45 protein-coding genes and 3 tRNA genes (2 of these 48 running past the window's edge) are annotated in these 57,671 nt (G+C 61.3%); 19 read left to right on the plus strand and 29 right to left on the minus strand.

The genetic code is table 11. The features are described from left to right. Positions 1–282, plus strand: partial view of a DNA-processing protein DprA gene (gene dprA, locus AC0JZ4_RS16760; RefSeq protein WP_471887458.1) — the end only. It extends 861 nt beyond the left edge of the window; 282 of the gene's 1,143 nt are visible here — the last part of the coding sequence; its start codon lies off the left edge, out of view; the stop codon is at positions 280–282. Here the strand turns inward: dprA and AC0JZ4_RS16765 are convergent. Continuing rightward, complete coding sequence (locus AC0JZ4_RS16765; protein WP_471887459.1) at positions 235–462, minus strand: hypothetical protein; 228 nt, start codon at positions 460–462, stop codon at positions 235–237. The two genes, dprA and AC0JZ4_RS16765, sit on opposite strands and share 48 nt — an antisense overlap. Before the next feature lie 251 nt (positions 463–713). Here AC0JZ4_RS16765 and topA point away from each other — a divergent pair, with 251 nt between their 5' ends. From topA to rpmG, 6 genes are all read left to right on the plus strand, one after another. Continuing rightward, positions 714–3,404 (plus strand): type I DNA topoisomerase, encoded by a 2,691-nt coding sequence (gene topA / locus AC0JZ4_RS16770; RefSeq protein ID WP_471887460.1) that lies wholly within the window; start codon positions 714–716, stop codon positions 3,402–3,404. Between the two features lie 68 nt (positions 3,405–3,472). Beyond that, positions 3,473–5,773: a ribonuclease R gene (gene rnr / locus AC0JZ4_RS16775; protein WP_471887920.1), complete on the plus strand. Its 2,301-nt coding sequence runs from the start codon at positions 3,473–3,475 to the stop codon at positions 5,771–5,773. 2 nt (positions 5,774–5,775) lie between these two features. Next, positions 5,776–6,222, plus strand: a complete 447-nt coding sequence (locus AC0JZ4_RS16780) for a DUF983 domain-containing protein (RefSeq protein WP_471887461.1) — start codon at positions 5,776–5,778, stop codon at positions 6,220–6,222. Positions 6,223–6,263: 41 nt separating this feature from the next. Next, positions 6,264–6,923, plus strand: a complete 660-nt coding sequence (locus tag AC0JZ4_RS16785; RefSeq protein ID WP_471887921.1) for an NUDIX hydrolase — start codon at positions 6,264–6,266, stop codon at positions 6,921–6,923. Between the two features lie 10 nt (positions 6,924–6,933). Next, a complete protein-coding gene (locus AC0JZ4_RS16790; protein WP_471887462.1) occupies positions 6,934–8,118 on the plus strand; it encodes an MFS transporter in 1,185 nt (394 codons plus the stop codon). A 90-nt stretch (positions 8,119–8,208) separates the two neighbouring features. Next, the gene (rpmG, locus tag AC0JZ4_RS16795) at positions 8,209–8,376 is read left to right on the plus strand and encodes a 50S ribosomal protein L33 (protein ID WP_112457312.1); all 168 of its coding nucleotides are present in this window, start codon (positions 8,209–8,211) and stop codon (positions 8,374–8,376) included. Positions 8,377–9,165: 789 nt separating this feature from the next. Here rpmG and AC0JZ4_RS16800 read toward each other — a convergent pair. Both AC0JZ4_RS16800 and AC0JZ4_RS16805 read right to left on the minus strand, forming a co-directional pair. Next, positions 9,166–10,536, minus strand: a complete 1,371-nt coding sequence (locus tag AC0JZ4_RS16800) for a PleD family two-component system response regulator (RefSeq protein ID WP_471887463.1) — start codon at positions 10,534–10,536, stop codon at positions 9,166–9,168. Positions 10,537–10,552: 16 nt separating this feature from the next. Next, positions 10,553–10,924 (minus strand): response regulator, encoded by a 372-nt coding sequence (locus AC0JZ4_RS16805; protein ID WP_007765577.1) that lies wholly within the window; start codon positions 10,922–10,924, stop codon positions 10,553–10,555. Positions 10,925–11,054: 130 nt separating this feature from the next. Here AC0JZ4_RS16805 and AC0JZ4_RS16810 point away from each other — a divergent pair, with 130 nt between their 5' ends. The 5 genes from AC0JZ4_RS16810 to AC0JZ4_RS16830 all read left to right on the plus strand — a co-directional run bounded on the left by AC0JZ4_RS16810 (position 11,055) and on the right by AC0JZ4_RS16830 (position 16,523). Beyond that, positions 11,055–11,363 (plus strand): DUF3572 domain-containing protein, encoded by a 309-nt coding sequence (locus AC0JZ4_RS16810; protein WP_471887464.1) that lies wholly within the window; start codon positions 11,055–11,057, stop codon positions 11,361–11,363. Continuing rightward, positions 11,360–12,007 (plus strand): hypothetical protein, encoded by a 648-nt coding sequence (locus tag AC0JZ4_RS16815; RefSeq protein WP_471887922.1) that lies wholly within the window; start codon positions 11,360–11,362, stop codon positions 12,005–12,007. Before AC0JZ4_RS16810 ends, AC0JZ4_RS16815 begins: the two co-directional genes overlap by 4 nt. 73 nt (positions 12,008–12,080) lie before the next feature. Continuing rightward, entirely contained in the window at positions 12,081–13,370 is a 1,290-nt protein-coding gene (locus AC0JZ4_RS16820) for a DNA polymerase IV (protein WP_471887465.1), read from the plus strand. Between the two features lie 184 nt (positions 13,371–13,554). After that, entirely contained in the window at positions 13,555–14,886 is a 1,332-nt protein-coding gene (locus AC0JZ4_RS16825; protein ID WP_471887466.1) for a L,D-transpeptidase family protein, read from the plus strand. A 452-nt stretch (positions 14,887–15,338) separates the two neighbouring features. Continuing rightward, a complete protein-coding gene (locus AC0JZ4_RS16830) occupies positions 15,339–16,523 on the plus strand; it encodes a GGDEF domain-containing protein (protein ID WP_471887467.1) in 1,185 nt (394 codons plus the stop codon). A gap of 118 nt (positions 16,524–16,641) precedes the next feature. Here AC0JZ4_RS16830 and dnaE read toward each other — a convergent pair whose 3' ends face one another. From dnaE to AC0JZ4_RS16945, 23 genes are all read right to left on the minus strand, one after another. Continuing rightward, entirely contained in the window at positions 16,642–20,136 is a 3,495-nt protein-coding gene (dnaE, locus tag AC0JZ4_RS16835; protein ID WP_471887468.1) for a DNA polymerase III subunit alpha, read from the minus strand. Between the two features lie 385 nt (positions 20,137–20,521). After that, positions 20,522–24,769: a beta strand repeat-containing protein gene (locus AC0JZ4_RS16840; protein WP_471887469.1), complete on the minus strand. Its 4,248-nt coding sequence runs from the start codon at positions 24,767–24,769 to the stop codon at positions 20,522–20,524. 428 nt (positions 24,770–25,197) lie between these two features. Beyond that, complete coding sequence (locus AC0JZ4_RS16845; protein ID WP_471887470.1) at positions 25,198–25,884, minus strand: ABC transporter ATP-binding protein; 687 nt, start codon at positions 25,882–25,884, stop codon at positions 25,198–25,200. Positions 25,885–25,899: 15 nt separating this feature from the next. Beyond that, positions 25,900–27,216 carry a lipoprotein-releasing ABC transporter permease subunit gene (locus AC0JZ4_RS16850; protein ID WP_471887471.1) on the minus strand — a complete coding sequence of 439 codons (1,317 nt, stop codon included), beginning with the start codon at positions 27,214–27,216 and terminating at the stop codon, positions 25,900–25,902. 86 nt (positions 27,217–27,302) lie between these two features. Next, positions 27,303–28,625 (minus strand): proline--tRNA ligase, encoded by a 1,323-nt coding sequence (gene proS / locus AC0JZ4_RS16855; protein ID WP_471887472.1) that lies wholly within the window; start codon positions 28,623–28,625, stop codon positions 27,303–27,305. 607 nt (positions 28,626–29,232) lie between these two features. After that, on the minus strand, positions 29,233–29,511 hold the full coding sequence (locus AC0JZ4_RS16860; RefSeq protein WP_471887473.1) for a DUF1467 family protein: 279 nt from the start codon (positions 29,509–29,511) through the stop codon (positions 29,233–29,235). 124 nt (positions 29,512–29,635) lie between these two features. Further along, complete coding sequence (gene mce, locus AC0JZ4_RS16865; RefSeq protein WP_471887474.1) at positions 29,636–30,040, minus strand: methylmalonyl-CoA epimerase; 405 nt, start codon at positions 30,038–30,040, stop codon at positions 29,636–29,638. A gap of 251 nt (positions 30,041–30,291) precedes the next feature. Continuing rightward, positions 30,292–31,962, minus strand: coding sequence for a ribonuclease J (locus AC0JZ4_RS16870; protein ID WP_471887475.1), 1,671 nt, complete (start codon positions 31,960–31,962; stop codon positions 30,292–30,294). Between the two features lie 8 nt (positions 31,963–31,970). Continuing rightward, positions 31,971–32,741: a biotin--[acetyl-CoA-carboxylase] ligase gene (locus tag AC0JZ4_RS16875; RefSeq protein ID WP_471887476.1), complete on the minus strand. Its 771-nt coding sequence runs from the start codon at positions 32,739–32,741 to the stop codon at positions 31,971–31,973. A gap of 2 nt (positions 32,742–32,743) precedes the next feature. Beyond that, positions 32,744–34,186 (minus strand): NADH-quinone oxidoreductase subunit NuoN, encoded by a 1,443-nt coding sequence (nuoN, locus tag AC0JZ4_RS16880; protein WP_471887477.1) that lies wholly within the window; start codon positions 34,184–34,186, stop codon positions 32,744–32,746. Positions 34,187–34,204: 18 nt separating this feature from the next. Then, on the minus strand, positions 34,205–35,716 hold the full coding sequence (locus tag AC0JZ4_RS16885; protein ID WP_471887478.1) for an NADH-quinone oxidoreductase subunit M: 1,512 nt from the start codon (positions 35,714–35,716) through the stop codon (positions 34,205–34,207). Then, positions 35,716–37,716, minus strand: a complete 2,001-nt coding sequence (gene nuoL, locus AC0JZ4_RS16890; RefSeq protein WP_471887479.1) for an NADH-quinone oxidoreductase subunit L — start codon at positions 37,714–37,716, stop codon at positions 35,716–35,718. Before nuoL ends, AC0JZ4_RS16885 begins: the two co-directional genes overlap by 1 nt. Before the next feature lie 7 nt (positions 37,717–37,723). Further along, a complete protein-coding gene (nuoK, locus tag AC0JZ4_RS16895; protein ID WP_093003032.1) occupies positions 37,724–38,032 on the minus strand; it encodes an NADH-quinone oxidoreductase subunit NuoK in 309 nt (102 codons plus the stop codon). Positions 38,033–38,058: 26 nt separating this feature from the next. Beyond that, positions 38,059–38,673, minus strand: coding sequence for an NADH-quinone oxidoreductase subunit J (locus AC0JZ4_RS16900; RefSeq protein ID WP_471887480.1), 615 nt, complete (start codon positions 38,671–38,673; stop codon positions 38,059–38,061). A gap of 123 nt (positions 38,674–38,796) precedes the next feature. Continuing rightward, complete coding sequence (nuoI, locus tag AC0JZ4_RS16905) at positions 38,797–39,285, minus strand: NADH-quinone oxidoreductase subunit NuoI (protein WP_471887481.1); 489 nt, start codon at positions 39,283–39,285, stop codon at positions 38,797–38,799. Positions 39,286–39,324: 39 nt separating this feature from the next. After that, entirely contained in the window at positions 39,325–40,368 is a 1,044-nt protein-coding gene (gene nuoH, locus AC0JZ4_RS16910; RefSeq protein ID WP_471887923.1) for an NADH-quinone oxidoreductase subunit NuoH, read from the minus strand. Between the two features lie 7 nt (positions 40,369–40,375). Then, positions 40,376–42,460, minus strand: coding sequence for an NADH-quinone oxidoreductase subunit NuoG (gene nuoG / locus AC0JZ4_RS16915; RefSeq protein ID WP_471887482.1), 2,085 nt, complete (start codon positions 42,458–42,460; stop codon positions 40,376–40,378). Positions 42,461–42,546: 86 nt separating this feature from the next. After that, positions 42,547–43,851 (minus strand): NADH-quinone oxidoreductase subunit NuoF, encoded by a 1,305-nt coding sequence (gene nuoF, locus AC0JZ4_RS16920; protein ID WP_471887483.1) that lies wholly within the window; start codon positions 43,849–43,851, stop codon positions 42,547–42,549. Positions 43,852–43,861: 10 nt separating this feature from the next. Beyond that, positions 43,862–45,049, minus strand: a complete 1,188-nt coding sequence (locus tag AC0JZ4_RS16925) for an NADH-quinone oxidoreductase subunit E (RefSeq protein WP_471887484.1) — start codon at positions 45,047–45,049, stop codon at positions 43,862–43,864. 99 nt (positions 45,050–45,148) lie between these two features. Continuing rightward, positions 45,149–46,339 (minus strand): NADH-quinone oxidoreductase subunit D, encoded by a 1,191-nt coding sequence (locus AC0JZ4_RS16930; RefSeq protein WP_471887485.1) that lies wholly within the window; start codon positions 46,337–46,339, stop codon positions 45,149–45,151. A 79-nt stretch (positions 46,340–46,418) separates the two neighbouring features. Then, positions 46,419–47,021, minus strand: a complete 603-nt coding sequence (locus AC0JZ4_RS16935; RefSeq protein ID WP_471887486.1) for an NADH-quinone oxidoreductase subunit C — start codon at positions 47,019–47,021, stop codon at positions 46,419–46,421. An 18-nt stretch (positions 47,022–47,039) separates the two neighbouring features. Next, positions 47,040–47,621 carry a NuoB/complex I 20 kDa subunit family protein gene (locus tag AC0JZ4_RS16940; RefSeq protein WP_471887487.1) on the minus strand — a complete coding sequence of 194 codons (582 nt, stop codon included), beginning with the start codon at positions 47,619–47,621 and terminating at the stop codon, positions 47,040–47,042. After that, positions 47,612–47,977 carry an NADH-quinone oxidoreductase subunit A gene (locus AC0JZ4_RS16945; protein ID WP_471887488.1) on the minus strand — a complete coding sequence of 122 codons (366 nt, stop codon included), beginning with the start codon at positions 47,975–47,977 and terminating at the stop codon, positions 47,612–47,614. The genes AC0JZ4_RS16940 and AC0JZ4_RS16945 overlap by 10 nt, the downstream gene beginning before the upstream one ends. Before the next feature lie 165 nt (positions 47,978–48,142). On the opposite strand from AC0JZ4_RS16945, the gene AC0JZ4_RS16950 reads away from it, so the two are divergent. Further along, positions 48,143–48,535, plus strand: coding sequence for a hypothetical protein (locus AC0JZ4_RS16950; protein ID WP_471887489.1), 393 nt, complete (start codon positions 48,143–48,145; stop codon positions 48,533–48,535). A gap of 137 nt (positions 48,536–48,672) precedes the next feature. Here the strand turns inward: AC0JZ4_RS16950 and AC0JZ4_RS16955 are convergent. Beyond that, positions 48,673–48,749, minus strand: a tRNA-Asp gene (locus AC0JZ4_RS16955). Positions 48,750–48,809: 60 nt separating this feature from the next. Continuing rightward, positions 48,810–48,886: transfer RNA gene (locus AC0JZ4_RS16960), tRNA-Asp, on the minus strand. Between the two features lie 288 nt (positions 48,887–49,174). Between AC0JZ4_RS16960 and AC0JZ4_RS16965 the strand changes: the two genes are divergently transcribed. The 6 genes from AC0JZ4_RS16965 to AC0JZ4_RS16990 all read left to right on the plus strand — a co-directional run bounded on the left by AC0JZ4_RS16965 (position 49,175) and on the right by AC0JZ4_RS16990 (position 56,838). Continuing rightward, positions 49,175–49,250 (plus strand) — tRNA-Val (locus AC0JZ4_RS16965). Between the two features lie 182 nt (positions 49,251–49,432). After that, entirely contained in the window at positions 49,433–51,145 is a 1,713-nt protein-coding gene (locus AC0JZ4_RS16970; protein ID WP_471887490.1) for a type I secretion system permease/ATPase, read from the plus strand. Beyond that, positions 51,142–52,449: an HlyD family type I secretion periplasmic adaptor subunit gene (locus AC0JZ4_RS16975; protein WP_471887491.1), complete on the plus strand. Its 1,308-nt coding sequence runs from the start codon at positions 51,142–51,144 to the stop codon at positions 52,447–52,449. The genes AC0JZ4_RS16970 and AC0JZ4_RS16975 overlap by 4 nt, the downstream gene beginning before the upstream one ends. 83 nt (positions 52,450–52,532) lie before the next feature. Beyond that, positions 52,533–53,972, plus strand: a complete 1,440-nt coding sequence (locus AC0JZ4_RS16980; RefSeq protein WP_471887492.1) for a phosphomannomutase — start codon at positions 52,533–52,535, stop codon at positions 53,970–53,972. Between the two features lie 14 nt (positions 53,973–53,986). Continuing rightward, a complete protein-coding gene (locus AC0JZ4_RS16985) occupies positions 53,987–55,414 on the plus strand; it encodes a mannose-1-phosphate guanylyltransferase/mannose-6-phosphate isomerase (protein ID WP_471887493.1) in 1,428 nt (475 codons plus the stop codon). Between the two features lie 116 nt (positions 55,415–55,530). Continuing rightward, a complete protein-coding gene (locus AC0JZ4_RS16990; protein ID WP_471887494.1) occupies positions 55,531–56,838 on the plus strand; it encodes a UDP-glucose dehydrogenase family protein in 1,308 nt (435 codons plus the stop codon). 103 nt (positions 56,839–56,941) lie between these two features. Here the strand turns inward: AC0JZ4_RS16990 and katG are convergent, their stop codons facing one another. Then, positions 56,942–57,671, minus strand: partial view of a catalase/peroxidase HPI gene (gene katG / locus AC0JZ4_RS16995; RefSeq protein ID WP_471887495.1) — the 3' portion only. It continues 1,460 nt past the right edge of the window; 730 of the gene's 2,190 nt are visible here — the last part of the coding sequence; the start codon falls outside the window, past its right edge; its stop codon occupies positions 56,942–56,944.

Consider the following 57,671-nt stretch of genomic DNA (forward strand, 5'->3'; position numbering starts at 1 on the left):
CAGGACGTGCTCGAGGCGCTGGCGCCACTTTCGCAGCTGGACCTTTTCACGCCGCCGATGATCGAGGAGCCGGTCAAGGCGGACACGCTTCTGCCACCGGACGACGACGACCGGCACCGGATCGTCTCGGCGCTCGGTCCAAGCCCCGCGGAGATAGACGACATCATTCGCCACACCGGCATGCCGGCTGCGTCCGTCTATCTCGTGCTGCTGGAGCTTGATCTTGCCGGCCGTCTATACCGGCATCCCGGCGGGGCCATATCGATCACGCTCGACGAGTGAGCGCGGTCGGCGGCCGGACTGGATGTCGCCCGCCTCGACATAGGCCATCTCGATCAGATAGCAGAGCATGTCCGCCCCCTCGCCCGAAGCGACCTGGCGAAGCTCGCCCAGCATCTGGCGGACATAGGAAACATTCTCGATGGATTGCTCCTCGCGGAGCGCATTCAGCTGAATTGACATGCCCCACCCCAACAGTTCGGCAACCTTCCGACTACAAGCCGAAATTCATCACCAACCCCAATATTATGGACTTTAGCGCATTTATTTATGATTGCAAATCACATTAATTCGCCTTCTGCTTGCGAACGGGGAAACCGGCTAATTTCAATAAAGCCCTTGACCGCAGAACAATCGCCCTCCATGTCGGGAAGTCAAAGTTCCGCCCGGATCGATCAGACTGCCGGGCCTTGCTCTATTACAGAGAACCCAAAATGAATGTTGTCGTTGTAGAATCTCCAGCCAAAGCCAAGACGATCAATAAGTATCTCGGCTCGGGCTACAAGGTTCTCGCATCCTTTGGCCACGTCCGCGATCTGCCCGCGAAAGACGGTTCCGTGCTTCCCGACCAGGACTTCGAAATGTCCTGGGAGGTCGACAGCGCGTCGCAGAAGCGGATGAAGGACATCGCCGACGCCGTCAAGAACTCCGACGGCCTGTTCCTCGCAACCGACCCGGATCGCGAAGGCGAGGCCATTTCCTGGCACGTGCTCGATCTTTTGAAGAAAAAGAAGGTGATCGGCGACAAGCCGGTAAAGCGCGTCGTCTTCAACGCCATCACCAAGAAGGCCGTGCTCGATGCGATGGCAGCGCCGCGCGACATCGACGTGCCGCTGGTCGACGCCTATCTGGCGCGCCGTGCACTCGACTATCTCGTCGGCTTCAACCTGTCTCCGGTTCTGTGGCGCAAGCTGCCCGGCGCACGGTCCGCCGGCCGTGTGCAGTCGGTGGCGCTGCGTCTCGTCTGCGACCGCGAAAACGAGATCGAGCGTTTCGTCTCGGAAGAATACTGGAACCTGTCCGCCCTCTTGAAGACGCCGCGCGGCGACGAATTCGAGGCAAAGCTGGTACAGGCCGACGGCAAGCGTCTGGCACCGCGCGCGATCAAGACGGGTGACGATGCCGGACGGCTGAAGTCGCTGCTGGAAGGCGCGAGCTACGTGGTGGAAAGCGTCGAGGCAAAGCCCGTCAAGCGCAATCCAGGCCCCCCCTTCACCACATCGAGCCTGCAGCAGGCGGCCTCGTCCAATATCGGCTTCAACGCATCCCGCACCATGCAGGTGGCGCAGAGGCTCTATGAAGGCATCGACATCGGCGGCGAGACCGTCGGTCTGATCACCTATATGCGTACCGACGGCGTACAGATGGCGCCCGAGGCGATCGATGCGGCGCGCGATGCCATTGTCGACCAGTTCGGTGCCCGCTATCTGCCGGAAAAGCCGCGCTTGTATTCGACCAAGGCGAAGAATGCCCAGGAAGCGCACGAAGCCATCCGCCCGACCGACTTCAACCGCACACCGGATCAGGTGCGCAAGTTCCTCGACGCGGATCAGGCGCGTCTCTACGAACTGATCTGGAAGCGCGGTATCGCCAGCCAGATGGCATCGGCTGAGATGGAGCGCACCACGGTCGAAATCCTTGCCGCCAACGGTTCCGAGCGCGCCGGCCTGCGCGCCGTCGGTTCGGTCGTCCGCTTCGACGGCTTCCTAGGCGCCTACATGGATCGCCGCGACGAGGACGACAAATCCGAGGATGACGACGAGGATGGCCGCCTCCCCGAGATCAATGCGCGCGAAAAGCTCGACAAGAACAAGGTGAATTCCAGCCAGCATTTCACCGAGCCGCCGCCGCGCTATTCGGAAGCATCGCTGATCAAGAAGATGGAAGAACTCGGCATCGGCCGCCCTTCCACCTATGCCGCAACGCTGAAGACACTGTCCGACCGCGAATATGTCGTCACTGAAAAGCGCAAGCTGATCCCGCATTCCAAGGGTCGGCTCGTCACGGCCTTCCTCGAAAACTTCTTCACCAAGTATGTGGAATACGATTTCACTGCGGATCTGGAGGAGAAGCTCGACCGGATTTCCGCCGGCGAACTCGACTGGAAGCAGGTCCTGCGCGATTTCTGGAGCGATTTCTTCGCCCAGATCGAAGACACGAAGGAACTGCGCGTCACCAACGTGCTCGATGCGCTGAACGAGGCGCTTGCGCCGCTCGTCTTCCCCAAGCGCGAAGACGGCTCCGATCCTCGCATCTGCCAGGTCTGCGGCACCGGAAACCTGTCGCTCAAGCTCGGCAAGTACGGCGCTTTCGTCGGCTGCTCGAACTATCCGGAATGCAATTTCACCCGCCAGCTTTCGTCTGACGGAGCCGAGGCGGATGCTTCCGGCCTCAACGAGCCGAAGGATCTCGGCGTCGATCAGGCAACCGGCGAGCAGCTGACCCTGCGGTCTGGCCGTTTCGGACCCTATATCCAGCGCGGCGACGGCAAGGAGGCCAAACGTTCTTCGTTGCCGAAGGGCTGGAAGCCGGAAGACATCGACCACGAGAAGGCGCTGTCGCTGATCAACCTGCCGCGTGACGTGGGCCAGAATCCGGAAACCGGAAAGATGATTTCCGCAGGCCTTGGCCGTTACGGACCGTTCCTGCTGCATGACGGCACGTATGCCAATCTGGAAAGCATCGAGGACGTATTCTCGATCGGCCTCAACCGTGCTGTTACCGTGCTGGCCGAAAAGGCAGCAAAGGGTCCGGGCGGACGCGGACGCGGCACGCCGGCGGCGCTCAAGGAACTCGGCGATCATCCCGATGGCGGTGCGATCACCGTGCGCGACGGCAAATACGGCCCCTATGTCAACTGGGGCAAGGTCAATGCGACCCTGCCGAAGGGCATGGAGCCGCAGTCGGTGACGGTCGAACAGGCCATGGCGCTGATCATCGAGAAGGGCGGCAAGGCTTCGACCGGCAAGGCCAAGGCAAAGCCGAAGAAGGCTGCCGCCAAGGCCGACGGCGATACCGCCACGACGAAGAAGACTGCGGCCAAGAAGCCGGCCGCCAAGAAGGCACCGGCAAAGAAGGCATCGGCAACAAAGACTGCCGCCAAGACGAAGAAGACGGATACGTGAGCCAAGAGCAGGACGACGACACCATATCGCACCGCCAGCGGAAGCGCGCCGAGCGAGCCGAACGCGGCATGGCCGCCGGTGCGAAGGGCAAGCCCGCCATCGTTCAGGGCGTCATCCCGCCCCGTGAGGTCCTGCTCGAGTTCATCTCCGACAATCCGGACAAGGCATCGAAGCGCGAGATTTCCAAGGCTTTCGGGCTGAAGGGCGAGACGCGCGTCGAGCTGAAGGATATTCTGCGCCAACTGGAAGACGAAGGCCTTCTGACGAAGAGCCGCAAGTCTCTCGCGCGCCCCGGCGCGCTGCCTCCGGTCACCGTGCTCGACATCACCACCCGCGACAAGGATGGCGAACTGATCGGCCGGCCGGCGGAATGGCCTGAAGATCAGGGCGCGGCACCGGCGGTGCTGATCCGCCAGTCATCGGACCATCGCGGCAAAGGCAAGGCGCCTGCCGCCGGCCTCAACGACCGGATTCTGGCAAAGATCTTCCCGAACAAGGATCGTACCGGCCCGGCCTATACGGCGCGCGTGATCAAGGTGATCGACAAGCGCCGCGGTGCATCGCTCGGCGTCATCCAGAAACTTGCCGATGGCGAAATCCGGCTTCTGCCCACCGACCGGCGCGGCGAGGAAATGGTCATCGAAGCCGACGGCATGGGCGACGCCAAGGACGGCGATCTGGTCGAAGCGGAAACCGTCCGTTCGGGCCGGTTCGGCCTGCCGCGCGCCCGCGTGCTCTCGGTCGTCGGCTCGGTCGCTTCCGAAAAGGCGATCTCGATGATCGCCATCTATTCGCACGGCATTCCGCATATCTTTCCCAAGCAGGTGATGGATGAAGCGGAAGCCGCAAAGCCCGCCTCGATGTCGAAGCGCGAAGACTGGCGCGACGTGCCGCTGGTGACAATCGACCCCGCGGACGCGAAAGACCATGACGATGCCGTCTACGCAGAACCGGACACGTCTCCCGACAATCCCGGCGGCGTGATCGTCACGGTCGCGATCGCCGACGTCTCCTGGTATGTGCGCACCAAATCTCCGCTCGACAGCGAGGCCTTGAAGCGCGGCAATTCGGTCTATTTCCCCGACCGCGTCGTGCCGATGCTGCCGGAGCGGATTTCCAACGACCTCTGCTCGCTGCGCGAAGGCGAGGACCGGCCGGCGATCGCCGTGCGCATGACCTTCTCCAAGGAAGGACGCAAGGCAGGCCATACGTTCCATCGCATCATGATGAAGAGTGCGGCCAAGCTCTCCTATCAACAGGCGCAGGCCGCCATTGACGGCAAGCCGGACGACAAGTCCGGTCCGCTGCTGGAGACGATCCTCAAGCCGCTGTGGGACGCCTACCGGATCATGAAGGTCGGCCGCGACCGTCGCCAGCCGCTCGAACTCGACATGCCGGAGCGCAAGATCCTGCTGAAGCCCGACGGCACCGTCGACCGGGTCTTCGTGCCGGATCGTCTCGATGCCCACAAGCTCATCGAAGAGATGATGATCCAGGCCAATGTCTGCGCCGCCGAGACGCTGGAGAAGAAGCGTCAGGCGCTGATCTATCGCACCCATGACGGCCCGTCGCTGGCGAAGCAGGAGACGCTGCGCGAGTTTCTCGCGACACTCGGCATCTCCATGGTCAAGGGCGGCAATATGCGCTCCAACTCGTTCAACGGCATCCTGTCGCAGGCGCAGGACACGCCGCACCAGATCATGGTCAACGAGATGGTGCTGCGCTCGCAGAGCCAGGCGGTCTACAGCCCGGAAAACATCGGCCATTTCGGCCTGAACCTGATGAAATACGCGCATTTCACCTCGCCGATCCGCCGCTATGCCGACCTCATCGTGCATCGCGCGCTGGTCGGCTCGCTGGGTCTCGGCGAAGGCGGTATCACGCCCGAGGAAGAAGCGCAGCTGGACGATATCGCGGCGGAAATCTCGACCTTCGAGCGCCGCGCGATGGCAGCCGAGCGCGACACGGTGAACCGTCTCATCGCCCATCATCTGGCAACGCGCATCGGGGAAGAATTCGAAGGGCGGATTTCCGGCGTCACCAAGGCCGGCCTGTTCGTCTCGCTGCCGACCTATGGCGCCGACGGTTTCGTGCCGGTCTCGACCATCGGGCAGGACTATTACGTCTATGACGAGGCGCATCAGGCGCTGACAGGCGATCGTACCGGTCTCGGCTATCAGCTGGGCGATACGGTCGAGGTCAGGTTGAAGGCCGCAGTGCCGCTTGCCGGTGCGCTGCAGTTCGAAATGCTCAGCGAAGGCAAGAAGCTGCCGACAGCCATGCGCTCCTTCCACAAGTCCGGCAAGCGCCACCGTCCGGGCGGAGCGAAGAAGCCCGGCACACGCCCGCCGCGCGGCCGCAAGAGGTAGTCATGGACGAGCGCTCACCCTCCCCCGTGAAATATGGCGGTGAGCGCCCGGCCGACCGACCGCTTGGCCGATCGATAAAGCGCGGACTTTTCTGCCGCTGTCCGCATTGCGGAGAAGGTCGATTGTTTCGTGCCTTCCTGAAGCCTGTCGATCATTGCGCCGGCTGCGGCGAGGATTTCACCCCGCAACGGGCCGACGACCTGCCGGCTTACATCGTCATCGTCGTGGTGGGCCATGTACTGATGACCGGCTACATGCTGACCGACATGATGTTTCGCGTATCGCCCTGGGTGCATCTGGCCGTATGGGCACCGCTGGCGGTGATTGCCGCGATACTCACGATCCAACCGATCAAGGGCGGTGTCATCGGCCTGCAATGGGCCAACCGCATGCATGGCTTCGATGCTTCCACCGACAAGGATCCCGCGCGCGGCGATCCGCTGCCATGAGCCTGCCGGATGACGATGCTCTGCCATCCTTGCGTCCCGGCATGGAGGAACTGACGGGGACCGAGCGACATCCGACCGTGCGGCCGCGTGATGCGGCGGCTGTGCTTCTTATCGATCGGTCCGGCCCTATGCCACGCGTGCTGATGGGAAGACGCGCGAGCGCGCATGTCTTCATGCCAGACGTCTACGTCTTTCCCGGCGGACGACGAGACAGGGCGGACAGTGCCGCTCCCTTTTCAACCGACCTCGACCCCATCATCCTCGACAAGCTGACAAGCGGCCCGATGCGGCACTGCAATGCACGTCGCGCACGCGCGCTGGCGCTTGCGGCGCTCAGGGAATTGCAGGAGGAAACCGGGATTGCGCCGGCCTCGCCGCACGGTGCCGATCTGGCGCCGTTACGCTATGTATCCCGCGCCATCACCCCACCCGGCAACGTGCGGCGATACGACACCCACTTCTTCCTCGCCTTTTGCGACGAAACTGTCTTGGACATGACGCATTTCGGCGATACGGACGAGTTGGAGGACTTGCAATGGGTTGACATCGCAACGAAATCCAGTCTGAAACTTGCCCGGATCACGCAGACGGTGCTGGAGGATGTCAGAGAGATCATGGCCGCCAGTGCAGATGTCCCTTACGGGCACCCCGTCAGCTTTTATGCCATGCGTCGCGGGCGTTTCGTCCACAGCCGCTTCTGAGGAACAGTGAATGCCGCAGCCGACGACCGATGCAAACGGCCATGTCGACAAGATCCATTGGCCGTCGCTTATCGCTGCGACTTCCGCAATCAGTGCGGTCGGCATTGCTATCGGGCTGGGCCTGCCGCTTCTGTCCATCATTCTGGAAAAGCGCGGCATTCCCTCGACGCTGATCGGCCTCAATGCCGCCATGGCGGGCGTAGCATCGATGCTGGCTGCGCCGCTGACGACCAAGCTCGCGCATGACTTCGGCGTCGCCCGCACGATGATCCTGGCGATCATCGTCGCTGCCGCCAGCGGTATCGGCTTCTACTACGCCGACGCGTTCTGGATGTGGTTCCCGCTGCGCTTCACCTTCCATGGCGCGACGACCATGCTGTTCATCCTGTCGGAATTCTGGATCAACGAGGCTGCACCGCCACGCCGCCGGGGGCTCGTACTCGGCATCTACGCGACCGTGCTCGCGGTGGGCTTCGCCGTCGGGCCATTGCTATTCTCCGCGCTCGGCAGCGACGGCATACTGCCCTTCCTCATCGGCGCGATCATCATTCTGATGGCCGTCATCCCGATCTTCATTGCCAGGCATGAGAGCCCGCAGCTGGACACCAAGCCGGAGCGACACTTCTTCTCCTACATCTTCCTGGTTCCGACCGCGACCGCCGCCGTGTTTGCCTTCGGCGCCGTGTCGGCAGGCGGGCTGTCGCTTTTCCCCATCTATGCACTGCGCGAATCGATGCCCGAATCGCAGGCGGCAATCCTGTTGACCGTCATGGGACTGGGCAACATGGCCTTCCAGATCCCGCTCGGACTGATTTCCGACAAAATGGGAGACCGCCGCCCTCTCCTTCTGGCCATGGCCTTTCTCGGCGTGATCGGCGCGCTGATGCTGCCGCATCTGATCCACAACTGGGTGATGATGGGCGTGGTGCTGTTTTTCTGGGGCGGCTGTGTCTCCGGCCTCTATACGGTCGGCCTTGCTCATCTTGGCGCACGACTCAGCGGGGCGGATCTTGTCGCCGCCAATGCAGCCTTCATCTTCTGCTATGCGGTCGGGACGGTCGCCGGTCCGCAGGGTATCGGAGCGGCGATGGATATCATCGGCAATGACGGTTTTGCCTGGGCATTGGCCGCTTTCTTCGGCTTTTACGTGCTCGTGGGTACCGGCCGCGCACTTTTCCATTCAAAACGGAGTTGACTTTTGGCCCGCGATTTGTAATTTCGCGCCAGATTTTGCCGTAGGCCTCCTGCGTCCGCGGCATTCATTTTTCTCAGAGGCAGAACGACCATGGCGAAAGCTACGACCATCAAGATCAAGCTGCTGTCGACGGCTGACACCGGTTTCTTCTACGTTACGACGAAGAACAGCCGTACGTTCACAGACAAGATGACCAAGACCAAGTATGACCCGGTTGCTAAGAAGCACGTCGAGTTCAAGGAAACCAAGATCAAGTAATCCTTGATCGATCGGTTTTAAAAGGCGCCGGCCCATCAGGTCAGGCGCCTTTTCTTTTGCGGCTTTTCCGTCTTCCTTACGCCCCACCGGCGGCCGACCCCGCCTAGCGCACCCAAGGCGCGAGCAGCCCGAAACGAAAAAACGCCGCTTCCCGGCAAGGAAGCGGCGTTTTCAAAATGGGGTCGACCAGCCTGCAATAACGGCACGAGGAACCGTATTGGCATGCCTGCCGGTCGACCGGCCCCACGACCCAGGAGATGCGGCGGACCTGAGCACCATGGGGTAACGCTGTGCCTCATAAGGACACATGTTTTTCGTTAGCGTCAAAATTGCGCAAAGAAAAAAGAAAATCAATAGATTCTTAACATGGGCGCCGGTTTGGTTGGTTGGTTGGTTAAAAATTGTACTCTAGCCACGTTTGTCGGCCGGAAAAATTCAGTAATTTTAAAGTAAGTTTAATCAACTCGAAAAAGAACGGCCTTGAGAGGCTGACGCCTGCCATGTCCTCGCGCATATTTCCGAACGGCGTTATATGAAAGCGCCGTAAAACCAGATGTACCCACTGCAAGAATACTGAAATCCGGGCAGATCGCAGCCGCGGATTTTCTCTTCCTTGAGTGTCCGATCTGGAAAATCACTTCTCCTACGAACACGGTAACTGCGGGATCCTACCTTACTTCCCATCCACAATTTCTTGTGGTCGGCACGACCGGTGCGCGGCCGCACACCTCCCCTTTGCGCCCGCCGACGGACGACATGACGAACGCTCACAATAATGTGGAAAAGCCATCAGGCTGCGTTGGCCACGACCCGGTTGCGGCCTTCAGCCTTCGCCTTGTAAAGCGCCTGGTCGGCCTGCTTGAGCAGTTGCTCCGGCGTCTCGGCACCGCCGGCTATCGAAGACAGGCCGAATGACGCGGTCAGGCTCAGCAGCTGTCCGCCGTTCTTCAGCTTGAACGGGGTCTTTTCGACAATCGCCCTCAGGCGCTCGGCAACGGCTGCCGCAGCCATCTGATCCGTGTCGGGCATGACGACGACGAATTCCTCGCCTCCGTAACGGCAGGCAAGATCCGCCCCGCGAACGGTCTGGCGTATGCGGCTGGCGAATTCGCGCAGCACATCGTCGCCGGCATCATGACCATGGACGTCGTTGACCTGCTTGAAGCGGTCGATGTCGACCAGGCAAAGCGATAGCGGTCTGGACCGGGCGGCGGCCCTGGCAAACAGGGTCTTGAGGTGATTATCGAGATAGCGCCTGTTGTTGAGCCCCGTCAGACCATCCGTCACCGCAAGCTCGATCGTGTGCCGGACGCTCTGGCGCAGGCGGTCGTTGTAGCGCTTGCGCTTGATCTGGGTGAGCGTGCGCGCCAGCAGTTCGTTCGGGTCGATAGGACGTACGATATAGTCGTTGACGCCGAGATCGAGTGCGCGGGCAATCATGTCGTCCGCCCCCACTTCGGTGGCGATCAGGATCGGCAGGAAGCGGGTACGCTCCAGCGAGCGCAGTTGCGAGCAGAGACGCAACGGATCGTAGTCATCGAAATTGGCATTGACGATGACGAGGTCCCAGGGCTTTTCCGCCGCCTCGAATATCGCCGCCTGGGGATCGGAGATAGCAACCGTGTTGCAGATAGGCTTCAGCGCCTTGATGATGCGCTCTTGAGAGCTGGCGCGACCATCGACGAGCAGAACCTGACCGATATCGTCCCGGCCATCCAGGCCCTTCATGATGTCCTCCGCAACAAGCCCCCTTGCGGTGTCTGCACGGATGCGCAACTCGTCGCTGAGCGTCTTCAGGCGAACGAGGCTGCGGACACGGGCAATCAGCTGGATATCGTTGACCGGCTTGGTGAGAAAATCGTCGGCACCGGCCTTCAGGCCGCGAACGCGGTCGGATGGCTGATCCAGCGCGGTGACCATGACGACCGGGATATGGGCGGTCTTCGGATTGGCTTTCAGCCGCTCGCAGACTTCAAACCCGTCGATGCCGGGCATCATGATGTCGAGCAGAATGAGGTCGACATGGGTGCTGTCACAAATCGACAACGCAATATGGCCGTCGGCGGCGGTCAGAACATCGAAATACTCCGCCAGAAGCCGTGCTTCCAGCAGCTTCACGTTGGCGGGTATGTCGTCGACGACTAGTATCCGTGCTGTCATGCCCGCTTCCCCCGCATCATGCGTCGCCGAGATAGGTCTTGATCGTCTCTATGAATTTCGGCACCGAGATCGGCTTGGAGACATAGGCCTCGCAACCACCCTGGCGAATGCGTTCCTCATCGCCCTTCATGGCAAATGCGGTGACGGCAATGACCGGGATGACGTGCAGTTCGTCGTCCTCCTTCAGCCATTTCGTCACTTCCAGACCGGAAACCTCCGGCAGCTGGATATCCATGAGAATGAGGTCGGGACGGTGCTTGCGCGCGAGATCGAGCGCTTCCATGCCGTTGCGCGTCTGGATGGTATCGTAGCCCGAGGCTTCGATCAGATCGCGGAAGAGCTTCATGTTCAGCTCGTTGTCTTCGACAATCATGACCCGTTTGGGCATCAAATTCCGTTCCTTAAATCGCGCCTTGCACGCATATCTCCGGTATATAAGCTCCCTGAACTGCGATTCCACGGAGCTGTGCTTCAGCCACGCTAAGCCCATTTGGTTGAAAAGAGGTAACTCGATAGCAATGCCAGCAAAAACGACACCAAGCGGACCATCGAATGCTGCAGCCGAAGAGACGGCTGCGCGCGTTCTCGGCTGGCTTGCCGGCGAACCGGACATGCTCGGCAGGTTTCTCGCACTCTCCGGCGTCAGCCCGGATCAGATCCGGACGGCCATCGGCGATCCCGGCTTTCTGGCCGGCATGATCGACTTCATCATGGAACATGAGCCCAGCCTCATGGCATTTTGCGAGGCAACGGGCACCAAACCCGAGACCGTGGTTGCCGCACATCACCACTATTCAGGCCGCTACTTCGGCCCCGGTGACTACTGATGAGCGATATCCTCGACCTGTCGCATGTCAGCCTCACGGACCGACCGCTGATCGTCTGCGATGTCGATGACGTCGTGCTCAATTTCGCCGCGCCGTTTACAGATTTCATTGCGAAAGACGGGCTGGAACTGTTGCCGCGCTCCTTCCGGCTGACAGGAAACATCGTTTCCATCGAAACGCAGGTCGCGATCGACGAGGCTGCGGTGCGGCAGCTGATCGGCGCGTTCTTCGAGTGCCAGGAAGACTGGCAGACGCCGTTCAATCTTGCGGCCGACACATTGCATTCGCTGGCAGGCGAGGCAGACATCCTTTTCCTCACCGCCATGCCGCCGCTTTACAGCATGCCAAGACGGCGACTTCTCGACCGGCTCGGCCTCGACTTTCCGCTCGTCGCCACGCTGGAGCCGAAAGGGCCTGTGATGCACCGCATCCATGGCGAGCGCGACCTGCCATCCGTCTTCATCGACGACATGGCGCATAACCTCCATTCCGTTCGCGACCATGTGAACGGCTGCCTCGTCCTGCACATGATGCCGGATTCGCCCCTGCATCTTCTGGCCCCCAAACCCGATGGCGGGATCGCCCGGGCGATGGACTGGCCGGAAGCCGGAGCCATGATACGGAACCACATCGGAAAGGCGTGAGCCTGGCGACAGTGGCACTTGAGCCGGCCGAAGAACGCGCCTATGGTGGCCATGTTCAATCTTTGTTCCCGACATGACCATCACCGCCGCCGCCCCCATGACCGGTTTCTGCCGCGACTGCCTTGCCGAGCAGAGGGCAGAGGTGCGCCGTTGCCGTGCCTGCGGGTCACCTCGCCTCGTCTATCACCGGGAACTCTACGATCTGACACTGGCGCATATCGATTGCGACGCCTTCTATGCGACGATCGAGAAACGCGACGACCCGACGCTTTCAGACAAGCCGGTGATCATCGGCGGGGGCAAGCGCGGCGTCGTGTCGACCGCGTGTTATATCGCTCGCATCAACGGGGTGCGCTCCGCCATGCCGATGTTCAAGGCGATGGAGCTGTGCCCCGACGCAGTCGTCATTTCGCCGAACATGGAGAAGTACGCGACTGTCGGCCGGCAAGTGCGCCAGTTGATGATGGAACTGACGCCGCTCGTACAACCGCTCTCCATAGATGAAGCATTCCTGGAACTGGCCGGGACCGAGAGGCTGCACCGTGACCCGCCGGCACGCATTCTGGCAAAGCTTGCGAAGCGGGTGGAAAGCGAGCTCGGCATCAGCATTTCCGTTGGCCTCTCCTACTGCAAGTTCCTCGCCAAAGTGGCGTCCGATCTGGAGAAGCCGCGCGGCTTTTCCGTCATCGGAGAAGCCGAGGCACGCGACTTTCTGGCGCCACGGCCGGTCACCACGATCTGGGGCGTCGGCAAGGCCTTCAACAGCACGCTGGAGGCGGATGGCATCCGTACCATCGGCCAGCTGCAGCACATGGAGGAAGGCGACCTGATGCGGCGCTACGGCTCGATGGGGCAGCGTCTCTATCGGCTCGCGCGCGGCATGGACGAGCGCGAGGTGCATATCAACGATCCGGCCAAGAGCGTTTCGGCCGAGACGACATTCTTCGACGATATATCCCGGCACGAGGATCTGGTTCCAATCCTGCGGCGGTTGTCCGAGAAGGTTTCGGCGCGGCTGAAGAAGCACGAGACCGCAGGGCACACGGTCGTCCTCAAGCTGAAGACATCCGATTTCAAGAGCCGCACCCGCAACAAACGACTGGAAGATCCGACCCAGCTTGCCGACCGGGTGTTCCGCACCGGGCTTTCGCTGTTGGAGAAGGAAACGGACGGAACGAAATTTCGCCTGCTGGGTATCGGGGTGACCGACCTCTGCGACCCGGTGCTGGCGGACCCGCCCGATCTCGTCGACCGGCAGGCAGGCCGACGGGCGGCGGCGGAAGCCGCGATGGACAAGCTGCGCGACAAGTTCGGCAAGGCTGCAGTCGAGACCGGCTATACGTTCGGCGGCAAGCGCAAGTAGCCGATCACGCGTGGCAGCGCCACAGCCACTCGCCGCCGCAACCCTTCACTGCCGCTCTCGCCCCGATCCCGCCGCAAAAATCGCGCCATCGTGATCAATTGACACGATCCCGCCACTTTTCAGAAAATTTTCATTAAGTTTGACACGCTAAATTGCAGGCCATTGTAAAGCGTATGAGGTTTTCATGTTGCGTGGTGTCTTGTTCAGCCTCGGACTTATGTCCGGGACCATTCTCTCTCATTCCGCTTTTGCCGATACCGCAACGCTCCAGATCATCGTTTCGAAAGACCAGCAGTCGATGACCGTCTATGACGGCGAGACCGTGGTGAAGACGACCAAGGTTTCCACGGGAAAGTCCGGCCACACGACGCCAAGCGGCATCTTTTCGATCCTGGAAAAGCGCAAGTATCACGAATCGAACATCTATTCGAATGCGCCCATGCCGTTCATGCAGCGCCTGACATGGTCGGGCATCGCGCTGCACGAGGGCGTCGTGCCGAATTATCCGGCCTCGCATGGCTGCGTGCGCATTCCTGTGGGAACTGCAAAGGCGCTCTTCGACATGACCGATCGCGGCGTGCATGTTCTCATATCGGATGCGCCGGTCGCCCCGGTAAAGATAGAAAACGCCAATCTCTTCATGCCGCTCAAGCCGCTTCCCTCGGAGCCGCTTTTCCCCGATGCGGACCTGCGCCCGACGGCGATGAAGAAGAAGGCGGACGGTTCCTATGACGTCGCGGCGGCAGGGACCGATCCGATGACGACGGGATCGCTGCAGGCCGTCGTGCCGGAAGATGCCGCACCGCTGCGCATCCTCATCCACCGCCGTGGCACGCGCGAGACGATGATGGACGTCCAGGCGTTGCTCGGCGATCTGGGCTTCGACGCGGGTGCAGCCGACGGTATCGCCGGCCCGATGACCCGCGATGCGATCGCCGGTTACAAACGCTGGAAGAACCTGCCGGTGAGCGGCCCGCTGATCACCAAGGAGTTTCTCTCGGCGCTCTACAGTTCGGCCGGCGAGGAAGAGGCTCCGGCCGGGCAGATCCTGGTGCGTCGCAATTTCGAGCCGCTGTTCGAGGCGCCTGTCGGGATCAGGGACCCGGAAACCGCGCTCGGCACGCATTTCTTCAGCGCCGATCATATCGAGCGCAAGACAGAGAGCGCTGAATGGCATGCGGTCACTCTGAAGAATGTCCTGAGCGCCGACGAGATGAAGGCTCTCGGCATCGAAAAGCCTGCGGACAGCAGCCAGCCGAATGCCGCTTCGGTCGTGCTCGACCGGCTCGACATCCCCAAGGACATCCGCAATGAGATCGCCGTGCTGATGACCAACGGCACCTCGCTGACGATCACCGACCAGGGGCTTGGCCCGGAAACCGGCAAGGGCACGGACTTCGTAACACTGACGAAGTCGCAGCCGAACCTCGCGCAGGCGCAGCCGTCAGACAGCCAACCGAAGCCTGTGCGTCGCTCAAAAAGAGAATCATATATCGGCGGTATCGGCTTGTATTGATTGATAGAAACAGATCGTAACTGTCTATCCTGCACTCAAGATATCCTGCCATCCCAAACAAGGGATGACAGGATAAACCGGCATCGTAACGAGACCCGAACAACAGTCTCATGATCGTGCCGGCCATGCGCCAACTGCCACCACGACCGATTTTAATCTCGGATATATGGAAATACCCCTCCCCGAAATTCACGTCTGCCAAGGACAGATCTTCCATCGGTGCAGGACGGTTATGTGTTGCGTTCCTTCATGACGGCCCTCCGGGGAAGCCGCATCGCCTGTCTGACCTGCGGCGGCGGCGCGCAGCAACGAGGAGCATGTGCAATGGCACATCTGCCAATTGATCGCATTTCGCCGATCGGTATAAACGGCCAAAACATTTACCTTTTTCCTGTCTAGGGAAAGCGCGGTCGGTATCCGGTCGGCGCCGCTCCGACTGCAGCGATGGACTGATGAACGGTGTAGCTTTCTTCCTGGGCGTGAATTTCGTCGTAGCCATGTGCTTCTGCGCGGTCTTTGTCGTCGTCGCGACCCGCAGCCGGTCCAGGCGGGCTGCATTGTGGCTCGCGGCTGGTTTCGGCGTCGCATCACTGTCCGCCGTATGCGAGCTGCTGGTCGCTTATACGGCTGCGCGGAAAATCTGGGCACTCGGCGCTTTCGCGACAGTTCTTTCCGGAATGATGCTGCTCAGGGTCGGGATCGGCCATCTCTACGCTCGCCGGCTCGACAAGCGGATCGCATCCTTCTTCGTCGGTGCAAGCATCTTGCTGAGCTACGTGATCTACGATCTGCCTCGTGGAACGCCGGTCCAGGCCTTCTCCTACCAGAGCCCATTCGCCATCGTCCTTCTCGACAGCGCCTTTGTCGTGCTTGCATCCCGCGGGCGCCAAGCAATCGACCGCTTTCTCGGCATGCTGATGCTGTTCACCGGTCTGCACTTCTTCGCCAAGGCCGGGCTGGCTGTGGTGGCGGGATCGGGCACGGTCGCGAAGGACTATATCCACACGAATTACGCACTGATATCGCAAAGCGCCACAGCCATCCTCGTCGTGGCCGTCGGGCTCACCCTGCTGGCGGCGCTGGTGCTGGAGATCATGGCGGACCAGCGCAGCGAATCGGAAAAGGACACCTTGTCGGCACTCGGCAATAGGCGCGGTTTCGACCGGCAGGTTCAATCGCTTCTGGATGCGGCGCCGAACGGGAAACACGCGGTCATCCTGTGCGACCTCGACCACTTCAAGCGCGTCAACGACACCTATGGCCATCATGTCGGGGATCTGGTGATCCAGAGTTTCGGCCAATTGATGAATGACTGCGCACCCAAGAGAGCCGCGCTCGGGCGGATCGGCGGCGAGGAGTTCGCAATCTTTTTGCCCGATACGGAGATCGGTGCTGCGGTCCTGTTCGCACAGGCCCTGCGCAGCGCGACGATGGCCCTCCCCGATCTGCCCGACGGCCTGATCGTCACGGCGAGCTTCGGTGTCTGCGCGCTAACGTCTGCCGACGGTCTGCCTCAAGCCTATCGTCAGGCAGACATCGCGCTTTACAAGGCCAAGCATGCCGGCAGGAACCAAGTGAAGCTGGCCGTCAGCGACCACCCGGGGGCAGAAGGCTATCGCGGCGACAACCGCGCCTAAAGCCTGCAGCGACCTTTCAGATTCGCTCCGCACGCTTAGGCTTTCGTTTTTGCGCCTGTCTTAGCCCGAAACCGGCAACCACGTTCGAGTGACACACTCCAGCAACTTCAGGCCTGACTTACACGAGTTCCACATCCAGAACTCCCGGAGCGGCTTTCAGTGCTGCCGCCATTTCCGGTGACAGGCGATATCTCTCCGTCAGCTCCACCTCGATCTCACGACGTCCATCGTCCTTGATGACGATGAAGGAGACCTGCCCCTCGCCTCTTGCATTCAAATGGCGTCGGACAGTGCCGATCGGGCCTGCGTCACGGACGAAGACGCGCAATGCCTTCTGCATGCGGACCGACTGTTCCTCCAGAGACGATGCGGTCTGGATGCGAAGGCCGATGCCTTCCGGTCGCTCATCCGCCTGAACAGTGATTACCAGCGACTTTCCGGGTTCCAGCAAATCGCGATACTGCGCCAGCGCTTCCGAAAACAGCACCGCCTCGAACTGGCCGGACGAATCCGAAAAGGTAATGATGCCCATCTTGTTGCCGGTCTTGGTCTTGCGCTCCTGGCGTCCGGTGACGGTACCGGCCAGGCGTCCGGCGGTCGCGCCCTGACGGACGGCGCCGGAGAAATCGGCGAATGTCTGCACCCGCATCTTGGCAAGGACATCGGTATAGGTATCGAGCGGATGGGCAGACAGGTAGAAGCCGAGAACCTGATACTCCCGCATCAGCTTTTCCGAGGGCATCCACGGATTGAAGGTCGGCAGGATCAACTTTTCCGGCCCTGCACTTGCCGAGGAGCCGAAGAAGTCCGACTGACCGGAAATCTTCTCCTCCTGGGAGCGCTGAGCATAGCCGATGACGCGGTCGAGGCCGGCACTCATCTGGGCGCGGTCGTGACCGAAACAATCGAAGGCACCAGCGGAAATCAGGCTTTCCAGGACGCGGCGGTTGATCTGCTTCGGATCGACCCGCATGCAGAAATCCTCGATGCCGGCAAATGGCTTGTCGCCACGCACTTCGGTAATGTGCTCGACGGCGGACTCGCCGACGCCCTTGATGGCCGCAAGCGCATAGTAGATCTTCGCCTCACCGGTTTCGAAATGGCGGAACGAGGTCTGTACCGATGGCGGTATGACCTTGATGCCGAGACGCCCCGCATCCTCGCGAAAATCGTTCAGTTTTTCACTGTTGGCCATATCGTAGGTCATCGTCGCGGCGAGGAACTCAACCGGATAATGCGCCTTCATGTAGGCAGTCTGGTAGGAAACGATGGCGTAGGCTGCGGCGTGCGACTTGTTGAAACCGTAGTTGGCGAACTTGGCGAGAAGTTCGAAAATGTTCTTCGCCTGCGGCTTCGAGACACCGTTCTTTATGGCGCCATCGACGAAACGCTCGCTCTGCTTGTCCATCTCCTCCTTGATCTTCTTACCCATGGCGCGGCGCAGAAGATCGGCCTCGCCGAGCGAATAGCCGGAGAGGACCTGAGCGATCTGCATGACCTGCTCCTGGTAGACGATAACGCCCTGCGTCTCCTTGAGCAGGTAATCGATCGACGGATGGACGGACTCGATCTCCTCCTCGCCATGCTTGCGGGCATTGTAGGTCGGGATGTTCTCCATCGGGCCCGGACGATAGAGCGCCACGAGCGCGATGATATCCTCGATACAGTCGGGCCGCATGCCGATCAGCGCCTTGCGCATGCCGGCGCTTTCCACCTGAAACACGCCGACCGTCTCGCCGCGCGAGAGCATCTCATAGGTCAGCTTGTCGTCGAGCGGGATCTTGGCCAGATCGACATGGATGTCGCGCTTGCGGCAGAAATCGACCGCCGTCTTCAACACGGTCAGCGTCTTCAGGCCGAGAAAGTCGAACTTGACCAGCCCCGCCTGCTCTACCCACTTCATGTTGAACTGGGTGACGGGCATATCCGATCGCGGATCGCGATACATCGGCACCAGCTTCGACAGCGGGCGGTCGCCGATGACGATGCCGGCAGCGTGGGTCGAGGCGTGGCGGTAAAGGCCCTCGATCTTCTGGGCAATATCGAGAAGGCGGGCGACGACCGGTTCGGCCTCGGCCTCCTCCCGCAGTTTCGGCTCCTCCTCGATCGCCTTTGACAGCGGCGTCGGATTGGCCGGATTGTTCGGCACGAGCTTGCAGATCTTGTCGACCTGGCCATAGGGCATTTCGAGCACGCGACCGACGTCGCGCAGTGCCGCGCGCGCCTGCAGCGAACCGAAGGTGATGATTTGCGCCACCTGCTCGCGCCCATATTTGCGCTGAACGTAGCGGATCACCTCTTCGCGACGATCCTGGCAGAAGTCGATATCGAAGTCGGGCATCGATACGCGGTCGGGATTGAGGAAGCGTTCGAAGAGGAGCGAGAAGCGCAACGGGTCGACGTCGGTAATCGTCAATGCATAGGCGACGAGCGAGCCCGCACCCGAACCACGGCCGGGACCGACCGGAATATTCTGGTTCTTGGCCCACTTGATGAAGTCGGCAACGATCAGGAAGTAGCCCGGAAACTTCATCTTCTCGATGACGCCGAGCTCGAAATCGAGACGCTCGCGGTAATCCTTTTCGGTAAAGCCGGCGCTCAGCCCAAGTTCGGCCATGCGGCTTTCCAGCCCCTCGACCGACTGGCGGCGAAGCTCGTCCGCTTCTGCCCGCTCGGCTTCGGCCGGATCATCCGTCGCACCGGTGAAACGCGGCAGGATCGGCGCACGGGTTTTCAGGATGAAGGAGCAGCGCCGGGCAATCTCGACGGTGTTTTCGAGCGCTTCGGGAAGATCGGCGAACAGCGTCGCCATTTCCTCGCGGCTTTTCAGATAATGGTCCGGCGTCAGGCGGAAACGCGTGTCGTCGGAGACGATCGCGCCATGAGCGACTGCCATCAGCGCGTCATGGGCCTCGTAATCGCCCTTCGACGGGAAGAAGGCCTCGTTGGTCGCCACCAACGGTATCTCATGGTCATAGGCAAGGCTGACCATGCGGTGCTCGTGCCGGCGGTCATAATTGCCATGGCGCTGCAACTCGACATAAAGGCGATCGCCGAAAAGCTGTTTCAGGTGCAAGAGCCGCGCTGCGGCCAGGGCAGCGTTGCCTTCCTTCACCATCCGATCGACCGGACCAAAAGCGGCCCCCGTCAGGCTGATCAGCCCCTCAGTTCCCACCTCTTCGAGCCAGGACGCCTTGATATGGGTCTCGGCACCGCTTTCGCCACCGAGATAGGCGCGGCTGACGAGATCGACGAGGCGTTCATAACCTTCGGCGGTCGCGGCCAGGAGGATGATCGTCGGCAGTTTGGCGAGCTGCTGGCCGTTGCGCCGCTCATCACCCTGATCTTCCATGTCGATCGACATCTGGCAGCCAATAATCGGCTGCAAGCCGTCGCCGATCGCCTTCTGGGCAAATTCGAGAGCGACGAAGAGGTTGTTGGTGTCGGTAACGGCAATCGCGGGCTGATTGTCCGAGACGGCCTTGCCGAGCACCTTCTTCAGAGGCAACGCCCCCTCGAGCAGCGAATAGGCGGAATGCAGGCGCAGATGCACGAATTGGGGCGTTTCCCCAACAATCCCGTCCGCAGCTGTCGAGCTTTTCTGTTCCGCCATATCTTCACGCCATTACCACTGATTCAAGTCCGGCTACTGTCGGCGGACAGAGCCGCCAAGTCCAGTTTTGAATCCGTCGGTCAACGGGTTTCAGGAATACAGGGGTCTAAGGAATTTCGAGTCGGCAAGCGCCCGACGGCTTGCGCAAGGCCGGGCGCTTCAAATTCTACATGGCGATCATGATCATCGACAGGCTGGCGACAAAAGTCGCGATGGATGCGAATGCGGCAATATCACGAAGAAGGTCGGTCATCGTTGTCTCCCGTGTTCGTTATGTTTTTAATTTGTTCTCTTTTTGTGCGCAAGTCAACAGGAGAACAAAACAAGAAACACGATATTTCGCTCATGGTTAATGCCACCGCAGAAACAGTGGCAATTCAAACCGTCACGCATAGGCCTCATATGCGTCGATCACGGCCTGGATCTGCTCGGCATTCATCGCGTTAGACTGGACGGCGGTGAGCGCCTGAAGCTGCTCCAGCTTGAGGTTCATGATGTCGGAGGGAGACAGGCCGGCGATCGCACCGGTGCTGATCGAGGAAATGTCGGAGGTCGAGAATGTGGTGAGATTGCTGCTGCTGAAGGCGGCAATCTGTCCGGCGGTGAAGCTTGCCACCTGCGTCGGCGTGAATGCCTCTGCCTGGATAGATGTCATCGCCGCGATCTGGTCGGCTGTCAGGCCCGCTATTGCCTGGGTGCTGATGGCCGCGATCTGGTCTGTCGAGAGACCGGCGATCCGGTCCGGTCCGAGCGAAGCCAGCTGAATGGAGTTGAACGCGCCGATCTGGGTCGGCGTCAGCGCCGCCACCTGATCGGCGCTCAGCGCTTTCAGCTGATAATAGGTGAGGCCAGCCATCTGCTCTCTGGTAACGGCGGCCATCTGTTCATAGTCCAGCGCGGCAAAGCTTTCCGGCGAGAGCCCGCCGAAGGACTTGACGTTGATCGCTGCGACATCGGTGCTGGAGAAGGTTGCGAGCTGTGCCGGGCTCAGCGCGCCGATCTGGGCGGCGCTCAGCGCTCCGATCTGCTCCCTGGAGAAGACATCGACCTGGGCGGGCGAAAGCACCGAGATCTGATCGGTCGTCAGGGCGGCGATAGACTTCGCACCCAGGGCGGAGACCTGTTCGTTGGTGAGGGCCGATATGGCCGCGCCGCTCAGCGACGGCAACTGGGTCGCGGTCAGGGCGGCGATCTGGGCCGTCGACAGAGACGTGATCTGCGAGGCGGTCAGCGCGCCGACCTGGGCCGGCGTCAAGGCCGCGACCTGCGCCGCGGTCAGGCCCGGCAACTGCGTCGGCGACAAGGACGCGACATTGTCGGTGCTCAGCCCCGGCAGAGCGCCGGTGCCTATCGCGGCGATCTTTTCCGCCGAAAGCGACGCTACCTGTTCGGGCAGAAGCGCGCCGACCTGCGTTGCGGTCAAGGCCGCCAGCTGGGTGGCCGAGAGCGCGTTGAGCTGCACCGTGCTCAGCGATGCAACCTGGGTGGGCGTCAATGCGGCGATCGTCTTCGGTCCGAAGGCGGCGATCTGATCGGCGGAGAAGGCGGCAAGGCGATCAAGCGGCAATGCCGCAATCTGCGGGGCGGAAAGGATGGCCAGCTGGGCAGCGGAGAGGCTCGATATCTGTCCGGCGGACAGGGCTGCGATCTGGGCGGGCTGCATGCCGACGATCTGCGCCGGCTTGAGAGAGGCAAGCTGATCCGTCGTCAGGTTGACGACGTTGTCGGGCGTGAGGCCGGCGAGCGCCGCCGCGGACAAGAGGCCGAGATCCTCGCCGGAGAATGTCGCGAGCTGTGCTGCGCTCAGCGCTGCGACCTGGCTGGCGCCGAGGCCGCCGATCTGCGCGGCGGAAAGGCTGTCGATCTGGGCGGGTGACATGGCGGCGATCTGGTCAGCCGTCAGTCCGGAGATGGTTTTCGCCGGCAGCGCAGCGAACTGGGCGGGAGACAGTCCTGCAAGGTTGGCGGGCGAGAGAGCCGCAACCTGTTCGCCCGTCATGCCGCTCATCTGGTCGGGCGTTAGAACCTGAAGCTGGGATGGGCCGAGCGCTGCGACCTGGGTCGGCGTCAATGCCGCAACCTGCGTCTTTTTCAGGATGGCGACCTGCGCCGTGGACAGCGAGGAGATGATCTCGACCGGCAGGCCGGAGATCGCGCCGGCGCTGATCGCGCCCATCTCCTCATCGGAGAACAGGGCGATGTCGGACGGCTTGAGAGCCGCGATCTGGGTCGCGGTCATGCCGGCAATCTGGGTCGCCGTCAGAGCCTCGACCTGCCCGGAGGTCAGCCCGGTCAGTTGCTCGTTGGTCAGGGCTGCGATCGCCTTGCTGCTGAGCGCCGCCATCTGCTCGGAGGAGAATACGGCAAGCTGCGCGGTCGGTATCGCCACAACCTGGTTGGCGGAAAGGGATCTGATCTGGGTCGGGGTCAGGGCCGACAATTGAGTCGATGTCAAAGCGCCGACCTGGGAAGGCGTCAAGGCGGTTATCTGGGCCGCGGTCAAGGCCGCCACCTGCTCCTGGCCAAGCGCTGCAACCAGCTGAGTCGGCAGGCCGGAGAGCGCCGTCGAGGTGATTGCGGCAATATTCGCCGGAGAGAAGGTTGCCAGCTGCTCGGCGCTGAAGGCGCCGAGTTGCGTCGAGGTGAAACCCGCGACCTGCGAAGGCGTAAGCGCACCGATGCTATCCGGCCGCAGCGCGGCAATCTGTGCCGCCGTCAAGCCGGACAGGGCTTTGGGCGTGATTGCGGCCAGCTGATCGTTGGAGAGCGCAGAAACGCTTTCGACGGTTAAAACGCCGACCTGAGCGGCGGAAAGCGCCCGGATCTGTGCCGTCGACAAGGCTTCGACCTGCACCGGATTCAACGCGGCAACCTGGTCGACCTTCAGAACGGCGATCTGGGCGGAGGTCAAAGCCGCCACCTGCTCGCCGCTCAGTGCGCCGATTGCGGCAGCGGGCAAACCGCTGAGTGCGCTGGGGGTGATTGCGGCAATCTTCGCCGGCGCGAAATTCTCCAGCTTTTCGGCTGAAATGGCGCCGAGATGGCGCGAACTCAACGCACCGATCTGCGCGGTCGTCAGCGCATCGAGCTGCATCTGGTCGAAGGCTGCCATCTGCTCGACCGTCAGACCGCTGACCGCACGCGTGTTCAGCGCCGCCACCTGTTCGGTCGACAGAGCCGCAATATTGGCAACCGGAATGGCCGCAACCTGGGTGCCGGTGAAGGCACGGATCTGCGGGGCCGACATGGCGCTGAGCTGGGTGGCGGTGAAGGCCGCCACTTGCGGTGCCTTCAAGGCGGTAATCTGGGCCGACAGCAAGGCTGCGGCCTGTTCGCTATTCATCGCCGCAATATTCTCTACGGGAACGCTGGAGAAAGCGGAGGCGGGAATGGCCGCGATATCGGCGGCGGAGAAACTGACGAATTGCTCGGCACTGAGGGCAGCCATCTGGCGGGTGGTGAAGGCACCGGCCTGGGAGGTGGTGAAGGCCTCGGTCTGGGTGACGCTCATGGCCGCCAGCTGGGTGGCTGTCAGGCCGGGAATGGCCCTGCCCGCGATTGCTGCGACCTGCGCCGTCGAAAAGGCAGAGATCGCATCGGGCGACAAGGTGGCGATCTGGGTCGATGTCATCGCCCCGATCTGCAACGGCGTCAGCGACACCACCTGAGCCGGCGTGACCGCGCCAAGCTGGGTCGCTTTCAGCGCCGCAATCTGGGTATTGGTGAATGCGGCAACCTGCGTTCCCGACAATGATGCCATGACATCGGCTGAAATTCCCGACAGCGACCGAGAGCTCAAGGCGGCGATATCGGTCGGCGTGAATACCGCGACCTGATCGGCGGTGAGACCTCCAAGCTGCTTGGAGCTCAGTGCTCCGAGCTGGGTTGCCGTAAAGGCATCGATCTGAGTCGTAGACATCGCCGTAAGCTGGGTTGCCGTCAGGCCTGCGATACCCCTTGCGCCGAAACCGGCGACCTGCGCGCCGGATAGTTGCGAAAGCATATCGACCTTGATGGCTGCCACCTGGGTGGCGGTCATCGCGCCGAGCTGTTCCGGCTTTACCGCTGCTATCTGAACGGCCGTGAAGGCTGCTATCTGGTCGGCTTTCAGGGCGGCGAACTGGGCGGGCTTCATCGCCGCGACCTGTTCCGGCGACAGGCCGGCGAATTTTTCTGCGGTGAGGCCGCGCATGGAAGCAGGCTTGATCGCTGCTATATCGGCAGGCGAGAACGCGGCAAGGTCCTCGGCGCTCAAGGCAGCGATCTGCGTCGAGCTCATCATCGCGATCTGCTCCGGCTTGAACGCTTCGGTCTGCTCGACCGAAAGACCAGTCAGCTGGCTTGCCGTGAGGGCCGCGACTTGCGACGTGCCGAGGCTCGAAATGCGGTCGGTGGACAGGACCGTCAACTGGTCAAGCGTCAAGCCGACGATCGATCGCGGCGCTATGGAGCGGATCTGGGTGGTGGACAGCGTCGAGACAGCATCTTCGGACAATGCCCCGATCTGGCGGGAATTGAGCGCTCCGACCTGGGCGGAATTCAGCGATGCGGCATCTTCTGCGGTCCATGCGGCAACCGCCGAAACGGGAAGACTGCGGATCTGGGTGACCGTGAGACCGGAAACGGTGGACATCGATAAGCCTCGACCTTCAAAACGGGAGGCAGCGCTCAATCACCGCGGAGAACGAAGAGGAAAAGACCGGGGATAATGATCCGCTCTCACCCTGTTGCCACTCGCAGTCTCGCCGGTTGCCTTACCCTGACCAAACCGGCTGATTGAATCACCCGCCCCTACTGCTGGATTGCCACGACCTCTACGTGTCCTAGCTTGCCTGAGGCTGTCACGTCACCGCGACAAAAACCACGCAGAGGGCATGAGTGAGGAGAGGCGAAAGGAGGGCATCATCGGCGGCGTGCAGCCTGCGCATGCAAGGTCGATGGCGCTTCAGGTGCCCCCCACCGATCGCGGTGGCAACGTGATGAAAACCGGCGCGGCACAGCCGTTTCGGGCACAAGCGGCTGTGCTCGTTTCTTCGATGATCGGCAGGTGATGTTAAGCGATCAGAACTCGACGACCTGGCCGCCTTCGATGGTGACACGGCGGTCCATGCGGGCTGCGAGTTCGTGGTTGTGGGTGGCGATCAACGCCGCAAGGCCCGACTGGCGCACAAGCGCCTCGAGCGCATCGAAGACATAGGATGCGGTATTCGGATCGAGATTGCCGGTCGGTTCGTCGGCAAGCAGGACGCGCGGGGCATTGGCAACCGCGCGGGCAATCGCCACACGCTGCTGCTCGCCACCGGAAAGTTCCGAAGGGCGATGCTCGGCGCGGTGGCCGATGCGCATGTAGTCGAGAAGCTGTGCCGCCCTCTCCTTCGCCTCGTTCTTCGTCAGGCCGCCGATCAGCTGCGGCATCATGATGTTCTCGATGGCGGAGAATTCCGGCAGAAGATGGTGGAACTGATAGACGAAACCGATCTCGGAACGGCGGATCGCGGTGCGCTCCTCGTCCGGCAGATCGTTGCATGACCGACCGCCGATCGAAACGTCGCCGGCATCGGGATGTTCGAGCAGGCCGGCCAGATGAAGGAGCGTCGACTTGCCCGTGCCGGATGGCGCCACGAGTGCGACGATCTCGCCGCTTCGCAGTTCGAAATCGGCGCCTTTCAGGATCGAAAGGGTCGTTTCTCCCTGGCCATAATGACGTTCGACGCCCGAGAGCTTCAAGACGGATTTACGAGGTGCCATGAGGGTTATGCGATCCTATTCGTAGCGAAGCGCCTGGACGGGATCGAGCCTGGAGGCCCGCCACGCCGGGAAGATGGTGGCGATGAAGGAGAGTGTCAGCGCCATGGTGACGACCGACACGGTTTCGCTGACGCTCATTTCGGCCGGCAGCTCGCTCAGGAAATAGAGTTCCGGGTTGAACAGGACGGTGCCCGAAATCCAGGAAAAGAACTGCCGGATCGATTCGATATTGAGGCAGACGAGAACGCCGAGCGCGACGCCTGCCAGCGTGCCGACCACGCCGATCGCCGCCCCCGTCATGAAGAAGATCCGCATGATAGAGCCGGAGCTTGCGCCCATCGTGCGCAGAATGGCGATATCCGATCCCTTGTCCTTCACCAGCATGATCAGGCCGGAAATGATGTTCAAGGCCGCGACAAGCACGATCAGCGTCAGGATCATGAACATGACGTTTCGCTCCACCTGAAGGGCGGAGAAGAAGGTCTGGTTGCGCTGGCGCCAGTCGGTGATGAAGATCTGCCGGCCGGCGGCCTGTTCGATCAGCGGCCTCAGGCTGTCGACCGCCTCCGGATCGTTGATGAACAGTTCGATCGACTGGACGATGCCTTCGGCATTGAAATAGAGCTGCGATTCTTCCAGCGGCATGTAGATCATCGACGCGTCATATTCCGACATGCCGATCTCAAAGATCCCCGAGACCGGGTAGGACTTGACGCGCGGATTGACGCCCATCGGCGTCACGTCGCCCTCCGGCGAGATCAGCGTGATCTGGTCGCCGGCGTTCAGACCTAACTGGGCTGCGAGCCTCGACCCGACCAGAACGCCCTGCCCCGAGGCAAAGCCGACGATATCGCCCTGCTTCACATTGCTGGAGACCTCGGTGAGCTTTTCGAGATCCTCGGCGCGCACGCCGCGCACCAGTGCACCGGAGCCAGCACCGCCACGGCCTGAGGCAAGCGTCTGGCCCTCGACGAGCGGCAGCGCCATGCGAACGCCCGGCACTTCGGCAAATCGCCTGGTCAACTCGGCGTAATCATTGAGCGGCGTGTCGATCGGTTGGACGATCATATGGCCGTTGATGCCGAGAATGCGGGAAATGAGTTCGGTACGAAAGCCGTTCATCACGGCCATCACGATGATCAGCGTCGCAACGCCGAGCATGATGCCGATGAAGGAAAAGCCGGCGATGACCGAAATGAAGGCTTCCTTGCGGCGCGAGCGAAGGTAGCGCCAGGCGACCATGCGCTCGAAGCTCGAAAAGGCTCCGGCGCGCGGGGCCTTTGGAGCCTTCTCCGCCTTTTCCTTCTCACCACCAGCCGCGACGCTCGCCATTCACGCTTTTCCTCGTTTTGTGAGTGAGACGCAGGCCAGCAGGCCCGTTCCTCACCCGATAGTTAGAACCGGAACGGCAATTGCCGTCAGCCGGTGATGCGGTTCAGTGCGGCCTCGAGGGTCATGACCTCGCGGGCACCGGTCTTGCGGTCCTTGACCTCGACTTCGCCGACGGCGGCAGAACGCGGACCGACGATGATCTGAACCGGTACGCCGATCAGATCGGCGGTGGCGAACTTCGTGCCGGCACGGTCATCGGTGTCGTCGTAAAGCACGTCCTTGCCGGCATTGCCGAGCGAGGCATAGAGATTTTCCGACAGGCGGTCGCAGGCTTCGTCACCCGGCTTCATGTTGATCACCACGACATCGAACGGTGCGACCGAGGCCGGCCAGATGATTCCGTTCTCGTCATGGGAGGCTTCGATGATGGCGGGAACGAGGCGGGTCGGGCCGATGCCGTAGGATCCCATGTGGACAAGGTGTTCCTTGCCGTCCGGTCCCTGCACCTTGGCACCCATCGGCTCGGAATACTTGGTTCCGAAATAGAAGATGTGGCCGACTTCGATACCGCGTGCCGACAGGCGATCGCCTTCCGGGATCGCATCGAATGCGGCTTCATCGTGCATTTCGGACGTTGCGGCGTAGACGGAGGTCCACTTGTCGAAGATCGCCTGCATGCCGGCAACGTCGTCGAAATCGACGTCGGCGGCCGGAATGTCGAAATTGACGAAATCGCGATGCGAGAAGACTTCCGATTCGCCGGTCTCGGCCAGGATGATGAACTCGTGGCTGTGGTTGCCGCCGATCGGGCCGGTGTCGGCACGCATCGGAATGGCGCGCAGGCCCAGACGATCGAAGGTGCGCAGGTAGGCCGCGAACATCTTGTTATAGGAGTGGACGGCCTCGTCCTTGGTCAGGTCGAAGGAATAGGCGTCCTTCATCAGGAATTCGCGCGAACGCATCGTGCCGAAGCGCGGACGGATCTCGTCGCGGAACTTCAGCTGGATGTGGTAGAGGTTCAGCGGCAGGCTCTTGTAGGACTTGACGTAGGACCGAAAGATATCCGTGACCATTTCCTCGTTGGTCGGGCCGTAGAGCATCGGGCGCTCCTGGCGGTCCTGTATGCGCAACATTTCCTTGCCATAGGCCTCGTAACGGCCGCTTTCCTGCCAGAGTTCGGCGGACTGCAGCGTCGGCATCAGAAGCTCGATGGCGCCGGCACGATCCTGTTCCTCGCGGATGATCTTGTTGACCTTGTCGAGAACGCGCTTGCCGAGCGGCAGCCAGGAATAGATGCCCTGGCTCTGCTGGCGCACCATGCCGGTGCGCAGCATCAGGCGATGCGAAACGATCTCCGCTTCCTTGGGGGTTTCCTTCAGGATGGGCATGAAATAGCGGGACAGGCGCATAGCGTTTTCCGAGGGTTACTGACCGTTCCGCATCAAACAGGAATCGGCCGATTTAAAGACCATTTGCGTGGCTTCATACCGGTTCCCTGCCCCCAAGGAAACCCGCGATCTCTGAAACGCTAGTGGATGAAATCAAACGCCCGACAAACGGATGGCGCGAAATCGCCTCGCTAATGAACGGAGGGGTGCGACATTTCCGCCGACAGTATTTTTTTCGCTTAAGTGTCGCAAATTTGCAAAAAAGTGGGTGACAAAGCCCAACCATTGAGCTAGTTTCAGCTCATAAAACAGGCATGAAGTTCAAATTCTTGCCAATCGCGGTAAAGTCTTGGGAGGATGAGATCTTAGGCGCGCTTGTCGCTGCCCCGGTAACGGTTGAGGATCACGCGAAACTGAAAAACAAGGCTTAAACGCCTTGTTTTTTTTTGGCTTGTAGACGGGCAAGGTGTCCATTCCTATCGCCAACCATGATGACAAGCCGATGACAGCCCAGCCCTAAAGCACGTCGCGATCTTTCAGATTCGCTCGCCGTGCTTCAGCTCATTGTTTTTGCGCATGTCTTTATCCCGAAACCGGCAACCACTTTCTGGAGACATGCCGTAGCGCCTTAAGACGTCGAGCCGAAATCCGGCACTATATCGGGGATGCTTCCGATGCCGAATCCGAAGTAGACGGATGCGAGATGGTAGGCCAGATAGATCGCCGCCGAAATCACGGTGGTCAGCAGGATCACCCGACCTCCCCTAAACCTTGCCGGTGCGCTCTCCACGGTCCCGAGCGTTATCTCGCCGTCCTCATGCTGGCTGCGATAACCGAGCGGCAGGACGATGAAGAGAACCGTCCACCAGAGAATGAAATAGATTGCGGCAACCGTCAGATAAGGCATGGGGTGCTCCCTCGCCCGTCCGTCAGGCCGGCCAGCCTGTTCATTCCTTGGCGACAGCGGCCTTGCGAAAATGATTCCGCCAAAGCGGCAAACCGTCTGTTTTCATTGACGATCATGACAGACATTAGACCTCCTCCAGTTCGATCAGCGTGCCGTTGAAATCCTTCGGGTGAAGGAAGAGGACCGGCTTGCCATGTGCACCGATCTTCGGCTTGCCATCGCCGAGAATGCGCGCGCCGGATGCGCGCAGCTGCTCGGCCGCCTTTTCGATATCCGCAGTCTCGTGGCAGATGTGGTGAATACCGCCTGACGGGTTACGCTCCAGAAAGGCGGCAATCGGGGAGCCATGGCCGAGCGGTTCGAGAAGTTCGATCTTGGTGTTCGCAAGCGTGACGAAAACGACTGTGACACCGTGCTCGGGCAGCGCCTGCGGCGCGGACACGTCGGCGCTCAGCGTATCGCGATAGATCGCGGCCGCCTCTTCGAGGATCGGCACTGCGATGGCGATGTGGTTGACGCGGCCGATCATCGTGATGCCCTCCCCCCGTTGAGGCAAAATCTCCCTCACCAACCAAATCCGAGGCCTAGCCTTCGGCCAGGATCCTGATTTTGTATCCTCTCCCACAAGGGGAGAGGTAGAAAGCCGAGGGTGCCGCGCCCTCCAGAATCTCTCTCCCTGCGGGAGAGATAGCGGCTTCAAAATCTTAGCCGAAGGCTAAATGTTCGAACTCGCAAGTGAGGGATCGGTCGGCACTCCTCAGCCAACCATCCCCACCGCCTTTACTGTACACGCGTCACGAACACCGTCACGACCGGCTTCTTGCCCCAAGCCAGGTTAGCGGCGGCACGAACTGCGCGGCGGACCGCTTCCCTTACCGTATCGATATCCTTGCGGCGGGCGCGCGGAATGCTTTCGACGGCGCCAAGGACGGCGTCGTAAAGGCCGTCTTCCATGTCTTCGCCCTCATCGTCGAATTCCGGCAGGCCGTAGGCGACCAGATCCGGGTCGGCGAGGAATTCAAAGCGCGCGTCGAGCAACACGTTGACCGAAACATGGCCGGCAAAGGACAGCTTGCGGCGGTCGCCGATGGCCATCTCGTCGAAATCGCCGATCAGCTTGCCGTCCTTGAAGATGCGGCCATGCGGGGCATCGTCGATGATTTCGGCCGGGCCAGGCGCAAGGCGCAATATGTTGCCGTTGCGCACGCGCGGGATCGTCTGGATGCCGGCGGATGCGCCGAGTTCGGCCTGTGCCGTCAGATGAGCGGCCTCGCCGTGAACCGGAACGAGGATCTGCGGCTTCGTCCACTCATACATCTTCAGAAGCTCGTTGCGGCGCGGGTGGCCGGAGACGTGAACGAGCGCATCACCGTCGCCGATGATGTTGACGCCCTGCTCGATCAGCGCATTCTTGATGTCGAGAATGCCTTTCTCGTTGCCGGGAATGGTGCGCGACGAGAAGACGACGGTGTCGCCCTTGGTGAGCGCTACATGGCGCATCTCGTCGCGGGAGATCTTTGCCAGCGCCGCACGCGGCTCGCCCTGGCTTCCGGTGAGGATGACGACGACCTTGTCACGCGGGATATAGCCGTATTCGTCCTCGGCGATGAAGGGTTTGAGCCCTTCCATGATGCCGATATCCTGAGCAACATTGACGACGCGCTTCAGCGAGGAACCGAGCAGCAGGACTTCACGGCCGGCAGCGTTCGCGGCTTCGGCGATCGAGCGGATACGGCCGACGTTAGAGGAGAAGGTGGTAACGGCGACCCTGCCCTCGGCCTTCTCGATAACGTCCTGAAGGCCCTTGGAGACTTCCTCTTCCGACGGCGAGACGCCTTCGCGCATGGCGTTCGTCGAGTCGCACATCAGTGCCAGCACGCCCTCTTCGCCGATGGCGCGGAAACGGTCCTCGTCGGTCAGCGGTCCAAGCGTCGGCTTGGCGTCGATCTTCCAGTCGCCGGTATGCACGACATTGCCGAGCGGGGTGCGGATGACGAGCGACATCGGCTCGGGGATCGAGTGGTTGACGCCGACGGCCTCAACCTCGAAGGGGCCGATGTTCACACGATCGCCCGCCTTGAAGATGGTGATCGGGATTTCGGCGCGGGTGCCTTCATACTTGCGCTTGGCTTCCAGCATGCCGGCGGTGAACGGCGAGGCATAGACCGGCACGTTGAGGCCGGGCCACAGGTCGTTCAGCGCGCCGTAGTGGTCCTCGTGCGCGTGGGTGATGATGATCGCCTTCAGGTTATTACGCTGTTTGGCGAGGAAACGGATATCGGGAAGGACCAGATCGACGCCCGGGAGATCGGGGCCTGGAAAGGTCACACCGGCATCGACCATGATCCACTGGCGCTTCTCAGCCGGCCCATAGCCGTAAAGAGCGAGGTTCATGCCGATCTCGCCCACGCCGCCCAGCGGCAGAAACACCAGTTCGTCTTGCTTTGCCATTCTTCTTCTTATTCCGTTTTGTGAAAGAATACATCTCCTGCCGCGATCGGCATCAGATGTCCATCCCCCTGGTCGAGAAGCAGGAGGCCTGTTTCGTCTATCCCGGCAAATATGCCCTTTATCGAACGATCTGGGAAATTGACGGTAATCTGCTCGCCGATGCCGCAGGCAAGCTCACGCCAGCGCGACACGATGCGGGCGGTGCCGCGCCCTTCATTCCATGATTCCAGAACCTCAGCCATAGATTTGAAAAGATGCGGGAAAAACTCATCCGGCGAGACAGCCGCGCCATGATCTGCGAGACGCGTGACGCCATAGGGCGCGTTGTCGGGCATGTGACGGATATTGATGCCGATGCCGATGACGAGGGCGCGCCGGCCATCCGGCAGCATTTCGGCCTCGAGCAGAATGCCGCATGTCTTGTTGCGGTCGATGAGGATGTCGTTCGGCCATTTGACCTGAAGCGCAGCCTCGCCCGGCGGCAGGACCGCTCGTACCGCATCATGCACGGCGACCGCGACGGCAAGCGGCAGCGAGGCCGTCATTTCCAGAGGGGCCGGATCGATGAGCAGCAGGGAGGAATAAAGGTTTCCCGGCTCAGACGTCCAGGCGCGCCCGCGGCGACCGCGGCCTTCCGTCTGGCGGGTGGCGGTCACCCACAACAAACCTGCATCGCCCGCGCGAGCGCGGGCGAGACATTCACTGTTTGTCGATCCGATATCGTCGAAGGCGACGTGACGGAACGCCTCCATGGAGAGGCGTCCGTTATGCGTGTTCATAATCAGAAGAAGGACCTTGCGGCTGCTGTTGCAGCGGTACCGATCGGACCGCCGATCAGAACATAGGCCGTAACGAACAGGCCGGAAAGGCCAAAGATCAGCCGAAGCTCGCCGGAGGTGCGGGCGAACTGGCCCTTGGCCTCATCGAACCACATCAGCTTGACGATACGCAGGTAGTAATAGGCACCGACGACCGAGGAGAGAACACCGATGATGGCGAGCGCGTAGAGCTTCGCCTCGATCGCTGCGACAAAGACGAAGTACTTTGCGAAAAAGCCTGCCAGCGGCGGGATGCCGGCCATCGAGAACATCAGTGCCGTCAGCACCAGCGCCATGAACGGGCGGGTGGAGAAGAGACCAGCGAGATCATCAACATTCTCGACATAGGAGCCGTCCTCGCGCTGCATCGCCATGATGCAGGCGAAAGCGCCAAGCGTCATGATCATGTAGATGGTCATGTAGAGCACCACGCCGGAGACGCCCGTCTCCGTGCCGGCGGAAAGGCCGACCAGCGCGTAACCCATGTGACCAATGGAGGAATAGGCCATCAGGCGCTTGATGTTCTTCTGGCCGATCGCGGCAAAGGAGCCGAGCAGCATCGAGGCAATCGCGACGAAGACGATGACCTGGCGCCAGTCGGAGATGATCGGCAGGAAGGCTTCCGAGACGATGCGCACCAGGATTGCCATGGCGGCGACCTTGGGGCCGGAGGCGAAGAAGGCCGTGACCGGGGTCGGTGCGCCTTCATAGACGTCCGGCGTCCACATGTGGAACGGCACGGCGGAGATCTTGAAGCAGGCGCCGGCAAGCACGAAGACCATGCCGAAGACGATGCCGAGCTGACGGCCTTCGGCTGTCAGAACGCGGGCGATCTCGTCGAAACCGGTATTGCCGGTGAAGCCGTAGATCAGCGACATGCCGTAAAGCATCATGCCGGACGACAGGGCGCCGAGAACGAAATACTTGAGGCCCGCCTCGGTCGAGCGCAGGCTGTCGCGGTTGAAGGCGGCGACGACATAGAGCGACAGCGACATGAGTTCGAGGCCCATATAGAGCGCGATCAGGTCGTTGGCGGAGATCAGCACCATCATGCCGAGCGTCGCGAGCACCAGCAGAACCGGGTATTCGAACTGGTCGAGCTTCTGCGAGCGGGCGCTCGACAGGGTCATGACCATGGCGACGATCGAGCCGGTGAGTGCCAGCAGCTTCATGAAGCGGCCGAACGGATCGAGCAGGAAGGCGCCGTTGAAGCCTTCGCCTTCGCCGGTGAAGAAGATGAGCCAGAGGCCGGCGACCGCAACGAGCGCGATCGACAGAATGGTCACGAGCATTGCCGAGTTCTTGCCGGTAAAGACGCCGACCATGAGCAGCGCCAGCGCGCCCACGGCAAGGATCACTTCCGGCATTGCCAGCTGCAGGCTGAGGGAAAGTAGTTCAGGGGTCATAGCCAGTCTCGTCCCGTCTCACTGCACATTGAGTGCAAGGTTCGCCGCCGCCTGCAGGGCTGCGGAGTAATTGTTGACCACGAGGTCCACCGAAGCCGCCGTCGCATCGAAGATCGGAGCAGGATAGACGCCGTAGAAGATGGTCAGCGCGATCAGCGGATAAAGGATGATCTTCTCGCGCGTCGAAAGGTCGAGCAGGCCCTTGAGGCTGTCCTTCTCCAGCGCGCCGAAGACGACGCGGCGGTAGAGCCACAGCGCATAGCAGGCCGAGAGGATGACGCCCGTTGCGGCAAACAGAGCCACCCAGGTGTTGACGCGGAAGACACCCATGATCGTCAGGAATTCGCCGATGAAGCCGGATGTGCCCGGCAGGCCGACGTTCGCCATGGTGAAGATCATGAAGGCGACGGCGTATTTCGGCATGTTGTTGACGAGGCCGCCATAAGCCGAGATTTCGCGGGTGTGGAGGCGGTCATAGACGACGCCGACGCAGAGGAACAGAGCGCCCGAAACAATGCCGTGCGACAGCATCTGGAAGATCGCGCCCTGTACGCCCTGCGTATTGGCCGCGAAGATACCCATCGTGACGTAACCCATGTGGGCGACCGACGAATAGGCGATCAGCTTCTTGATGTCGTCCTGCATCATCGCGACCAGCGAGGTGTAGATGATGGCGATGACCGACAGCGAGAAGACCATCGGCGCGAAGTAATCGGACGCCAGCGGGAACATCTGCAACAGGATGCGGATCATGCCGTAGCCGCCGAGCTTCAGCATGACGCCGGCAAGGATGACGGAGCCTGCGGTCGGAGCCTGAACGTGCGCGTCGGGAAGCCAGGTATGGACCGGCCACATCGGCATTTTGACGGCGAAGGCAGCGAAGCAGGCGAGCCAGAGCCAGGTCTGCATGCCGGACGGGAAGCCGAATTTCAGAAGCTCGGTCATGTCCGTCGTGCCGGCCTGCCAGTACATGGCCATGACGGCAAGCATCATCAGCACGGAACCGAGCAGCGTGTAGAGGAACAGCTTGTAGGACGCGTAGACACGATCCTTGCCACCCCACACGCCGATGATGATGAACATCGGGATCAGCGTCGCTTCGAAGAAGATGTAGAAGAGGACGATATCGAGGCCGACGAAGACACCGGTCATGGCCACCTGCAGCAGCAGGAAGGCGATCATGTATTCCTTGATGCGCTTCTCGATGGCATTCCAGCTGGCCAGAACGCAGAAGGGCATGAGGAAGGTCGTCAGGATGACGAACAGCATGGAAATGCCGTCGACGCCAAGGTGATAGGCGATACCCGTGCCGAGCCACTCGTGCTTTTCGACCATCTGGAAACCGGGATCCGAATTATCGAAGCCGATCCAGATGAACAGCGACAGGATGAAGGTCACCACCGTCGTTGCAAGCGAGATATAGAGAACATTGCGGCGACCGTTTTCCCCCTGCCCGTTCATGAGCAGCAGGAGGAGAACGCCGACCAGCGGCAGGAAGGTGACTGTCGAGAGAATTGGCCAGTCGGTCATTACATGGAGCTCCCGAGCATCATCCAGGTCACAAGGGCGGCGATGCCGATCATCATTGCGAAGGCGTAGTGATAAAGATAACCGGACTGCAGCTTGACCACCCGGTTGGTGACGTCGACCACGCGGGCGGCAACGCCGTTCGGGCCGTAGGCATCGATGACCGCGACATCGCCCTTCTTCCAAAGGAACCGGCCAAGCGCCTTGGCGGAGCGGACGAAGAGGAAGTCGTAAAGTTCGTCAAAGTACCACTTGTTGAGCAGGAATTCGTAGAGCACGCGCTGCGAGGCTGCGAGGCGCTTCGGGGTTTCCGGCGACTTGATGTAGAAGTACCAGGAGGTGGCAAGGCCGATCAGCATGGCGACGAAGGGCGAAAGCTTGACCCAGACCGGCACGTAGTGGAACTCGTGAACCAGATGGTTGTCTTCCGCGGTGAACAGCGCGCCCTTCCAGAACACGTCATATTCGTGGCCGTAGAAATATTCCTTGAAGACGAAGCCTGCGATGACCGCGCCGATGCCGAGGATATAGAGCGGCACGAGCATGACCTGCGGGCTTTCATGCACATGGTGCATGACTTCGTGGCTGGCACGCGGCTTGCCGAAGAAAGTCAGGAAGATCAGGCGCCACGAGTAGAAGCTGGTGAACATCGCGGCGATGACGAGCAGCGTGAAGGCAAAGCCCGACACTGCCGAATGCGATGCGAAGGTGGCTTCGATGATGAAGTCCTTGGAGAAGAAGCCGGCAAAGCCGATCGAAGTCAGCGGAATGCCGACGCCGGTGATAGCGAGCGTGCCGAGCATCATCATCCAGAACGTCACCTTGATGTGCGGACGAAGGCCGCCCATGTGACGCATGTCCTGTTCGCCGTCGACCGCATGGATGACCGAGCCGGCGCATAGGAACAAAAGCGCCTTGAAGAAGGCGTGGGTGAAGAGGTGGAAGACGGCTGCACCATAAGCGCCAACGCCGAGTGCGACAAACATGTAGCCGAGCTGCGAGCAGGTCGAATAGGCGATGACGCGCTTGATGTCGTTCTGAACGAGGCCGACGGTTGCCGCGAAGAAGGCGGTGATGGCGCCGATGACGGTGACGACAGTCAGGGCATCATGCGACAGTTCGAAGATCGGCGACATGCGGGCGACGAGGAAGACGCCGGCGGTGACCATGGTTGCGGCATGGATGAGGGCCGAGACCGGGGTCGGGCCTTCCATCGCGTCCGGCAGCCAGGTGTGCAGCAGGAACTGCGCCGACTTACCCATCGCACCCATGAAGAGCAGAAGGCAGGTGACGGTGAGCGCACTGCTCCTGGTCAGTTCCATGCCGAAGAAGTTGACGACGATCGCGTTGGCGTCGGCGGCACCTTCGGCCGGCAGATAGGTCGCGGCGGCCGCAAAGATCGTTTCGAAATTGATCGAGCCGAAGAGGACGAAGACGCCGGCAATGCCGAGGATGAAGCCGAAGTCGCCGACGCGGTTGACGATGAAGGCCTTCATCGCCGCACCCGAGGCCGACGGCTTCTTGAACCAGAAGCCGATCAGCAGGTAGGAGGCAAGACCGACGCCTTCCCAGCCGAAGAACATCTGAAGCAGGTTATCCGACGTGATGAGCATCAGCATCGCGAAGGTGAAGAGAGACAGATAGGCGAAGAAGCGCGGCCGATGCGGATCGTGGTGCATGTAGCCGATCGAATAGACATGCACGAGCGTCGAGACGGTGTTGACGACGACGAACATGATCGACGACAGCGTGTCGATTCGTAAGGCCCATTCAACGTCGATGCCGCCGGACTGGATCCAGCGCAGGACGGAGACCTTGATGACTTCGCCGCTCTCGCCGTGGTGCAGAGCCACGTTGAAGAAGACGATCCACGACAGGATGGCGGCGATGATCATCAGGCCGCTGGTGACGTATTCGGATGCCTTGGCGCCGATCTGACGACCGAAAAGGCCGGCGATCAGGAAGCCGATCAGGGGAAGAAAGACGATTGCCTTGTAGATCATGACCCGATCAGCCCTTCATCATATTGACGTCTTCGACCGCGATCGAGCCGCGGTTGCGATAGAAGACGACGAGAATTGCAAGACCGATGGCGGCTTCCGCTGCCGCAACGGTCAGAATGAACAATGCGAAGACCTGGCCGACGATGTCGTTCAGGAAGGACGAGAAGGCCACCATATTGAGGTTGACCGACAGGAGGATCAATTCAACCGACATCAAAATGATGATAACGTTCTTGCGGTTCAGGAAGATACCGAAGACGCCGATCGTGAAGAGGATCGCGCTGACCGTGAGATAATGGGAAAGACCGATTTCCATTTTTCTGTTCCTTGCTCCCGCTGTCTCTAGAGGCCCTGGCCCGACTTCACCTTGACCACCTCGACGGCGGTTTCGGGCGTGCGGGCGACCTGGCGCGAGATATCCTGTCGCTTGACGTTCTGGCGGTGACGCAGCGTCAATACGATCGCTCCGATCATCGCGACCAGCAGCACCAGACCGGCGAGCTGGAAGAAATAGACGTAATTTGTATAGAGCACGTCGCCCAGCGCCGCCGTGTTGGTGCGTTCCGCCGGGTTGGGGATCGGCATGGTGATAGAGCTTGCTGCCTGGGGCGACAGAACACTGCCGCCGATGACGACGATAAGCTCGGCCGCAACGATCAGGCCGACCAGCACGCCGATCGGCGCGTTGCGCATGAAGCCGGTCCGCAATTCGGCGAAGTCGATGTCGAGCATCATGACGACGAAGAGGAAGAGCACCGCGACCGCGCCGATATAGACGACGAGCAGAATCATCGCCAGGAACTCCGCACCGGTCAGCAGAAAGAGACCCGCCGCGTTGAAGAAGACGAGGATGAGGTACAGCACCGAGTGCACCGGGTTCTTGGCCGATACGACCATGAACGCCGACGCCACTGCGACGAACGCGAAGAGATAGAAGAATATAGCCTGCAGACCCATCGTGGTGCCTTCTCGTCCCTCGTCGGGGTCGGGCTTCCCGCCCTACCCGCCTGGCCGATGCTGATCGAGCATCGGAACTAAACTCTGATAAGCCGGCGCCTTGTGGCTACCGGCGGACGCGCCTTAACGGTAAGGCGAGTCGATTGCGATGTTGCGGGCGATTTCCCGCTCCCAGCGGTCGCCATTTTCCAGGAGGCGCGCCTTGTCGAAATAGAGCTCCTCGCGGGTTTCCGTCGAGAACTCGAAATTCGGCCCTTCGACGATCGCGTCGACCGGGCAGGCTTCCTGGCAGAAACCGCAATAGATGCACTTCACCATGTCGATGTCGTAGCGCACCGTGCGGCGGGTACCGTCGTTACGGCGCGGGCCGGCTTCGATGGTGATCGCCTGAGCTGGACAGATCGCCTCGCACAGCTTGCAGGCGATGCAGCGCTCTTCACCGTTCGGATAACGGCGCAGCGCATGCTCGCCGCGGAAGCGCGGGGAAACCGGCCCCTTCTCGAACGGATAGTTGATCGTGGCCTTCTGCTTGAAGAAATAGCGCATCGACAGGAAGAAGGCGGCGACGAATTCCTTCAGGAACAGCGAGTTGATAGCCTGTGCAATAGCCATCTTATTCTCCAATCACGAGGCGGGCGGTCGGGATCATCATCATGCCCATCCCGTCAGCTTCAGTGTAAATGCAACGATGACGACCATGGCGAGCGAGAGCGGAAGGAACACCTTCCAGCCGAGGCGCATCAGCTGGTCATAGCGGTAGCGCGGTACGAATGCCTTCACCATGGCGAACATGAAGAAGACGAAACCGACCTTGAGCAGGAACCAGATGATGCCCGGTACCCAGTTGATGAGCCAGAAATCGACCGGGGGCAGCCAGCCGCCGAGGAAAAGGATCGTCGTCAGCGAGCAGATGAGCATGATGGCGGCATATTCGCCGAGCATCAGCATCATGTACGGGGCGGACGCGTATTCGACCATGTAACCGGCGACGAGTTCGGATTCTGCTTCCGGAAGGTCGAAGGGCGGACGGTTGGTTTCAGCCAGACCCGAGATGAAGAAGATCACGAACATCGGGAAGAGCGACAGCCAGTGCCAGTCGAGGAAGGAATTCGGCAGGCCAAGCTTGGTGCCGAGGCCGTCCTGCTGGGCATAGACGATATCCGTCAGGTTGAGCGAGCCGACGCAGAGAAGCACCGCGACGATGACGAAGCCGATCGAGACTTCGTAGGAGACCATCTGCGCCGCCGAGCGCAGCGCGCCGAGGAACGGATATTTCGAGTTCGACGCCCAGCCGGCCATGATGATGCCGTAGACTTCGAGCGATGAGATCGCGAAGACGTACAGAATGCCGACATTGATGTTGGCGACGACCCAGCCATCGTTGAGCGGGATGACCGCCCATGTGGCGAGCGCCAGCGTCACAGAGACAAGCGGGGCAAGCAGGAAGACGCCCTTGTTGGCGCCGGCCGGAATGATCGGCTCCTTGAAGACGAACTTCATCAGGTCGGCGAAGGACTGGAAGAGGCCGAAGGGACCGACGACGTTCGGGCCGCGGCGCAGCTGGACGGCAGCCCAGATCTTGCGGTCGGCAAGAATGACGTAGGCCACGGTGACCAACAGGCAGACGAGCAGCAGCAGAGACTGACCAACCATGATCAGCGCAGGCCAGACATAGGTCCAGAAGAACGAGTCCATATTCATATTACTCCGCCGCAGCCTGGAAATTGTTGCGGGCCAGCGCCGAGCATTCCGCCATGACGGCAGATGCGCGAGCGATCGGGTTTGTCAGATAGAAGTCCTTGACCGAGGAGACGAAGCCGTTCTTCGACATGGCGCCTGCAGCCTTCTGGCCGAAGGCAGCGATGTCATCGACAGAGCCGGCTGCGATTTCATCGATCGCCGCGAAATGCGGATAGTCCTGATAGAGTTTCGCACGCAGGGCCTGGAGGCTGTCGTAAGGCAGCTTCTTGCCCAGCACGTCCGACAGCGCACGCAGGATCGCCCATTCCTCGCGGGCATCGCCCGGTGCGAAGCCGGCGCGGTTGCCCATCTGGACGCGGCCTTCGGTGTTGACCCAGGTGCCGGACTTTTCGGTATAGGCCGCACCCGGCAGGATGACGTCGGCCGCCATCGCGCCCGCATCGCCGTGGCTGCCGATATAGACGGTGAGCTTGGCATACTTGGTGGCGAATTCCATTTCGTCGGCGCCGAGCAGGAAGAGAACATCCATCGACTTCAGCATGGTGGCGGCATTGGCACCCTTGGCGCCCGGCACGAAGCCAAGATCGAGGCCGCCGACGCGCGAGGCTGCGGTGTGGAGGACGGCGAGACCGTTCCACTCTTCCGTCAACGCGCCGACCGAGCCTGCGAGCTGCGAGGCTGCCTGAAGGATCGCCAGACCATCCGGACGGGCCAGAGCCCCCTGCCCTACGATGATCATCGGGTTCTTCACGCCACGCAGCTTTTCAGCGAAGCTGTTTGCGCCCGATGCGAGATCGGAAAGCGTTTCCGGACCGGCGCCGAGATAGTCGTAAGGATAGCGCAGTTCGTTGACTTCGCCGATCACGCCGATCGGGAAATTGCCGCGGCGGAAACGCTTGCGGATACGGGCATTGAGCACAGCGGCTTCCAGGCGCGGGTTGGCGCCGATGATGAGCAGCGCGCCGGCCTGTTCGATGCCTTCGATCGTCGGGTTGAAGATGTAGCTTGAGCGGCCGAGCGACGGATCGAGCGCCGTTCCATCCTGGCGACAGTCGTGGTTTTCCGATCCGAGCGAGGACAGCAGCGACTTCAGGGCGTACATTTCCTCGACCGAAGCGAGGTCGCCGGCGATCGCGCCGATCTTGTCGCCCGAGGTGGCAGAAACGGCCGTCTTGATGGCGCCGAACGCTTCACCCCAGGTGGCAGGCTGCAGGCGGCCGTCGCGGCGCACATAGGGGCGGTCAAGACGCTGGGTCTTCAGGCCGTCCCAGATGAAGCGGGTCTTGTCGGAGATCCACTCCTCGTTCACCTGTTCGTTGACGCGCGGCATGATGCGCATGACTTCGCGGCCACGGGTATCGACGCGGATGGCGGAGCCGACAGCGTCCATGACGTCGATCGATTCCGTTTTGCCGAGTTCCCACGGACGGGCGGTGAAGGCGAAGGGTTTTGAGGTGAGCGCGCCGACCGGGCACAGGTCAACGACGTTGCCCTGCAGTTCCGAGGTCATGGCGTGTTCGAGATAGGTGGTGATCTCGGCGTCCTCACCACGACCGATCAGGCCGAGTTCGGAAATGCCGCCGACTTCCGTCGTGAAGCGAACGCAGCGCGTGCAGTGGATGCAGCGGTTCATCACGGTCTTGACGAGCGGGCCGATATACTTGTCCTCGACGGCGCGCTTGTTCTCACCGTAGCGGGAACTGTCGATGCCGAAGGCCATGGCCTGGTCCTGCAGGTCGCATTCGCCACCCTGGTCGCAGATCGGGCAATCCAGCGGGTGGTTGATGAGCAGGAATTCCATCACGCCTTCGCGGGCCTTCTTGACCATAGGCGTGTTGGTGAAGACTTCCGGCAGCTCGCCATTCGGGCCGCCACGGATGTCGCGCACGCCCATGGCGCAGGATGCCGCCGGCTTCGGCGGGCCACCCTTCACCTCGATGAGGCACATGCGGCAGTTGCCCGCCACGGAAAGACGTTCATGAAAACAAAAGCGCGGGATCTCGGCGCCGGCCTCCTCACACGCCTGAAGCAGCGTGAAATGATCCGGGACTTCGATTTCCTTGCCGTCTACCTTCAGCTTCGTCATCGTATCACTTACGTCCTGTGTTCGACCCGGACCTCGACCCGGTATTCATTCCATTTCGACAGCCGGTCGCCTGCTTTTGGCAAGCGTTACTCGGCCGCCTCCATGACGGCGCCTACAGACGTCGCATTGTGCGTGTACTGGTCGATCCGCGCCTCGATTTCCGGGCGGAAGTTGCGGATCAGACCCTGGATCGGCCAGGCGGCAGCATCGCCGAGCGCACAGATCGTGTGGCCTTCGATCTGCTTGGACACCTGGAACAGCATGTCGATTTCGCGCTTCTGGGCATTGCCGCGGACCATGCGCTCAAGAACGCGCATCATCCAGCCGGTGCCTTCGCGGCACGGCGTGCACTGGCCGCAGCTCTCGTGCTTGAAGAAGGCCGCGATGCGCCAGATCGCCTTGATGACGTCCGTCGACTTGTCCATGACGATCATGCCGCCGGTACCGAAGGAGGATTTCACCTCGCGCATGCCGTCAAAATCCATGATCGCGTCGGCCATGTCTTCGCCGCGGACGATCGGGCAGGATGCGCCGCCCGGAATGACGCCAAGCAGGTTGTCCCATCCGCCGCGGATACCGCCGCAATGATGTTCGATGATCTCGCGGAAGGACAGGCCCATCGCTTCTTCGAACGTGCAGGGCTTGTTGACGTGGCCGGAGACCATGAACAGCTTGGTGCCGACATTGTTCGGACGACCGATCGCGGAGAACCAGGAGGCGCCGCGACGCAGAATGGTCGGTGCAACGGCGATGGATTCGACGTTGTTGACCGTGGTCGGGCAGCCGTAGAGACCCATGTTGGCCGGGAACGGCGGCTTGAGGCGCGGCTGGCCCTTCTTGCCTTCGAGGCTTTCGAGCAGCGCCGTCTCTTCACCGCAGATATAGGCACCCGCGCCATGGTGGACGTAGATGTCGTAATCCCAGCCGTTCTTGTTGTTCTTGCCTAGAAGACCCGCGGCATAGCATTCGTCGATCGCGGCCTGCAGGGCTTCGCGTTCTCGCATGTATTCGCCGCGGACATAGATGTAGGCGGTGTGTGCGCCCATGGCAAAACCGGCGATCACGCAGCCTTCGATCAGCGTATGCGGATCGTTGCGCATGATTTCGCGGTCCTTGCAGGTACCGGGCTCGGATTCGTCGGCATTGACGACGAGATAGTGCGGGCGACCATCCGATTCCTTCGGCATGAAGGACCATTTCAGGCCGGTCGGGAAGCCTGCACCACCCCGACCACGAAGGCCGGATGCCTTCATCTCGTTGATGATCCAGTCACGACCGTTTTCGATGATCGTCTTGGTGCCATCCCAGTGGCCACGGCTCATCGCGCCCTTCAGGGACTTGTCCTTGAGGCCGTAGATGTTGGTGAAGATGCGATCCTGATCCTTAAGCATGTTTCACCTCTCAGCGCGGCTTCTTGCCGAAGACTTTAATGTATTCGGCTTCGCCACCCTTGGCGAGCGCCTTGGCCTGCTTGACCCAGTCGTCACGGTCGATGCGGCCCTTGAAATTCAGGTAGCCGTCGACCCATTCGCGTTCGGCCTTCTTCCAGCCCGCCACCTGGGCGAAGGTGTAGATGCCGAGTTCGTGCAGCGTGCCTTCGATCTTCGGGCCAACGCCGGAGATGAGTTTGAGGTCATCGAGCGCTTCCGGCTTGTCGATGCCCTTCGGACGGTTCTTGTCTTCGAGAGACGGTTTTTCGGCCTTCGGCGCCGCAGCGGCCTTGGGGGCGACAGGTGCGCCCTCGGCGGTGCTGCCGGGTGTCTTGTCGGTCGGCGTGGCGGAGGCTTTGGCGGCAGACCCTTCGGCTTCGGCAGCTTTGGCGTTCTTCGCGGCAGCATTCGGTGCCGTCACCGGGGTCTTCAGCGACTTGTCGGTTTCAGGCGCCGTGTCCTTGGGACGCGCAGCTTCCGCCGGCGGAACCGATGCGGCATCTTCCACAGGCTCCGGCTTCGGCTCCAGATTGGTGCGGACGGGCTTGATCTCGTCGAGCAGCGTCACCGGGCCACCTGCGGGGGCGGATTCGTGACGATCGGTCTGCGGGCCGGTCTTGACGTCGGCACCCTTGCCGGCGTCGAACTGGTCGATGATCTCTTCCAGGCGCTCGGGCGTCAGGTCCTCGTAGGCATCCTTGAAGATGATGACCATCGGCGCGTTGACGCAGGCGCCCTGACATTCGACCTCTTCCCAGGACAGCGTGCCACTCTCGTTCTGGTGCAGCGGATCGTGGTGGATCTTCCTGCGACAGACGTTGATGAGGTCTTCGGCGCCGCGCAGCATGCAGGGCGTCGTGCCGCAGACCTGGATATGGGCGCGGGTGCCGATCGGCTTCAGCTGGAACTGGGTGTAGAAGGTCGCCACTTCCATGACGCGGATGAAGGCCATGTCGAGCTTGGCTGCGATATGTTCGATCGCCGAGCGGGTAACCCAGCCGTCCTGTTCCTGCGCTCGCATGAGCAGCGGGATGACGGCGGACTGCTGCCGGCCTTCCGGATACTTCCTGATCGTTGCCTCGGCCCAAGCCGCGTTTTCTTCGTTGAAGGCGAAGTTAGCGGGCTGGAACTGTTCTTCGGCTAGTCGACGAACGGACATTCTTTCTCACGCCTTATCAGTTTATTGAGACACGCCGCGCAGCCGCCGGAGCGAATGTCGCGGGTATAGAGGCAAGGTGTTTTGCGATGACGGGCGCCATCAGCGGTCAACCTCACCGAAAACGATGTCGAGCGAGCCGAGCACGGCGGAGACGTCCGCGAGCTGGTGGCCACGACAGATGAAATCCATAGCCTGCAGATGCGCATAACCCGGAGCGCGGATCTTGCAGCGATAGGGCTTGTTGGTGCCATCTGCGACGAGGAAGACGCCGAACTCGCCCTTCGGCGCCTCGACGGCCGCATAAACCTCGCCGGCCGGCACATGATAGCCTTCGGTGTAGAGCTTGAAGTGGTGGATGAGCGCTTCCATCGACCGCTTCATCTCGCCGCGCTTCGGGGGCACGACCTTGCCGTCGGTGGCCGAGAACGGGCCGACCTTGGCATCGGACAGCAGGCGGTTGACGCACTGCTTCATGATCTTGCAGGCTTCGCGCATCTCGATCATGCGGATCAGGTAACGGTCGTAGCAATCGCCGTTCTTGCCGATAGGGATGTCGAAATCCAGATCCGCATAGCATTCGTAGGGCTGCGACTTGCGCAGGTCCCATGCAGCGCCGGAGCCGCGGACCATGACGCCGGAGAAGCCCCAGGCCCAGGCATCGTCGAGGCTGACGACGCCGATATCGACGTTACGCTGCTTGAAGATGCGGTTGCCGGTCAGAAGGTCGTCGATATCGTCGAGCTTGGCCGGGAATTCGTCGCACCACTTGCCGATATCCTCGACCAGTTCATGCGGCAGGTCCTGGTGGACGCCGCCCGGGCGGAAATAGGCGGCGTGCATGCGCGCGCCGCAGGCCCGCTCGTAGAACACCATCAGCTTTTCGCGTTCCTCGAAGCCCCAGAGCGGCGGCGTCAGCGCGCCGACGTCCATGGCCTGGGTCGTGACGTTGAGGAGATGCGAGAGGATGCGGCCGATTTCCGAATAGAGCACGCGAATGAGCTGGCCACGGATCGGGATCTTGATGTCGAGCATCTTCTCGACCGCAAGCGCATAGGCGTGTTCCTGGTTCATCGGCGCGACGTAATCGAGACGGTCGAAATAGGGCACAGCCTGGAGATAGGTCTTCGTCTCGATCAGCTTTTCGGTGCCGCGATGCAGCAGGCCGATATGCGGATCGACGCGCTCGACGATCTCGCCATCGAGCTCAAGCACCAATCGAAGAACGCCGTGCGCCGCAGGATGCTGGGGCCCGAAGTTTATGTTAAAATTGCGTACGTTGTGCTCAGTCATGCTGCTTGCTCCGTGCCCGTAGGCGTCAAGCGAAAGAAGATGCGTTCAGTCCGGCGCGACTTCGCGCCAGTATCCAGTCTCAGCTATTGGCCTTCTCATCCCCAGGCAGAACGTAATCCGTTCCCTCCCACGGGCTCATGAAGTCGAAGCTGCGGAATTCCTGACGCAGCTCGACGGGTTCGTAGACGACGCGCTTGAGGCTGTCGTCGTAGCGAACCTCGACGAATCCGGTCGTCGGGAAGTCCTTGCGAAGCGGATGACCTTCGAAGCCGTAATCCGTGAGGATCCGGCGAAGGTCAGGGTGGCCGGTGAACAGGATGCCGTACATGTCCCAGGCTTCGCGCTCGAACCAGTCGGCGCCGGGGAAGACCGGGAATGCGGACGGGACCGCCTCGTCCTCCGCCGTCGCCAGCTTGACGCGGATGCGCAGGTTCCTCGTCGGCGACATCAGGTGATAGACGACATCGAAGCGTTTTGGGCGCGCGGGATAATCGACACCGCAGATGTCGATAAAGCTGACGAAACCACAGCGGGCGTCGTCGCGCAGGAAGGTCAGGAGCTCGATGATGCTCTCGCCATTGGTGACGAGCGTCAGCTCGTCATAGGCAAAGATAGCATCCTCGACCAGCGACGCACGCGCTTCGCGGATGTAGGTCGAAAGTTCGGTCAGGGCTTCAGTCATCATATCCTCCTCAAGCCCTCAGCGTTCGATCGTGCCGATGCGCCGGATCTTCTTCTGCAGCAGAAGCACGCCATAAAGCAGTGCCTCTGCCGTGGGGGGACAGCCCGGCACGTAGATATCGATCGGCACGACGCGGTCGCAGCCGCGCACGACGGAATAGGAATAATGGTAATAGCCTCCGCCATTGGCGCAGGAGCCCATCGAGATGACGTAGCGCGGTTCCGGCATCTGGTCGTAGACCTTGCGGAGTGCCGGCGCCATCTTGTTGGTCAGCGTGCCGGCGACGATCATGACGTCGGACTGGCGCGGGCTAGCGCGCGGAGCAAAGCCGAAACGTTCAACGTCGTAACGCGGCATGGAAAGCTGCATCATTTCCACGGCGCAACAGGCCAGACCGAAGGTCATCCACATGAGCGAGCCGGTGCGCGCCCAGTTGATCAGCTCGTCGGTCGAGGTGACGAGAAAGCCCTTGTCGGCGAGCTCGTTGTTGATCTCGCCGAAGAAAGCGTCGTCGCTGCCGATCGGCTTGCCGGTATTGGGATCAATGATGCCTTTAGACTGAGGCGCAACGAGGGTGCTGCCGCTATCGACTACTCCCATTCCAGCGCTCCTTTCTTCCATTCATAGATAAAGCCGATGGTCAGAACACCGAGGAAGACCATCATGGACCATACGCCGAACCAGCCCATGTCACCGAAGGAGACGGCCCAGGGGAACAGGAAGGCGACTTCGAGATCGAAGATGATGAAGAGAATCGACACGAGATAGAATCGGATGTCGAACTTCATGCGGGCATCATCGAAGGCATTGAAGCCGCATTCGTAGGCAGAGAGCTTTTCCGCATCGGGCGCCTTGTAGGCGACGGCGAAGGGCGCAATCAGCAGTGCCAGCCCGATGACCAGGGCAATGCCGATGAAAATCGCGATCGGGATATAAGACGCGAGAAGTTCACTCATGATATTCCATCCCTGCCTGCTGAAGCACCGGGAGGTACTTTTTCTAAACAATGCACGACAGGCGAACGTGCATTGCAAACAAGCCCGTGACTATCGCAGCAGACGCCCCCACGCAAGTGCTTTTGCCCAGCGCAGCACACGCATAGAGATGTGGAAGACGACGAAATGTCGCAGCCCCCACCAAAAAGCCCGAAAGACAGGGATTTGCACCATGCTGCGACTGCGAAATATTTTCACCCGATTATTAACAGGAGCAAAAAAGTCATGGTTTGCAGGCAAATTTGCGTTTTGCCAATTTCCACACCACGCAAACACGGTGCGACGATAGCGCACAGCCAAATCGGCAAACTTGACGATTTTCAAGGACGCAAAAGCCCTCAACGTATTCAAACACTTGCCGCGCCGCACAATGGAAATTCGCGCAAAACGGGAGAAGCTGGCAGCGGCAGTGAGGGCAATCCTAACCGAAGCCTCGCCAGCCCCACAGTCACAAACAATCACGCATTTGCGAAGAGCCGGCAGCGCGCGCGCCACGCGACGCAGCAGACACGAGAGTGACGACAAGGATAAGACAGAGGATTAATTGCCGCCCAGGACCGCGAGACCGATAACGGAAAGCAAGACGGCGGACCAAAGCGCGAAAAACGCAACTAGCCGCATAAGCGGCTTTTGCATTCAAATCACATGGAAAAGAATGGCGCGAGTGACGGGGCTCGAACCCGCGACCTCCGGCGTGACAGGCCGGCACTCTAACCGACTGAGCTACACCCGCGCATTTTGCCTTTCGGCGAACTTCCGTATGACCGGAAGAGAGTTTAGAGGACGAGAAGAATGGCGCGAGTGACGGGGCTCGAACCCGCGACCTCCGGCGTGACAGGCCGGCACTCTAACCGACTGAGCTACACCCGCACTTTCTTCAAGAAATCCTTTCGGAAGACCTTATCGGACCCCTTGGGAAACCTCTTGGCCGGGCGACCTCAATCGCTCGGTTGGCGGCTATCTATGGGGTTCGCTTTGAGGTGTCAAGCAGGTTTCAAGACAAAAGAATGACGTTTTCCACCTTTCCACCCTCACCCTCATATTTTGCGGGGTTTCGACGAAAATTTCAAAAAAACATCATGAAGGCTCTTGCGGTTTGTCCGCGATCCGCATAGATCACGGCCACCGACGCGGCGGACACGATCCGGTTGACGCGAAGGGCGATTAGCTCAGTTGGTAGAGCGCCTCGTTTACACCGAGGATGTCGGGAGTTCGAGTCTCTCATCGCCCACCATTACCCCTTCCAAAACAATTTCATATTAGCCTTTCTTAGGTCACTCCTATATCGCGCCCTTGCGGCCCACGTATCACGGCGTCGACGTGGCATTCCTTGGACTGTTTTTTTCACCAAACGTGAACCTGCGGCCTCCTACCCTTGTACGGCGCTAGAGAGATCAATGGTTCATGAGGTGATATTTGGCGACGACAGACGAGCGACCCTCCGTCAGATCGGCCTTGTCGGCCCTGCGAACTGCTTTTATCGGCATCGCGATCATCAGTGCTGTCAGCAATCTCCTGATGCTGGTCAGTCCGCTCTTCATGATGCAGGTCTATGATCGTGTCCTGACCAGCCACAGCATACCGACACTCGCCGCACTTTCCATCCTCGCCGCCGGGACCTATCTGGCGCTTGCCATCATCGAGATCCTGCGGGCCAAAATCCTGTTGCAGATCGGGCAGCGGCTGGATGAACAGCTTGCCCGTCCCGCGATCGAGGCGACGATCCGCCCTCCCCTAACGAGCCGTGACAACGGATCGGTACCGGTCGCCATTCGTGATCTCGACCAGATCAGACTGTTCATGAGCGGCCCAGGCCCCATCGCGATTGCCGATCTGCCCTGGGTGCCGATCTTCATCATCCTTCTCTATCTGTTTCACCCCGCCTTCGGTCTCGCCGTCATCGGCGGGGCGATCGTGCTGCTTGGCCTGACGCTTTGCAGCGAATTGATGTTCAGACGGCCGGCGAAGCGGGCAAGCCAGCTGCTCGCCAGCCGCTGGGACCTGATGCAGGCCGCACGGCGCAATGGAGACAGCGTGCATGCGATGGGGATGCGGCAATCGTTCATCACGAGAATCGACCGTCTCCACTCGGATTACAGCGCCCAGAACCTGCGCTCCAGCGATCTGACGGCGACGTTCAGCGCCATTGCGAGGATCTTCAGGATTGCTCTCCAGTCGGCAATCCTGGCGCTCGGGGCATTGCTGGTCATCGATCAGCTTGCGTCGCCGGGGGTGATCATCGCCGCGTCCGTGCTGGCTGCGAAAGCGCTGTCGCCGATCGAAATGGCAACGTCGAACTGGCGCGGCTTCCTTGCGGCCCGCCAATCGGCACGCAGCCTGCAGGAGATACTGAACAGCCTCCCCGCCCGGAAGGCGCCGATGGCGCTTCCCGCGCCCAGCCGTTCACTCTCGGTCGCCGGCCTTTGTGTCTCCGCTCCGGGGCAATCCGGGCCGATCGTGCAGGGCGTGACGTTCAATCTGTTTGCGGGCAGCGGCCTTGGCATTATCGGCCCGAGCGGCTGCGGCAAGTCGAGCCTCGGGCGGGCGATCGTCGGCGCATGGCCGGCGTTCAGGGGCGTCATCCGTCTGGATGGCGCAGAGATCGGCCAATGGGACAGCGAGGCGCTCGGCATGTCGATCGGCTATCTGCCGCAGACGGTCGAACTGTTTTCCGGCACGGTGGCGGAAAATATCAGCCGGTTTTCAGCGGACGCATCGAGCGACGACATCATCGACGCCGCCCGGCGCGCGCATGTGCACGAGATGATCCTGTCGCTTCCCAAGGGTTACGACACCGAGGTCGGCAGCGATGGGACCGCCGTGTCCGGCGGGCAGCGCCAGCGCATCGGCCTCGCCCGCGCGTTGTACCGGAACCCCTTCCTGATCGTGCTCGACGAACCGAACTCCAATCTCGACGCCGAAGGCGAGGACGCCCTGGCGCGCGCGATCAGTACTGCTCGCGAGCAAGGCTCCATCGTCATCGTGATCGCCCATCGCGCCAGTATGCTGCGCCTTATCGACCATGTTCTCGTGCTCAATGGCGGAGCGATGAGCGATTTCGGCACGCGCGACGCCGTCATGAAGAAGCTGAAGATGCCGGCCGCCGATTTAAGGAGGGCCGTCTCTTGAGCGATCAGGCAGCAAGCTCGGCCACTATCAAGCTCAGGCATTATCTTCTGGCCGCCGGTGTCACGGTCGGCGGCTTGGTGATCGCCGCCGGCGGCTGGGCCGCAACTTCGACCATAGCTTCGGCGGTGATCGCCTCGGGTTCAATCGGCATAGAAGGCAACAGCAAGCAGATACAGCATGCCCAAGGCGGCATCGTCCGGGAGATCAGGGTCGCGAACGGCAGCGCGGTTCGAGCCGGGGATATCCTCATCCGGCTGGATGGCACACAGGCATCGACAAGCCTTGCCGCCGTCACGCAGGAGATCGCCCAACTGGAGGCGCGGCGCCTGCGACTGGAAAGCGAGCGCGACGGCGGCGAGGCAATCGCCGGAAAGCCGCCTTTGGATACTGGTCCGCAGGCGGGGCTGTCCGGGCATCTTCTGTCGGAGACCGCACTTCTGGAAGCACGTCATCAACAGCTGGCCAGCAGGCGGGAACAGTTTCGCGAGCAGATCGCCCAATTGCAGCGGCAACGGGCGGCGGCGCGCGAACAGCTCGTCTCGAATGCCGAGGAAATATCCTGGACGGCGCAGCAGACGCAACGAATCGAAAGCCTTGCTGATCAAGGACTGGTGCAGTTTTTCCGGCTCGCCGAATCGAAACGCGCCGCCGCGCAGCTACAGGGTCAGCGAAGCCGGCTTCTGTCGGACGAATCGACGGCCGGGACCCGTATCGCCGAAACCACGTCGCAGATGCTGCAACTCGACCGGGATCGGCTTGCGGAGGTTCTCGACCAGCTGATCGAGACCAATGCGCAGCTGGCGAAATTGTCGGAGCAGCGGATCGCGCTTGAAGATCAGATCGCCCATCTCGACATCCGCTCTCCTGCCGATGGCATCGTCCATCAACTGACAACGCACACGATCGGCGGCGTGTTGAGCGCCGGAGATGTGGCGATGGACATCGTTCCATCGCACGATGGGCTGACGGTCGAGACGCGGGTGCGGCCGGCCGATATCGATCAGGTTGCCGCGGGCCAGATCGCGCGCCTGCGCTTCTCCGCCTTCAACCAGAGGAACACGGCGGAAATAGACGGCGTGGTCGAGACGGTCTCGGCCGATGTCAGCGTCAACTCGCAGACCGGCGAGACCTGGTATTCGGTCCGCATCGTCATTTCGGCGCAGGAGCGGGCGAAGCTCGGCAGTCTGGCGCTGCTGCCGGGCATGCCGGTGGAAGCTTTCATCAGCGGTGGCGAGCGCAGCGCGCTTTCCTATCTCGTCAAGCCGATCAGCGACCAGATGCAACGCGCGCTTCGGGAAAACTGACGTTAAATATGTTTCGACAAAGCCCACCTTCCGTCAGGCCGATCCGCTATGTAAAATTCAGCTGAAGCGCATATGGATCGGCAATGAAATTTGGTACCAGCGGCCTCAGAGGCCTCGTCACGGATCTCGAAGGTCGCGCAACGGCGCTCTATGCGCAGGCTTTCGCGCTGCATCTGATCGGAAGCGGACAGGCGAAGGCCGGAGATCCGATCCTCGTCGGCCGGGATCTGCGACCTTCCAGCCCTTCGATTTCGGCGACATGCATCGGTGCGCTCGCGCGCGCCGGACTGGTGCCGCTCGACTGCGCCGCACTGCCGACGCCGGCGCTGGCGCTCTATGGCCTGAAGACGGGCGCGGCCTCGCTGATGGTGACCGGCTCGCATATTCCGGCCGACCGGAACGGCATAAAATTCTACCGGGCCGATGGCGAGATCGACAAGAATGACGAAGCGCGGATTTCCGCGATCGCCGACGCGCTTACGACCGGCGAGATCGATTTCACGCCGGCGGCGGCCGAGAGCCGTGCCGATGCCGCCAACGCGCTGTTTGCCGAACGGGTGATGTCGATACTGCCGGCGGGCGGGCTTTCCGGCCTGCGGATCGGCGTCTACCAGCATTCGACCGTGGCACGCACACTGCTTGCCGAGACGCTGCGCTACTATGGTGCCGAGGTGGTGGAGCTTGGCTTTTCCGAGACCTTCATTCCCGTCGATACGGAAGCGGTGTCGGTCGATACGGTCGCGTTGCTGCGCGGCTGGTCGACCGAGCACAAGCTCGACGCGATCGTTTCCGCCGATGGCGACGGCGACCGGCCGCTGGTTGCCGACGAGACGGGAGAGCCGCTGCGTGGCGATCTTCTCGGCTTGATCGGTGCACGCTTCCTCGGCGCGGATGTGGTGGTCACGCCCGTGACCTCGAATTCCGGGATAGAGGCGAGCGGCAGGTTTCGGGTGGTTCGCACACGGGTCGGCTCCCCTTACGTGATCGCCGCCATGACCGAAGCCCTTGCGAGGGGCAGTACAAAGGTCATGGGTTTCGAAGCCAATGGCGGCTTGCTGACGGCGAGCGACTTTTCCCTGCCAGCCGGCACTCTTGCGGCCCTGCCGACACGCGACAGCTTTCTGCCCATTCTTGCCGCCCTGTGGCTGGCCGTGGAGACACGCCTGCCCCTCTCCCGGCTTGTCAGCCGCTTTCCGCTCGCCCATGCGCTGGCGGACCGGCTGGAGGCGTTTCCGGTCGAGACCAGCCGCGCACTGATGAGCCAGCTTCGCGGATCGGAAGAGGCGCTCAAGGGTTTTCTCGCGCCAACCGGCGATGTCCGGTCGTGGACCGATATCGACGGGCTGAGGATCACGCTTGGCGACGGTGCCATCATTCACTTGCGGCCCTCCGGCAATGCGCCGGAAATGCGATGCTATGTCGAGGCAGGCGACCCGGACGCAGCCGCGACGCTTTTGAGGGAGGGGCTTGACCTCATTCGAGGCTGGGCCACACAACATAACCAGCAGACACACTCTGCATGAAGCAGGATATGGGCATGACAGACAAGATCGTACCGGTCATCATGGCTGGCGGAAAAGGCACGCGGCTGTGGCCGCTGTCGCGCTCCAGCGCGCCGAAGCAGTTCATCCGCTTCGGCAGCGATCGCAGTCTTTTCCAGGCAACGCTTGCGCGGGTATCGGACACGGCGCGCTATGAAGCGCCGGTCGTGGTGACCAACGAGGATTTCCGCTTTCTTGTCGCCGAGCAGGCGCGTGAACTGGGCCTGCCGCTTTCCGGCATTCTTCTGGAGCCTTCGGCCCGCAACACCGCGCCGGCGATCGCCGCTGCCGCCGCCTATGTGACGCGGCGTTTCGGCGAGAGCGCCACGTTGCTGGTGCTGGCCTCCGATCACGAGATTACGGCTGGAAAGAGCTATCGCGACGCGGTCGAAGCGGCATTCAAGACCGCACGCTCGGGCAAGCTCGTCACCTTCGGCATCGAACCGACGGAGCCGGCGACCGGATATGGCTATATCGAGGTCGGCGCGGATCTTGCCCATGGCGCAAAGGTGGTGAAACGGTTCGTCGAAAAGCCCGATCTCGCCCGTGCCGAAACCATGCTGAAGAGCGGCGACTTTCTCTGGAATTCCGGCATCTTCATGTTCGGCGCCGGCCAGCTTATCGCCGAGATGCAGATGCATGCGGCAGCGGTTGCGACCGCTGCGGAAGCCTCGGTTGCCGCCGCGAAAGGCGATCTCGACTTCGTGCGCCTCGATGCGGGCGAATTCGAGAAGGCAACGGACATCTCCATCGACTACGCCATCATGGAAAAGACGACGAATGCCGCCGTCGTGCCATCCTCCTTCGACTGGTCGGACATGGGCAGTTGGGATGCTGTCTGGAAGCTCGGCAAGGCCGATGCCGACGGCAATGTCGCGATCGGCAATGCGACGATCGTCGGCACCCGTAATTCGCTGGTCGTGTCGCACAATTCCCATCTGGCCGTACAGGGGCTGGATGGGGTCGCGGTGATTGCCAGCGAGGATGCCGTCTATGTCGGTCGGCTGGATGACAGCCAAAGCGTTGGCGCCCTGGTCAAGCGGCTTGCCGCGACAGAGGCGACAGCCGGCCTGACACAGACCCATCCGACCGCCTATCGCCCGTGGGGCGGCTATACATCGATCCTCAACGGCAACCGTTTCCAGGTGAAGCGGCTGTTCGTCACGCCGGGCAAAAAGCTCTCGCTGCAGAAGCACCACCACCGCTCCGAGCACTGGGTCTGCGTCAAGGGTACGGCGGAAGTGACGCTCGGCACGGAGACGCTCACCTTGCGCGAAAACGAATCGGTCTATATTCCGCAAGGCGCGCTGCACCGGCTCGCCAATCCCGGCAAGATCACGCTCGAGATCATCGAGGTGCAGACTGGTTCCTATCTCGGTGAAGACGACATCATCCGTGTTGATGACGAGTTCGGCCGCGGATAAGACCTGAAACAGCAATAAATCCGGTGGACATGAATGACTGTCCGCCACCGCGTCATCGATTTGTCGGCACGAAGCCGTAAAAGTCGCTGCACGCGATTGAATTGAAAGGCAGTTACATGCGTATTGTCATGGTTGGCTCGGGTTATGTCGGCCTTGTGTCGGGAGCCTGCTTTGCCGATTTCGGCCACACGGTCATCTGCGTCGACAAGGCGGCGGAAAAGATCGAGGCGCTGAAGCAGGGCATCATCCCGATCTTTGAACCGGGGCTGGATGCGCTGGTCGACAGCAACGTCAAGTCCGGTCGCCTCTCCTTCACCACCGAGCTTGCACCTGCCGTTGCCGATGCGGACGTCGTCTTCATCGCCGTCGGCACCCCGTCGCGTCGCGGTGACGGTCATGCCGATCTCGGCTATGTCCACGCCGCCGCGCAGGAAATTGCGCAGGCGATGAAGGGCTTTACCGTCGTCGTGACGAAGTCGACCGTGCCGGTCGGCACCGGCGACGAGGTGGAGCGGATCATTCGCGAGAGCAACCCACAAGCCGATTTCGCCGTCGTCTCCAACCCGGAATTTTTGCGCGAAGGTGCGGCGATCGAGGACTTCAAGCGCCCCGACCGCATCGTTGTCGGCTTGTCGGACGAGCGTGCCCGCCCCGTCATGAACGAGGTCTATCGGCCGCTCTATCTCAACCATGCGCCGATCCTCTATACCAGCCGCCGCACGTCGGAGCTGATCAAGTATGCGGCCAACGCCTTCCTGGCGATGAAGATCACCTTCATCAACGAGATCGCCGATCTGTGCGAAAAGGTCGGCGCGGATGTGCAGGACGTTTCGCGCGGCATCGGCCTCGATGGCCGTATCGGCGCTAAATTCCTGCATGCCGGTCCGGGCTATGGCGGCTCGTGCTTCCCAAAGGATACGCTGGCGCTGGCGAAGACCGCGCAGGATTATGACAGCCCGGTGCGCCTGATCGAGACGACGATCGCCATCAACGACAACCGCAAGCGTGCCATGGGCCGCAAGGTGATCGCGGCAGCGGGCGGCGACGTGCGCGGCAAGAAGATCGCGATCTTCGGTCTGACCTTCAAGCCGAATACAGACGACATGCGTGACAGCCCGGCGATCGCCATCGTCCAGACGCTGAAGGATGCTGGCGCTATCGTTGCCGGCTACGATCCGGAGGGCATGGAGAATGCGAAGCAGATGATGGACATCGACTTTGCCGCCAGCCCCTATGCGGCGGCGGACGGTGCGGATGTCGCCGTTCTCGTGACCGAATGGAACGAGTTCCGCGCGCTCGATCTCGATCGATTGAAGGCAACGATGAAGACGCCGGTTCTCGTCGACCTACGCAATGTCTATCGCGCCCACGAGGTCGAGAGCCACGGCTTCTTCTATCACGGCGTCGGCAAGGCCGAGGGCTGAGCCGACACGGCCGACTGATCTCAAAAAGAATAGCCCCGGAAGGCAGATGCTTTCCGGGGCTATTTTCATCGAGGCGCGGCGGCCGCCTCGATGCGGCAGATGATCAGGCCAGATCGAAACGGTCGGCGTTCATGACCTTGACCCAGGCCGATACGAAATCCTTGACGAACTTCGTCTTGGCATCGGCCTGCGCATAGACTTCTGCGATGGCCCGCAGCTGCGAATGCGAACCGAAGATCAGGTCGATTCGCGTAGCGGTCCATTTCAGCGCGCCGGAGGTGCGGCCGCGGCCTTCATAGATCCCCTTCTCGCCCTCCTTCGGCGCCCAGACCGTTCCCATGTCGAGCAGGTTGACGAAGAAGTCGTTGGTGAGGGTCTCCGGCTTGTCGGTGAAGACGCCATGTTCGGGCGCGCCAACTTTAAGAACGCGCAGGCCGCCGACAAGTGCGGTCATCTGCGGCGCGGTGAGTGTCAGCAACTGGGCGCGATCGACCAGCGCTTCCTCCGGCTGCATGAACTGCTTGCGGGCGGGGTTCACGTAGTTGCGGAAACCATCGATGCGCGGCTCGATAGCTGCGAAGGATGCCGTGTCGGTCTGCTCCTGCGAGGCATCGGCACGGCCCGGCGTGAAGGGTACGACGACCGAATGGCCGGCCGCCTTCGCTGCCTTTTCGATACCGGCGGCACCGGCGAGCACGATGAGATCGGCGAGCGAGAGCTTTTTCCCGGTCGTCTGCGCAGCGTTGAAGTTCTGCTGGATGCCTTCGAGGACACCGAGAACCTTGGCGAGCTGGGCCGGCTGGTTGGCCTCCCAGTTCTTCTGCGGCTCGAGA

This window comes from [Rhizobium] kunmingense, assembly GCF_977018605.1.

What these genes read in the sequence shown, in the direction of transcription:
- AC0JZ4_RS16765 (WP_471887459.1), bottom strand. Translation starts at nt 462, where the DNA reads ATGTCAATTCAGCTGAATGCGCTCCGCGAGGAGCAATCCATCGAGAAT.
- topA (WP_471887460.1), top strand. Translation starts at nt 714, where the DNA reads ATGAATGTTGTCGTTGTAGAATCTCCAGCCAAAGCCAAGACGATCAAT.
- rnr (WP_471887920.1), top strand. Translation starts at nt 3,473, where the DNA reads ATGGCCGCCGGTGCGAAGGGCAAGCCCGCCATCGTTCAGGGCGTCATC.
- AC0JZ4_RS16780 (WP_471887461.1), top strand. Translation starts at nt 5,776, where the DNA reads ATGGACGAGCGCTCACCCTCCCCCGTGAAATATGGCGGTGAGCGCCCG.
- AC0JZ4_RS16785 (WP_471887921.1), top strand. Translation starts at nt 6,264, where the DNA reads ATGGAGGAACTGACGGGGACCGAGCGACATCCGACCGTGCGGCCGCGT.
- AC0JZ4_RS16790 (WP_471887462.1), top strand. Translation starts at nt 6,934, where the DNA reads ATGCCGCAGCCGACGACCGATGCAAACGGCCATGTCGACAAGATCCAT.
- rpmG (WP_112457312.1), top strand. Translation starts at nt 8,209, where the DNA reads ATGGCGAAAGCTACGACCATCAAGATCAAGCTGCTGTCGACGGCTGAC.
- AC0JZ4_RS16800 (WP_471887463.1), bottom strand. Translation starts at nt 10,536, where the DNA reads ATGACAGCACGGATACTAGTCGTCGACGACATACCCGCCAACGTGAAG.
- AC0JZ4_RS16805 (WP_007765577.1), bottom strand. Translation starts at nt 10,924, where the DNA reads ATGCCCAAACGGGTCATGATTGTCGAAGACAACGAGCTGAACATGAAG.
- AC0JZ4_RS16810 (WP_471887464.1), top strand. Translation starts at nt 11,055, where the DNA reads ATGCCAGCAAAAACGACACCAAGCGGACCATCGAATGCTGCAGCCGAA.
- AC0JZ4_RS16820 (WP_471887465.1), top strand. Translation starts at nt 12,081, where the DNA reads ATGACCATCACCGCCGCCGCCCCCATGACCGGTTTCTGCCGCGACTGC.
- AC0JZ4_RS16825 (WP_471887466.1), top strand. Translation starts at nt 13,555, where the DNA reads ATGTTGCGTGGTGTCTTGTTCAGCCTCGGACTTATGTCCGGGACCATT.
- AC0JZ4_RS16830 (WP_471887467.1), top strand. Translation starts at nt 15,339, where the DNA reads ATGAACGGTGTAGCTTTCTTCCTGGGCGTGAATTTCGTCGTAGCCATG.
- dnaE (WP_471887468.1), bottom strand. Translation starts at nt 20,136, where the DNA reads ATGGCGGAACAGAAAAGCTCGACAGCTGCGGACGGGATTGTTGGGGAA.
- AC0JZ4_RS16840 (WP_471887469.1), bottom strand. Translation starts at nt 24,769, where the DNA reads ATGTCCACCGTTTCCGGTCTCACGGTCACCCAGATCCGCAGTCTTCCC.
- AC0JZ4_RS16845 (WP_471887470.1), bottom strand. Translation starts at nt 25,884, where the DNA reads ATGGCACCTCGTAAATCCGTCTTGAAGCTCTCGGGCGTCGAACGTCAT.
- AC0JZ4_RS16850 (WP_471887471.1), bottom strand. Translation starts at nt 27,216, where the DNA reads ATGGCGAGCGTCGCGGCTGGTGGTGAGAAGGAAAAGGCGGAGAAGGCT.
- proS (WP_471887472.1), bottom strand. Translation starts at nt 28,625, where the DNA reads ATGCGCCTGTCCCGCTATTTCATGCCCATCCTGAAGGAAACCCCCAAG.
- AC0JZ4_RS16860 (WP_471887473.1), bottom strand. Translation starts at nt 29,511, where the DNA reads ATGCCTTATCTGACGGTTGCCGCAATCTATTTCATTCTCTGGTGGACG.
- mce (WP_471887474.1), bottom strand. Translation starts at nt 30,040, where the DNA reads ATGATCGGCCGCGTCAACCACATCGCCATCGCAGTGCCGATCCTCGAA.
- AC0JZ4_RS16870 (WP_471887475.1), bottom strand. Translation starts at nt 31,962, where the DNA reads ATGGCAAAGCAAGACGAACTGGTGTTTCTGCCGCTGGGCGGCGTGGGC.
- AC0JZ4_RS16875 (WP_471887476.1), bottom strand. Translation starts at nt 32,741, where the DNA reads ATGAACACGCATAACGGACGCCTCTCCATGGAGGCGTTCCGTCACGTC.
- nuoN (WP_471887477.1), bottom strand. Translation starts at nt 34,186, where the DNA reads ATGACCCCTGAACTACTTTCCCTCAGCCTGCAGCTGGCAATGCCGGAA.
- AC0JZ4_RS16885 (WP_471887478.1), bottom strand. Translation starts at nt 35,716, where the DNA reads ATGACCGACTGGCCAATTCTCTCGACAGTCACCTTCCTGCCGCTGGTC.
- nuoL (WP_471887479.1), bottom strand. Translation starts at nt 37,716, where the DNA reads ATGATCTACAAGGCAATCGTCTTTCTTCCCCTGATCGGCTTCCTGATC.
- nuoK (WP_093003032.1), bottom strand. Translation starts at nt 38,032, where the DNA reads ATGGAAATCGGTCTTTCCCATTATCTCACGGTCAGCGCGATCCTCTTC.
- AC0JZ4_RS16900 (WP_471887480.1), bottom strand. Translation starts at nt 38,673, where the DNA reads ATGGGTCTGCAGGCTATATTCTTCTATCTCTTCGCGTTCGTCGCAGTG.
- nuoI (WP_471887481.1), bottom strand. Translation starts at nt 39,285, where the DNA reads ATGGCTATTGCACAGGCTATCAACTCGCTGTTCCTGAAGGAATTCGTC.
- nuoH (WP_471887923.1), bottom strand. Translation starts at nt 40,368, where the DNA reads ATGGACTCGTTCTTCTGGACCTATGTCTGGCCTGCGCTGATCATGGTT.
- nuoG (WP_471887482.1), bottom strand. Translation starts at nt 42,460, where the DNA reads ATGACGAAGCTGAAGGTAGACGGCAAGGAAATCGAAGTCCCGGATCAT.
- nuoF (WP_471887483.1), bottom strand. Translation starts at nt 43,851, where the DNA reads ATGCTTAAGGATCAGGATCGCATCTTCACCAACATCTACGGCCTCAAG.
- AC0JZ4_RS16925 (WP_471887484.1), bottom strand. Translation starts at nt 45,049, where the DNA reads ATGTCCGTTCGTCGACTAGCCGAAGAACAGTTCCAGCCCGCTAACTTC.
- AC0JZ4_RS16930 (WP_471887485.1), bottom strand. Translation starts at nt 46,339, where the DNA reads ATGACTGAGCACAACGTACGCAATTTTAACATAAACTTCGGGCCCCAG.
- AC0JZ4_RS16935 (WP_471887486.1), bottom strand. Translation starts at nt 47,021, where the DNA reads ATGACTGAAGCCCTGACCGAACTTTCGACCTACATCCGCGAAGCGCGT.
- AC0JZ4_RS16940 (WP_471887487.1), bottom strand. Translation starts at nt 47,621, where the DNA reads ATGGGAGTAGTCGATAGCGGCAGCACCCTCGTTGCGCCTCAGTCTAAA.
- AC0JZ4_RS16945 (WP_471887488.1), bottom strand. Translation starts at nt 47,977, where the DNA reads ATGAGTGAACTTCTCGCGTCTTATATCCCGATCGCGATTTTCATCGGC.
- AC0JZ4_RS16950 (WP_471887489.1), top strand. Translation starts at nt 48,143, where the DNA reads ATGTCGCAGCCCCCACCAAAAAGCCCGAAAGACAGGGATTTGCACCAT.
- AC0JZ4_RS16980 (WP_471887492.1), top strand. Translation starts at nt 52,533, where the DNA reads ATGAAATTTGGTACCAGCGGCCTCAGAGGCCTCGTCACGGATCTCGAA.
- AC0JZ4_RS16985 (WP_471887493.1), top strand. Translation starts at nt 53,987, where the DNA reads ATGACAGACAAGATCGTACCGGTCATCATGGCTGGCGGAAAAGGCACG.
- AC0JZ4_RS16990 (WP_471887494.1), top strand. Translation starts at nt 55,531, where the DNA reads ATGCGTATTGTCATGGTTGGCTCGGGTTATGTCGGCCTTGTGTCGGGA.